Raw genomic sequence first — 41216 nt, forward strand, 5'->3', positions numbered from 1 at the left:
GACAAATCGTCATCTTGGGTATTTGATTGTATCTAAGGCTGCGTCGCCATATCAAAAGGGGCGGTGCAGTCGTCGCGCAAACACGCTCTGTCATGAAGTGACGTAGGTTACTGAAATGATAGGGTCAAGCGACTAAGTGCATCTGGTGGATGCCTTGGCGATCACAGGCGATGAAGGACGTGTAAGCCTGCGAAAAGCGCGGGGGAGCTGGCAATAGAGCTTTGATCCCGCGATATCCGAATGGGGAAACCCGGCCCTTAGGGGTCATCCCAGACTGAATACATAGGTCTGAGGAAGCGAACTCAGCGAACTGAAACATCTAAGTAGCTGAAGGAAAAGAAATCAACCGAGATTCCGTAAGTAGTGGCGAGCGAACGCGGAACAGCCTGTATGTGATAGAGATTGAGTTAGTGGAAGGTTCATGGAAAGGACCGCCGTAGTGGGTGATAGCCCCGTACACGAAAACGCATTCTTGGTACTAAGCATACGAAAAGTAGGGCGGGACACGCGAAATCCTGTTTGAAGATGGGGGGACCATCCTCCAAGGCTAAATACTCGTGATCGACCGATAGTGAACCAGTACCGTGAGGGAAAGGCGAAAAGAACCCCGGGAGGGGAGTGAAATAGAACCTGAAACCGGATGCATACAAACAGTGGGAGCGGACTTGTTCCGTGACTGCGTACCTTTTGTATAATGGGTCAGCGACTTACATTCAGTGGCAAGCTTAACCGAATAGGGGAGGCGTAGGGAAACCGAGTCCGAATAGGGCGAATCAGTCGCTGGGTGTAGACCCGAAACCGAGTGATCTATCCATGGCCAGGATGAAGGTGCGGTAACACGCACTGGAGGTCCGAACCCACTAGTGTTGCAAAACTAGGGGATGAGCTGTGGATAGGGGTGAAAGGCTAAACAAACTCGGAGATAGCTGGTTCTCCCCGAAAACTATTTAGGTAGTGCCTCATGTATCACTTCCGGGGGTAAAGCACTGTTATGGCTAGGGGGTCATTGCGATTTACCAAACCATGGCAAACTCTGAATACCGGAAAGTGCCAGCATGGGAGACAGACAGTGGGTGCTAACGTCCATTGTCAAGAGGGAAACAACCCAGACCGCCAGCTAAGGTCCCAAATGATCAGTTAAGTGGTAAACGAAGTGGGAAGGCATAGACAGCCAGGATGTTGGCTTAGAAGCAGCCATCATTTAAAGAAAGCGTAATAGCTCACTGGTCGAGTCGTCCTGCGCGGAAGATGTAACGGGGCTCAAACTGATAACCGAAGCTGCGGATGGGCACAGTCAAATGTGTCCGTGGTAGGGGAGCGTTCTGTAGGTCTGTGAAGGTGTGTCGAGAGGCATGCTGGAGATATCAGAAGTGCGAATGCTGACATGAGTAGCGATAAAGCGGGTGAAAAGCCCGCTCGCCGAAAGCCCAAGGTTTCCTACGCAACGTTCATCGGCGTAGGGTGAGTCGGCCCCTAAGGCGAGGCTGAAAAGCGTAGTCGATGGGAAACGGGTTAAAATTCCCGTACTTTTGTGTAGTGCGATGTGGGGACGGAGAAGGTTAGGTCAGCAGACTGTTGGAATAGTCTGTTCAAGCCGGTAGGTGTGAAGAGTAGGCAAATCCGCTCTTCTTTAACACCGAGACGTGATAACGAGGGTCTACGGACCTGAAGTGACTGATACCACGCTTCCAGGAAAAGCCACTAAGCTTCAGCTACACAAGAACCGTACCGCAAACCGACACAGGTGGGCAGGATGAGAATTCTAAGGCGCTTGAGAGAACTCAGGAGAAGGAACTCGGCAAATTGATACCGTAACTTCGGGAGAAGGTATGCCTGTTGTGGTGTAAGACTTCGCGTCTGAAGCTATGACAGGTCGCAGAGAATCGGTGGCTGCGACTGTTTAACAAAAACACAGCACTGTGCCAACACGAAAGTGGACGTATACGGTGTGACGCCTGCCCGGTGCCGGAAGGTTAAGTGATGGGGTGCAAGCTCTTGATCGAAGCCCCGGTAAACGGCGGCCGTAACTATAACGGTCCTAAGGTAGCGAAATTCCTTGTCGGGTAAGTTCCGACCCGCACGAATGGCGTAACGATGGCCACACTGTCTCCTCCTGAGACTCAGCGAAGTTGAAGTGTTTGTGAAGATGCAATCTACCCGCTGCTAGACGGAAAGACCCCGTGAACCTTTACTGTAGCTTTGCATTGGACTTTGAAGTGGTTTGTGTAGGATAGGTGGGAGGCTATGAAGCCTGGACGCTAGTTCAGGTGGAGCCAACCTTGAAATACCACCCTGACCCCTTTGAGGTTCTAACCTTGGTCCGTGATCCGGATTGGGGACAGTGCATGGTAGGCAGTTTGACTGGGGCGGTCTCCTCCCAAAGTGTAACGGAGGAGTTCGAAGGTTACCTAGGTACGGTCGGAAATCGTGCTGATAGTGCAATGGCAAAAGGTAGCTTAACTGCGAGACCGACAAGTCGAGCAGGTGCGAAAGCAGGACATAGTGATCCGGTGGTTCTGTATGGAAGGGCCATCGCTCAACGGATAAAAGGTACTCCGGGGATAACAGGCTGATACCGCCCAAGAGTTCACATCGACGGCGGTGTTTGGCACCTCGATGTCGGCTCATCACATCCTGGGGCTGTAGCCGGTCCCAAGGGTATGGCTGTTCGCCATTTAAAGTGGTACGTGAGCTGGGTTCAAAACGTCGTGAGACAGTTTGGTCCCTATCTGCAGTGGGCGTTGGAAGTTTGACGGGGGCTGCTCCTAGTACGAGAGGACCGGAGTGGACGAACCTCTGGTGTACCGGTTGTCACGCCAGTGGCATCGCCGGGTAGCTAAGTTCGGAAGAGATAACCGCTGAAAGCATCTAAGCGGGAAACTCGCCTGAAGATGAGACTTCCCTGGAGGCTAGACCTCCCTGAAGAGTCGTTCGAGACCAGGACGTTGATAGGTCGGGTGTGGAAGCGCTGTGAGGCGTGAAGCTAACCGATACTAATTGCTCGTGAGGCTTGATCCTATCATTTGAGTGGCTTGGGAAACTGAGTGACGAAGATGGAGTGTGAGTGCGACACAATTGAGTACCCGAAAAAATATTCAGAACGCGTTGAGAGACGAGTTCAGGCTTCTTGAGTTTGTACCAGTTTATGTCTGGTGGCCATAGCGAGGTGGTCCCACGCCTTCCCATCCCGAACAGGACCGTGAAACGCCTTAGCGCCGATGATAGTGTGGCATTCGCCATGTGAAAGTAGGACACCGCCAGACGCCCGATAGCGGAACCCCAGCTCAATGAGCTGGGGTTTTTGCGTTTGGCGCGCCGGATGAGTTTGTTGAAACCCCATGGACCGATTCCATGGGGTTTTTGCGTTCGGCGGTAGCGCGTTCAGCGATCCAGCCCGCCCAGCAGCACGTACTTGATTTCCAGGTAGTCCTCTATGCCGTACTTGGATCCCTCGCGGCCCAGGCCCGACTGTTTGACGCCGCCGAACGGCGCAGCCTCGTTGGACAGCAGGCCGCTGTTGACCGCTACCATGCCGTATTCCAGGCCTTCGGCGACGCGGAAGATGCGGCCGACGTCGCGCGCGTAGAAGTAGCTGGCCAAGCCGAACTCGGTATCGTTGGCCAGGCGGATGGCTTCGTCTTCGGTGTGGAAGCGGAACAGCGGCGCCAGCGGGCCGAAGGTCTCCTCGCGGGCGACTTTCATATTGCTGGAGACGTTGCCGATCAGCGTCGGCTCGAAGAAAGTGTGGCCCAGCGCGTGGCGCTTGCCGCCGGCGATCAGCGTGCCGCCCTTGGCGAGCGCGTCGGCGATGTGCTCTTCCACCTTGGCCACGGCGTTGTGGTCTATCAGCGGCCCCTGGGTGACGCCGGCTTCCAGGCCGTTGCCTACTTTCAGCGTGGCGACGGCGGCGGCGAATTTGGCGGCGAAGGCGTCGTAGACGCCGTCCTGCACATAGATGCGGTTGGCGCAGACGCAGGTTTGGCCGGCGTTGCGGTATTTGGAGATCAGCGCGCCTTCCACCGCGGCGTCCAGGTCGGCGTCGTCAAACACGATGAAGGGAGCGTTGCCGCCCAGCTCCATCGACACTTTCTTCACCGTGCCGGCGCACTGGGAGATCAGCTTGCGGCCCACTTCGGTGGAGCCGGTGAAGGAGAACTTCTTCACCGTATCGCTGCCGGTCAGCACCGCGCCGATTTCGCTGGAGCCGCCGGTGATGACTGAGAACACGCCAGCCGGGATGCCTGCGCGCTCGGCCAGTTCGGCCAGCGCCAGCGCCGACAGCGGCGTCTGGCTGGCCGGACGGACCACCATGGTGCAGCCTGCGGCCAGCGCCGGGGCGACTTTGCGGGTGATCATCGCGCTGGGGAAGTTCCACGGCGTGATGGCGGCGGTGACGCCGATCGGCTCCTTGGTCACCAGCACGCGGCGGTCGGCGGCGGGACCCGGCACGATGTCGCCGTAGACGCGCTTGGCTTCCTCGGCGTACCACTCGATGTAGCCGGCGCCGTAGGCGATTTCGCCTTTGGCTTCCGCCAGCGGCTTGCCCTGCTCGCTGGTGAGGATGACGGCCAGGTCCTGCTGGTGCGCCATGATCAGATCGAACCAGCGGCGCAGGATGACGGCGCGCTCCTTGGCGCTCTTGGCCTTCCAGGCCGGGAAGGCGCGCGCGGCCGCGGCCACCGCGCGCTCGGCTTCGGCGGCGCCCATCTTCGGCACTTGGCCTATGGTTTCGCCGTTGGCCGGGTTATGCACGGCGATGAATTGGCCGCCGTCGGCATCCAGCCATTGGCCGTCCAGATAGCATTGCTGGCGCAGCAGCTTGGCGTCTTGCAGATTCAGCATGTCGGGTGCTCCTTGAGCAAGCGAGCGGACGCGGCTTCAGGCGGGGCCGCTCGCATTGGGGGTGTCAGTCGCTCAGGCCTTCAGCGCGGCTTCCAGCTTGCCCAGCGCTTCGGCGAAGACCTCGTCTTCTATGGTCAGCGGGAACAAGAAGCGCACCACGTTGGCGTACACGCCGCAGGTGAGCAGGATCAGGCCGTTCGCCAGCGCGTGCTGCTGCACCTTCTTGGCGAAATCGGGATCCGGGGCGTGGCCGCCGTCCTGGTTGAATTCGACGGCTATCATCGCGCCCAGGCCGCGCACTTCGGCGATCTGCGGCACATCTTTTTTCAGGCTGTTCAGCTTTTCCTTCAAGGCGTCGCCCAGGCGCTGGGCGCGCAAGGCGAGCTTTTCGGTTTCGATCACGTCCAGCACCGCGTGGGCGGCGGCCACCGCCAGCGGGTTGCCGGCGTAGGTGCCGCCCAGGCCGCCGGGCGCCGGCGCGTCCATCACTTCGGCGCGGCCGGTGAGCGCGGACAGCGGGAAACCGCCGGCCAGCGATTTGGCCATGGTGATCAGGTCCGGCACCGCGTCGAAATGCTCGCTGGCCAGCAGTTTGCCGGTGCGGGCGAAGCCAGATTGAACCTCGTCGGCGATCAGCAGGATGCCATGGCGGTCGCACAACGCGCGCAGCGCCTTGACCCATTCCGCCGGGGCGGCGTAGAAGCCGCCTTCTCCCTGCACCGGCTCGTAGATGATGGCGGCGACGCGAGCCGGGTCGATGTCGTATTTGAACAGTCTTTCGAGGCCGGTGAGCGATTCCGCTATCGAGACCCCGTGCAGCGCGTTGGGATAGGGCGCGTGGTAGACATCGCCGGGGAAGGGGCCGAAGTTCAGCTTGTAGGGCGCCACCTTGCCGGTGAGCGCCATCCCCATCAGGGTGCGGCCGTGGAAGGCGCCGCCGAAGGCGATGATGCCGGGGCAGCCGGTGAAGGCGCGTGCCACTTTGACCGCGTTTTCAACGGCTTCTGCGCCGGTGGTGAACAGCGCGGTCTTCTTGGCGTGGCTGCCAGGAGTCAGCGCGTTCAGCTTTTCCGCCAGGCTGATGTAGGACTCGTAGGGCACCACCTGGTAGCAGGTATGGCTGAAGCGCGACAGCTGCTCCGCCACCGCCGCTTCCACCTTGGGGTGCAGGTGGCCGGTGTTGAGCACGCCGATGCCGCCGGCGAAGTCGATGTAGCGGCGGCCTTCGGTATCCCATACCTCCGCATTCTTCGCCCGTTCGGCAAAGAAACCGCACATCACTCCCACGCCGCGCGGGGTGGCGTCGGCCTTGCGTTGCATCAGTTGCTGCTGGCTCATGGAGATCTCCTCGGGGCCGCGTGGCGATCGCTTGGCGATGCCCGGCGTTGTCGATATCGGCGCTGGCGGTATGCCGGCGCGTTAGCAGATCATTCTATGATCGTGTTTAGCAAAAAGCTACATGTGCAATGAAAAGTTAAACACTTGTGGCGGCAGGGGCACAGCGAGACAGCGGGGGCAGGGGCGCGCCGCACGGTTTGGCGTCCATGCGGCGCGGAAAAGGCGGGATTTAGCGGACGATCACCTGGTTGACTTCGCTCAGCACTTGCGGCTCAAGCTGGCCGGCGGATTGCGCCAGCGCCAGCTTGGCGGTGAGATAGCTGTACTTGGCGTTGGCCAGGGTGGTGACGGCGGTGTAGTAGGCCTGTTCCGCCTGCAGCAGGTCTATGCTGGTGCGGATGCCCACTTCCTTGCCCAGCCGGGTGGAGTCCACCTTGCTCTTGGCCGACAGCAGCAACTGCTGCTGGGCGCGCACCAGCGCGGCGCCGTTGGTGACGCCCAGAAAGGCCTTGCGCACATCCTCCTTCACCTGGCGGCGGGTGGCTTCCAGCTGGTCGCGCGCGGCGTCGCGCAGTGCCACCGCCTCGCGTACCTGGGAGCTGATGCCGCCGCCGGAGAACAGCGGCACGCTGACTGTGACGCCGATATTGCTGCCGCGGGTGTGCGGATAATTGCCGGACTGGTTGTTCACATTGTCGGTATAGCCGGTGTTGAGGGTGACGGTGGGCAGGTGGTTGCCGCGTTTTTCGGTGACAGTCTGCTCCGCCAGCTGCAGGTTCTGTTCGGCGCTCTTAATGCGCAGGCTGTTGCGTTGCGCCAGATCCATCCAGGCCTCGAGTCCCGCGGGTTTGGGCGGGTCTAGCGGCAACTGGTCGCGCACGGTCTGGATGGCGGCCGGGTCCAGGCCGGTCAGCCGCTGCAGATTGTGCTGCGCCAGCTCCAGATTGTTGGCATCGTTGATTTCCTGAGCCACCGAGCCATCGTAGCCGGCCTGAGCCTCGTTGGTGTCGGTGATGGTGGCGGTGCCGACCTCGAACGCGGTCTTGGCCTGCTGCAGCAGGTTGAGGTAAGTCTTTTTGCTGGCGCGGGTGGCGGCCAGCGTGTCCTGGGCGCGCAGCACGTCGAAATAGGCCTGGGCGATATCCAGGATCAGCTGCTGCTCGGCGGCGTCGAAAGTGGTGTCGGCCAGCTCCGTGCCTATCTTGCCCTTGCGGTAGCCGGTGTATTTTCCCGTATCGAACAGCGGCTGCTGCAGGCCCAAGGTGTAGCCGTGGGCTTCATAAGGAGAGTTGCGCACCACATTGCCATAGGCGTCGGCGATGGAGGAGGGCTGCAGCGGGTTGTTGTATTGGTAGTTGCCGTTCAGGCTGACCTGCGGCAGCAACTGCGAGCGGCCTTGCACCAGTTTTTCCTGGCCGGCGTCGCGTTGCGCGCGCGAGGCGGAGAAGTCGGCATTGTAGTCGCGGGCGGCCTGCCAGGCGCCGACCAGATCGAAAGCCTGGCTGGGGAGGGCAAAGCCCAGCATCAGCAGGCTGCCCAGTAAGGTGAGACGGTTGTTCTTCATTTAGTGCTCGTTATTTTTGCTGTGGAATCGCTTCTTGCTGCTCATCGCGCCTCACGCCGAACCATTGGGCGTACAGCGCCGGCAGGAACAGCAGCGTCAGGACTGTGGCCACCAACAGGCCGCCCATGATGGCCACCGCCATCGGTCCCAAAAGGTGCTGCGGGTCAGCGGGATCATCGCCAGAATGGCGGCCAATGCTGTCAGCATTATGGGCCGAAAGCGCCGCACAGTGGAACCGATGATGGCCTCGAAGCGGTCTATGCCCTCGGCGATGTCGTGCTCGATCTGGTCCACCAGGATCACTGAATTGCGCATGATCATGCCGGACAGCGCGATCACCCCCAGCATCGCCACGAAGCCGAAAGGCGCTTGGAAGGCAATCAGCGTAAGGGTTACGCCTATCATGCCCAGCGGCGCGGTGAGCACCACCATCAGCGTGCGCTGGAAGCTCTGCAACTGCAGCATCAGGAGTGTCAGAACTGCAACAATCATCAACGGCGCCACCGCGGCGATGGCCTTTTGCGATTTACCGCTGGATTCCAGCGTGCCGCCGGCCTCGATGTGGTAGCCCAATGGCAGCGTTTTCTCCAGCGCGGCCATTTTCGGCGACAGCTGGGTGGAGACGTCCGCGCCCTGCACGCCATCGGTCACGTCGGCGCTAACGGTGATGGCCGGCAGACGGTTTCGGCGCCAGATGATGCCTTCTTCCGGCTGGTAGTCGATATGGCCGATCTGTGAAACCGGCACGAAGCGGCCGCTGGCGGTTTGCAGCATCAGATTGCCTAGACCGGCGACGTTGTTGCGCTCTTCCGGATTGAGACGGGCGACGATGGCTATGCTCTGGTTGCCTTCGCGGTACTGGCTGACCGCGCTGCCGGAGATCAGCATCTGCAGCTGTTGCGACAATTGTTGCGACGACAGACCCAGCGCGGCGGCCTTGTCCTGGTCGATGTCTATCCGCAGCGCTTTGGCCTGTTCGCCCCAGTTCTGATTGACGTGTAGCGTGGACGGATGGCTGCGCAGCAGTTTCTCCACCTGTTCGGCGATTTTGCGCACTTCATCGTGGTCTGGCCCCATCACGCGGAACTGCACCGGATAGCCCACCGGCGGGCCGTTTTCCAGCCGGATGACGCGGCCGCGAACCAGCGGGAAGTCATTGTCGAAAATCTTCTCCAGCCTGGCCTTGACGGTTTCGCGCACATGCTCGTCGCGCGTCATCACCATCAACTGCGCGTAGTTGGTGTGCTGCTGCTGCTGGTCCAGCGGCAGGTAGAAGCGCGGACTGCCGCTGCCAACATAGCTGGTGACGCTGAGGACATTGCTGTCGGCGCGCGCCAGTTGTTCCATCTTTTCCACTTGCTGCAGCGTGGCCTGGTAGCTGGCGCCGCGCGGCAGCCGCATGTCCACCATCAGCTCCGGCCGGTTGGACGAGGGGAAGAACTGCTGCGCCACCAGCAGGCGGAAGGCGATCAGCGATAGCGCGAAGGCGGCCAGCGTGGCGGCAATCACCGTCTTGCGGTGGTCCAGACACCATGTCAGCAGCGCGCGGAAGCGTTGATAGAACGGTTTCTGGTAGACATCGTGCGCTTCATGATGGGCATGGCTGGGCAACAGCTTGTAGCCCAGATAGGGGGTGAACACCACCGCCACTATCCATGACAGCACCAGCGCGATGCCGACCACCGCGAACAGGCTGAACACATATTCGCCGGCCATCGATTTGGCCAGCCCCACCGGCAGGAAGGTGGCAGCGGTGATCAGGGTGCCGGTCAGCATTGGAAAAGCGGTGCTGGTGTAGGCGTAGGTGGCGGCCTGGAACTTGTTCCAGCCTTGCTCCAGCTTCAGCGACATCATTTCCACCGCGATGATGGCATCGTCCACCAAGAGGCCCAGCGCGATGATCAACGACCCCAGCGAGATGCGCTGCAGGTCGATGTTGAAGAAGTACATCGCCAGGAAGGTCATCGCCAGCACCAGCGGAATGGACAGCGCCACCACCACCCCGGTGCGCAGGCCCAGGCTGAAGAAGCTGACCGCCAGCACGATCACCACCGCCTCCAGCAGCGAGCGCATGAATTCGCCGACCGCGTCTTTTACCACCTTGGGTTGGTCGGACACCGCGTGGATCTCCACCCCCAGCGGCAGCTTGCTCTTGATGTTGCCGACGGCGAGGTCCAGGTTGTTGCCCAGTTTCAGCACGTCGCCGCCGCTTTTCATGCTGATGGCCAGCGCCAGCACCGGCTTGCCGTTGAAGCGCACGCTGGTGGCGGGCGGATCGATATAGCCGCGCTTGACGCTGGCGATGTCGCCCAGCCGGAAAGATTTGCCGGCCACGCTGACCGGCGTGGCGGCCACCGCCGCCACCGAATCGTATTTGCCGCTGGGGCGCACCCAGATGCGGTCGGACGCGGTTTCAAAGGTGCCGGCCGGCGTCATCGCGTTCTGCTGCTGCAGCGCCTGCCAGATGGCGCGGGTATCCAGGCCCAGGCTGGCCAGCTTGGCGCTGGCGAGGTCGACATAGATGCGCTGTTCCTGCTTGCCCAGCACCTGCACCTTGGCCACGTCGGGCACCCGCAGCAGCTCCTGCTTGGCGGCCTCGACGTAGCGCCGCAGATCCTCGTAGCTGAAGCCGTCGCCGCTGAAGGCGTAGATGTTGCCGAAGGTGTCGCCGAACTCGTCGTTGAAGAACGGTCCCTGGGTCCCGGCGGGCAGGGTGTAGGCGATGTCGCCCAGCTTCTTGCGCACCTGGTACCACAGCTGCGGCACGTTTTTGGGCGGCACGTCTTCGCGCAGCGATAGCACCAGCAGGCTTTCGCCTGGCTTGGTGTAGCTTTGCACGTAGTCTATCTCGCCCATCTCCTGCAGTTTTTCCTCCAGCTTGTCGGTGACCTGCTGTTCCATCTGCTCGGTGGTGGCGCCCGGCCATTGGGCTTGCACCAGCATCGCCTTGAAGGTGAATTCCGGGTCTTCCTTCTGTCCCAGCTGGGTGTAGGCCCAGGCGCCGGCCAGCATCAGCACCACCATCAGGTAGCGCACCAGTGCCTGGTGCTGCAACGCCCATTCGGAAAGATTGAGTTTCTTCATCATGCCTTCCTTACTGGGCCAGCAGCTTGACGCGCTGCTGCTCGCGCAGCAGGTGCACGCCGGCGGTCACTACCTTGTCGCCGGGACGCACGCCGTCGGCGATGGCGATGCTGTCGTTGTCGACGGTGCCGACGCTGACCGGCTTGCGGCTGACGCGCAGGCTTCGTGGATCGATCAGCCAGACGTAGTGCTTGCCTTGCAGATCCAGCACCGCGGTCAAGGGCAGGCTCAACGCCTGGCCGACCGCGTGGCCGGGGATGCGCACATTGGCGGTCATGCCCAGCTGAAGCGCGTGGCTGTCGCCGGACAGCGCGATGCGGGCCGGGTAAGTGCGGGTGGCGGGGTCGGCGTCCGCTGCCAGCTCGCGCAGTGCGCCTGGCAGCGGCGCGCCGCCCTTCCACAGGCTGATCTGGAAGCCGCCGGCGCGGCGCACCTGCTCCAGCGCGTTTTCCGGCACCTGGATCGCCACTTCGCGCGCGCCGTCCTGCGACAACTTGGCCACCGGCTGGCCGGCCGCCACCACCATGCCGGGCTCGGCCTGCATCTGGCTGACCACGCCGTCGGCGTCGGCGGCGAGCGTGGTGTAGTCGGTCTGGTTGCGGCTGGAGGCCAGGCCGGCGCGCGCCTGGTCCACCTTGGCGCGGGCGGCGGCGACACCGTTCTGCTGCGCGTCCACCTGGGCCTGGCTGATGAAGGCCTTGGCCAACAACTCGCGGTAGCGCTTCAGATTGAGCTGCTGCTGGGCGAGATCGGATTCGGCCGCCGCCAGTTGCGCCTGCTTGGCCGCCAGATCGAGCTGGTAGTCGCCGGGATCCAGCCGGGCCAGCGGCTGGCCCTTCTTGACGTGCTCGCCGCTGTTGACCAGCTTGGCCACCACCTTGCCGGCCACGCGGAAGGCCAGCTGGGTTTCGTGGCGGGGTCGGATTTCGCCGGCGTAGCTGTCGCCGCTTGGCGCGGCGCTGCCGCCGGCGATAACGTAGCGCACCGGGCGGATGTCTTGCTGCGGGGCGGGCTTGTCCTGGCAGGCGCTGAGGGCCAGTGTCCCCAGCAGGGCCAGCCAGAGGCGGGCGGCGGGATGCTTCATGATTGCGGTTCCATTGCGGCGGACTGATGCAGTCCTTGCAGAATCAGCTGCAGCGACGATTTGAGAAAAGCCAGCGGGTCGGCGGCCAGCGTGTCGCAGCAGCCGGACACCTGGGCGAAGGAGTGGCCGAGGATCATGGTGGTCAGCATCGGCGCGATCAGCGTGTCGGCGGCATGCTCGATGTTGACCGGACGGTATTCGCCGCTGGCGACGCCGCGCTGCACGATGAGGCCGATCAGCTGGCGCGCCGGCCGGATCACCTCCTCGTAGTAGAACTGCGCCAGCTCGGGGAAATTGGCGGCTTCGGCCACCATCAGCTTGCACAGGCCGGCGGAGCGGGTGGAGCCGATATGCAGCCACCAGTCGTCCAGCGCCAGCGCCAGCAGCTGGCTGGAGCTACCCGGCAGTAGCTCCAGCTGTTGCCGCATTTCCTGGAAGCGCGCGACGATGGTGGCGCGCACCACCGCCTTGAAGATTTCTTCCTTGCTGTGGAAGTACAGATAGGGGGTGCCCTTGGTGACGCCGGCCGCTTGGGCGATGTCTTCCATCTTGGTGGCGCGGTAGCCTTTGTCGACGAACAAGGTCAGTGCCGCGTCGAGGATTTCGCCGGGGCGGGCGTCTTTCTTGCGCTGCCAACGGCTGGTGCCGGTTTCCGTCATCAAGCTCTTTCTGAATATTGGTTCAGTAATATCGGCACTGTATGTCTTTTGGACAGGTGTCGGCAATTAATAAATTACTGTTCAGCAAGCTGGGTGATTAAAATGCAACACCGTAATCCGAATCGCCGCCCAGCCGTTAAACGCTGGGGAAACGAGCCCCGCTACAAGGAGAGAGAAAGTGGCAATCGACGCAGCCGATAAGGCGAACATCCTGGCCGAGGCGCTGCCTTACATCCGCCAGTTCGCCGGCAAGACCATCGTGATCAAGTACGGCGGCAACGCCATGACCGACGACGCGCTGAAAGAGGGCTTCGCCAAGGACGTGGTGCTGCTCAAGCTGGTGGGCATGAACCCGGTGGTGGTGCACGGCGGCGGCCCGCAGATCAACGACCTGCTGGCGCGCGTCGGCAAGCAGGGCGAGTTCATCCAGGGCATGCGCGTCACCGACCAGGAAACCATGGACGTGGTGGAAATGGTGCTGGGCGGCCTGGTCAACAAGGAAATCGTGTCGCTGATCAACAAGCACGGCGGCAAGGCGGTCGGCCTCACCGGCAAGGATGGCCACTTCATCCGCGCGCGCAAGCTGTTCCTCAAGTCCGACAACGAGGAGGAAATCGATATCGGCCAGGTGGGCGAGATCGAGCAGATCGATCCGGCGCTGGTGTCTTTGCTGGACAGCCAGGACTTCATCCCAGTGGTGGCGCCGATAGGCGTGGGCGCCGACGGCGAGGCCTACAACATCAACGCCGATCTGGTGGCCGGCAAGCTGGCGGAAACGCTGAAGGCGGAAAAGCTGGTGCTGATGACCAACACCCCGGGAGTGCTGGACAAGAAGGGCCAGTTGTTGACTGGACTCACCGCGCAGCGCATCGACGAGCTGTTTGCCGACGGCACCATCTCCGGCGGCATGCTGCCCAAGATCAGCTCCGCGCTGGACGCGGCCAAGAACGGCGTGAGCGCGGTCCACATCATCGACGGCCGCGTCAAGCACGCGCTGCTGCTGGAAATCCTCACCGCCGCCGGCGTAGGTACCATGATCCGCGCCTGACCTTTCCCCTGTGGAGCCGGTCATGGCGGTGATCTATAGTTATGGCATACCGTTGCGCGCGGCAGGATGGCAGGCCGGCGCGCGGCGGTACCACAGGCGATAAGGGGAGATAATATGCAAACTGTAAGACAACTGCTGGACGGCAAGCCAGTGCGGGCGCTGGTGTACGTCAGTCCAGACAATACCGTGTTCCAGGCGCTGCAGGTGATGGCGGAAAACGATATCGGCGCGGTGCTGGTGATGGAGTCGGGCGATATCGTCGGCATTTTTTCCGAACGCGACTACGCCCGCCGCATCGTGTTGCAGGGCCGCACCTCGGCCGGCACCAAGGTGCGCGACATCATGACCAGCCGGGTGGTGTACGTGACGCCGCAGGAGACGCTGGAGGACTGCATGGGCCTGATGACTGAAAAGCGCATCCGCCATCTGCCGGTGATGGAGGGGCAGACGGTGCTGGGCATGCTGTCGATCGGCGATCTGGTGCGGGCGACGATAGACGAGCAGGCGCAGGTGATCAACCACCTGGTGCATTACATCCAGTCCGCCTGAACTCCACGGCCCGCCAATGCGGGCCGCAGTTTTTCATCGGCTCAGGCCGGTATCGGCACGATACGTTGGCGCAGCGCCAGCAGCGCCGGCGCTACCTGTGCGCGCATGGCGGCGGCGTCGAAGGCGAAGGCCGGCCCGCTGGCGTTGAGCGCCATCGCCGGCTGGCCCGGCAGCAGCGCCGGCAGGTGCGTGCCCACCGCCATCACATCCGCCTCATACTCGCCGAAAGACGCCGAGTAGCCGTGACAGCGGTAATCGGCGCAGGCCTGCTCCAGTCGATGTTCCAGCTGTGGCCATTCCACGCCGTAACGTCCGGCCAGCCGCGGCAGCAAGGCCTGTTGTTCGGCGCAAGGCAGGCCGGCGAAGTAGGCGCGGCCTATCGCGGTGGTGGCTAGCGGCACCCGCGATCCGGTGGACAGCTGCACTGACACCCGGGCCCGGCTGCGGCAGGTTTCCAGATACACCATGTCGCTGCCATCGCACAGCGCCAGGCTGACCGACACATTGTTGGCCAGCGCGAATTCCCGCATCAAGGGCGCCGCCGCCGCGCGCAGATCGTAGCCGGCCAGCGCCGCCGACCCCAGTGACAGCAGGGCCAGGCCCAGCCGGTATGGGCCGCCATCGCCCTCCTGTTGCAGATAGCCCAGTCGCGTCAACGTATGGCTCAGCCGCGACACCGTGGACTTGGGCAGGCCGGTGCGGCGTGCCAGTTCCTGGTTGGACAGCGCGCCCTCGCCGGGGCGGAACGCCGCCAGCATTTCCAGGCCGCGCGCCAGCGCGGTGACGAATTGCCGGTCTTCTTCCTGTTGCATCTTGTTCCTCATCACGACAACGGTTTTGCCACATGACGGGTAAATCGCTTTACAAGCCCGGGGCAGAGTGTTTAGTCTATTTTGCATGGTGAAATTCAATTCCGCAATGCGGAATTAATCGGGAGAAAGCATATGGCAGCACCCTCGCAGCGCGCCCCCTTCGTCTGGGAAGATCCCCTGTTGCTGCTGGATCAGTTGACCGACGAGGAGCAGCTGGCTCAGCAGAGCGCGCAAGACTACTGCCAGCAGCGTTTGTTGCCGCGGGTGCTGATGGCCAATCGCGAGGAGCGTTTCGACCGCGAGATCATCAACGAGATGGGCGAGCTGGGTTTCCTCGGCTGCACGATAGAAGGCTATGGCTGCGCCGGCCTGAGCCATGTGGCCTACGGCCTGGTGGCGCGCGAAGTGGAGCGGGTGGACTCAGGCTACCGCTCGGCGATGAGCGTGCAGTCCAGTCTGGTGATGCACCCGATCTGGGCCTACGGTTCCGACGCGCAAAAGGACAAATACCTGCCCAAGCTCGCCAGCGGCGAATGGTTGGGCTGTTTCGGCCTGACCGAGCCCGACTCCGGCTCCGATCCGGCCAGCATGAAAACCCGCGCCCGCAGGGTGGACGGCGGCTATCTGCTGTCTGGCAGCAAGATGTGGATCACCAACAGCCCGGCCGCCGATGTATTCGTGGTGTGGGCCAAGGATGATGACGACGAGATCCGCGGTTTCATCCTGGAGAAGGGCATGAGCGGCCTGTCGGCGCCGGCCATCCATGGCAAGTTTTCCTTGCGCGCCTCCATCACCGGCGAGATCGTGATGGACGACGTGCTGGTGCCGGAGGAGCAGCTGCTGCCGGGCGTCAAGGGCCTGAAGGGACCGTTCGGCTGCCTGAACAAGGCGCGCTACGGCATCGCCTGGGGCGCGCTGGGCGCCGCCGAGTTTTGCTGGCACGCCGCCCGCCAGTACACGCTGGAGCGCGAGCAGTTCGGCCGTCCGCTGGCCGCCAATCAGCTGATCCAACTGAAGCTGGCCAATATGCAAACCGACATCGCGCTCGGCCTGCAGGCCGCGCTGCGGGTGGGCCGGCTGCTGGACGAGGGCAAGGCGGCGCCGGAAATGATCTCGCTGATCAAGCGCAACAATTGCGGCAAGGCGCTGGATATCGCCCGCCTGGCGCGCGACATGCACGGCGGCAACGGCATCTGCGACGAATTCCACGTGATCCGCCACATGATGAATCTGGAGGCGGTCAACACTTACGAGGGCACGCACGATGTGCATGCCCTGATTCTGGGCCGAGCCCAGACCGGTATTCAGGCGTTTGCCTGATAAGCCGGCGCGGCCGGAGGGCCGGCCGTGCCGTTGATTCCTGTCTGTCCTTTGGGGGCCCGGCTTGCCGGGCCACTTTTTTTTGCGGCGGGCAGCGGCGGGAGGCGCCCTGGCGGGCGCGAAGCCGAATCATTGAATTTCGCTGGCCAGAAAAGGAGAACGCGATGTCCGGAGCATTAGCGGGTATCAAGGTGGTGGATCTGAGCCGGGTGCTGGCCGGGCCGTGGGCCAGCCAGCTGCTGGCCGATCTGGGCGCCGATGTGGTCAAGGTGGAGCGTCCCGGCTGCGGCGACGACACCCGGCAGTGGGCGCCGCCCAGCCTGCCGGACGGCAAGGCCGCCTATTTCCTGTGCACCAACCGCGGCAAGCGTTCGCTGACGGTGGACATCAGCCAGAGCGCCGGCCAGGAGATCATCCGCAAATTGGCGGCCGAGGCCGACGTGCTGCTGGAGAACTACAAGGTAGGCGGCCTGAAGAAGCACGGCTTGGACTACGCAACGCTGGCCAAGCTCAATCCGCGGCTGGTGTATTGCTCGATCACCGGCTTCGGCCAGGACGGCCCCTACGCCAATTTGGCCGGCTACGACTACATCGTGCAGGGCATGTCCGGCTTGATGAGCATCACCGGCCCGGCCGACGGCGAACCGCACAAGGTGGGGGTGGCGGTGTCCGACCTGTTCACCGGCCTCTACGCCGCCAACGCCATCCAGGCGGCGCTGCTGGCGCGGGAGAAGAGCGGCGCTGGCCAGCATATCGACATGGCCCTGTTCGATTGCTCGCTGGCGATGCTGGCCAATGTCGGCTCCAACTGGCTGGTTGGCCAGACGGTGCCGCCGCGGCTGGGCAATGCCCACGCCAATATCGTACCCTACCAAGTGTTCGCCGCAACCGACGGCTACTTCATCCTGGCCTGCGGCAACGACAAGCAGTTCGCCGAAGTGTGCCGGTTGATCGGCCAGCCGCAATGGGCGCGCGACAGCCGCTACGCCACCAATCCGCAGCGGGTCGCCCACCGCGCGCAGCTGGTGCCCCTGCTGGCGCAATCCTTCCGCCGCCAGAGCCGCGACAGCTGGCTGGACGCGCTGGACAAGGCCGGCGTGCCATGCGGGCCGATCAACAATGTGGACGAGGCTTTCGCCGATCCGCAGGCCCAGGCGCGCGGCATGCAGCTGGCGTTGGAGGATAATGTCGGACAGGAAGTGCCGCTGGTGGGGTGTCCGATCAAACTTTCCGGCACGCCAGTCGAGTACAATCTAGCCCCTCCCGCTCTGGGAGAACATACTGAGCAGATTTTGCGCACGCTGGGTTATGGCGAGTCGGACATTGTCGCATTGCGCAACAGTGGTACCGTTTAAACGCTTGTTTGATTTTGACGGCGTCAGCGCTTCATAGCATGATGTCAATCAAATCAATAAGTCCCGGCGGGCGCAAAGGAGAAACGGTGCAACGCGAATACATGGAATACGATGTGGTGATCGTCGGCGGCGGGCCTTCCGGCTTGTCGGCGGCGATCCGTCTGAAACAGCTGGCGGCGGAAAAGGGCCGCGACATCAGCGTCTGTCTATTGGAGAAGGGCTCGGAAATCGGCGCCCACATCCTGTCGGGCGCGGTGATTGAAACCGGCGCGCTCGCCGAGCTGCTGCCCGACTGGAAGGAACGGGACGCGCCGCTGAACACCCCGGCCGGCGCCGACCGCTTCCTGTACCTGACCGAGACCGAGTCCATCCAGCTGCCGACGCCACCGCAGATGAACAACCACGGCAACTACATCGTCAGTCTGGGCAATTTCTGCCGCTGGTTGGGCGCGCAGGCCGAGAGCCTAGGCGTGGAGATTTATCCGGGATTCGCCGCTGCCGAGGTGCTGTACCACGCCGACGGCTCGGTCAAGGGCGTGGCCACCGGCGCGGTCGGCACCGGCAGGAACGGCGAGCTGGAAGGCGAGCCGGGCATGGAGCTATGGGCGAAGCAGACCATTTTCGCCGAAGGCTGTAGGGGCTCGCTGACCAAGACGCTGTTCGAGCGCTTCAAGCTGCGCGACGGCGCCGATCCGCAAACCTTCGGCCTCGGCATCAAGGAATTGTGGGAAGTGAAGCCGGAAAACCATCAGCCCGGCCACATCACCCACACCGTCGGCTGGCCGCTGGACACCGCCACTTACGGCGGCTCCTTCCTTTACCATTTGGAAGACAATCTGGTGGCGGTGGGCTTCGTGGTCGGGCTGGACTACCAGAACCCCTATCTGTCGCCGTTCGAGGAGTTCCAGCGCTTCAAGACCCACCCGGCTATCAAGAAGGTGTTCGAGGGGGGGCGCCGCATTTCCTACGGCGCGCGCGCGCTGAGCGAGGGCGGGATCCAGAGCCTGCCCAAGCTCACCTTCCCGGGCGGCGTGCTGGTGGGCGATACCGCCGGCTTCCTCAACGTGCCCAAGATCAAGGGCACCCACACCGCGATGAAGTCGGCGATGCTGGCGGCGGAGGCGGTGTTCGAGCTGCTGGGCGACGAGGCCCAGGCCGAGGGCGGCGAAGCCAAGGCTTATTCGGCGAAGTTCCGGCAGAGCTGGGTGCGCGACGAACTGTACAAGGTGCGCAACATCCGGCCGTCGTTCCGCTGGGGGCTGTGGCCGGCGATCATCTATTCGGCGCTGGACACCTTCCTGTTCCGCGGCCGCGCGCCGTGGACGCTGCGCCACAAGCACGCCGACAACGAAACGCTGAGGCAGGCCTACGAGTTCAGTCCTATCCAGTATCCCAAGCCGGACGGCGTGCTGACCTTCGACCGCCTGTCGTCGGTGTTCATTTCCAACGCCAACCACAGCGAAGACCAGCCGGCGCACCTGAAGCTGAAGGACGCTTCGGTGCCGGTCTCCGTCAACCTGGCGCTGTACGACGCGCCTGAGCAGCGCTATTGCCCGGCCGGAGTGTACGAGATCGTCGGCCAGGACGAAGGTCAGCCGCGCTTGCAGATCAATGCGCAGAACTGCGTGCACTGCAAGACCTGCGACATCAAGGACCCCACCCAGAACATCAACTGGGTGACGCCGGAGGGCGGCGGCGGCCCCAACTACCCCAATATGTAAGCCGCCCGCCAGGGCCGAAAAATCGGGCCGTTTTCGCGGATGGCCCGGTTTTTTCTTGTCCGATCAGGCTGTTGCCGATCAAGGCAGTGGGAACTATGGCTTGACGGCAGCTGCTATCGTTGGCAGCATGCTGCACATGACTGATCGAATTGCCGTCTTGTTCCACAGCTATTCCTATTGGTACCGCCCATCCTGGCGGCGCCAGGGATAGGCTCGGCCAGACGACAAAGAGGTCAGCGAGCACATTCCCGACAAATGCCGCCGGTTACCGGTGGCATTTGTTTTTTTGACCCGACAAAGAGCGAATGATCTCCGGTCCGATCGCACCGTTTCAGATCCGGAGACACAAGCCATGAACGAAGTCCGCGACGCCCTTTCCCTCGCCCGCAGCCAAATCGCCGTAGCCGCGGGCCAGACGCTGTGCCCGGTCGCTCTGGTGACTGACGGCGAGTGGCTGGCCTATCGTCCCGGACTGCCGGCCGGGCAGTTGTCGTCCTGGCTGGCCGCCTGCGACGGCGGCGTCTGCCTGCTGGAGTCCATGTTGCCGGAAATCCGCCAGCTGGCGTTGCTGCTGGCGTTGCGGCGCGGTCTGCCGCAACAGGCCACGCCGCCGCGCATCGCCGAACCGGCCGACTGGCTGGCGGCGCGCATCCTGCTGCTGCAGTGGCGGCAGGTGGCGCTGGGGTTGGACGAACTGGCTCTGCTGGACTGCGCCAACCGTCGGGCGGCGGAGTGGGCGACGGCGGTCGGACTGGAGCCGCGGCCGGCCTTGCCGGTATTGTTGCCGGCCGGTCGCGGCATTGCTTGCCTGCAAGGTTGGAGCGCGCAGTGGATGGCGGCGGCCGGCGGTGGCGGCGCATCCGCGGCCATCGCGTCCAGCAGGCAGGCGCGCGCGGGTTTGGCCGCCCGTTGCGAGATATTGCTGGATTGCTAACCCCCACTGGAGAGAGAGTATGGAGCTGGAGCTGCACGACGAAGGCGAACGCAAGCTGAATAATCTGACCCTGGCGGTGTACATCCTGCAGGCGGTCAGCCTGTTTGTCGGTGTCACCGGCCTGGTGGGCGTCATCATTAACTACGTGAAGCGCGACGACGTGCGCGGCACTTTCTACGAAAGCCATTTCGAGTGGCAGATCAAGACCTTCTGGCTGTGGCTGCTGGGTACGGTGGTGGGCGCCGCGCTGTGCCTGATCCTGGTCGGCTACCTGGTGCTGTTTGCGCTGTGGATCTGGTACATCTACCGCATTGTGCGCGGCTTTCTGAACTTCAATGACCGCAGGCCGATGCCGCAGTAATGAAAAGGCGGGCGCCTAAGCACCCGCAAACGGCTCTGCGCGAACCGAAAAACCTGGCCGAACCGTCGCTCCGGTCGGAGTTGCTGTGCAGACATGCTAAACCGCCGCTTTGCCGGCACCCAGTGAAACCCGTTGCGATATTGTGCCACATCAAGCCTGGCAGGCGCAGGCCGGCTTTGGCACAATGCGCAGCCTCAATCTATACCTGCCATCATGCAAGCCGAAGACCTGCAAAGCCTCACCACCCGCGCCATGCCCTTTGGCAAGCACAAGGGCACGCTGATTTGCGAGCTGCCGGGCAACTATCTCAACTGGTTCGCCCGCGAAGGCTTCCCTCCGGGCGAAATCGGCCGCTTGCTGCAACTGATGCAAGAACTCGACCACAATGGTCTGACTTATCTGCTGGACCCGATTAGAAAGCGTTAACAATGGCAATCCAATGGTTTCCCGGCCATATGAACAAGGCGCGCAAGGATATTACCGAGCGCCTGAAAGAAATCGATGTCGTAATCGAGCTCTTGGACGCTCGCCTGCCGGCCTCCAGCGCCAACCCGATGCTGGCGCGGATGGCCAAGGGCAAGCCGCGGCTGATGATATTGAACAAGCAGGATCTGGCCGATCCGGCTATCACCTTGCAGTGGCTGGCCTGGTACAACGCCAAGCCCAATACCCAGGCCATGGGCATGGATGCGGGAGAGCGCGCGCCGGCGCAAAAGCTGGTGGCCGCCTGCCGTGAGCTGGCGCCTAATCGCGGCGGTCTGGAAAAACCGTTGCGGGTGCTGATCTGCGGCATCCCTAACGTCGGCAAGTCCACGCTGATCAACAGCATGTCCAGCCGCAAGATCGCCAAGACCGGCAATATGCCCGGCGTCACCAAGAACGAGCAGCGCATCATCCTGGCCGACGACTTCGAGCTGTTCGACACCCCCGGCATGTTGTGGCCGAAGATAGAAGTGGAAGAGGGGGGCTACAATTTGGCGGCCAGCGGCGCGGTGGGCCGCAACGCGATGGACGAGGAAGAGGTGGCGTTGGAGCTGCTGAAATATCTGCTGGCCCATTACGCCCCGGAACTGGCGGCCCGCTACAAGCTGGACGAGGTGGATGGCCGGCAAGACTGGCAGGTGCTGGAAATGATAGGCAAAAAGCGCGGCGCGGTGCTGTCCGGCGGCCGCATCAATATGCAGAAGGCGGCGGAGATCGTGCTGACCGACTTTCGCGACGGCCAGGTGGGCCGCATCACGCTGGAGCGACCGGATGAATGGCTGGCGTGGGAGAAGCGCGCCAAGGTCATCGCCGCCGAGCGCGCGATCCTGCGCGAAGAGAAGCTGAAGGAAAAGGAAGGCCGCAAGCAGGGCAGCCGCTGACGCCAGAAGCCAAAAGGCCCGGAGAACCGGGCCTTTTGGTTTGGGATGGGCGCGGGCTCAGGCGATGGTATCGACGATGCTGCCGTTGGTGCTGTCGGCGACCGCCTGTCCGGCCAGCGCCGGATTGCTCTGCAGTATGGTCGCCCAGTTGCCGTTGAGGCTGGAGGCGGCGCCGCCGCTACTGCCCAGCGTCTGGTTCAGCACTTGCTGGTCGGTGCTCTGCCGAGCGCTTTCGCCGCTGCTGGGACTGAGCGCGCTGCCTTGCAACACGCCGGCGGTGGCGAAGCTGTTGAGCAGGCCGGCCGGGTCGTAGGTGGCGTCGCTGCTGTCGCCGCCGCCCAGCAGCACCACGGTGCTGGCCTCCTGCGACAACTGCGCCGCCTGGGCGGCGAGAGCGGGCGTGGCGTTGCCGTTTTGCACTACCGGGGACGGCACGGTGCCGCCGTTGAGCAGGGCGGCGCTGGCCAGCGAAATCTGTGCGGTCTGGCTGATGCTCATGGCGAACCTCTTGATGGAAAAGCCTGCCCGTGCAGTATGGCAAGTTCGCGCGCCAGACTCAATGGTGGTTAACAGCTGCTAACAAAACAAAGACTTAGCGCCATTTTTGTTCAGCCACGCAGCAGCATGGCACCGGCGGCGATGAACAGCAGCGCGATCAACTGGCCGGCGCGCACGCTCCAGTGGACGCCGATTTCCAGGCAGGCCTGTTGCGGCCGGGCGGGGTTGTAGTACACCTGAACCGTCGCGCCGGCCGGATAGCGCTGGATGATTTGCTCGGCCAAGGCCCGGTTGGAAGAGAAACCTGGTTCCGGGATGCGGCGCTGTGTCGAGAGATGGCGCTGGCCGGCCACTTCATAACGGTAGGCAAGCAGCGCGCGGTATTCGCGCGCATCGCTGTTGTCGCCGCCGCGGCGCTGGCGCCAGTCAAGCGCGCTGCTTTCCACCCGGCCCGCCACGCTGGGCCAGCCTTGAGCGGCATCGGCCAGTCGGGCTTGTCGCCAGAGATAGGCGAAAGCGGCGACGCCGATGGCGATCAACAGCCAGGCCGGCCATTTTTCCAGCATGGGGTAGGTCCTGTGTCAGACGGCGGTGCCGGGGTGGTCGAACCAGGTGGTGAGGATGGCCTGGGCGGCCACCTGGTCCAGCGCCGGTTTCTGCTTGCGGCCGCGCAGGCCGGCTTCTTCCAGCAGGCTTTCGGCGATCACCGAGGTGTAACGCTCGTCCACCAGCCATACCGGCAGGTTGAAGCGGCCTTTCAGCCGGTTTGCGAAGCGGCGCGACAGCGCGCTCATCTCGTGTTCGACGCCGTCCTGATGCATGGGCAAGCCCACCACCAGCTGCGCCGGCTGCCATTCGCTGATCAGCTTGCCGATGGCGGCGAAGCGTTCGTCGGTGACGACGGTGTCTATGGTGGCCAGCGGATGGGGAATGCCGAGCAGGATGTCGCCGACGGCGACGCCGATGCGGCGCTCGCCGAAATCAAAAGCCAGTACGCAACCGTCAGGCATGGCCGACTTCCGAGGACAGCAGGGTGGGGTCGATTCCCAGCAGCGCCATCGCGGCGTCGTAGCGCTCTTCGCAGGGCAGGTTGAAGACGATGGCCAGGTCGGCGGGCACCGTCAGCCAGCCGTTGTCGGCGATTTCCTTCTCCAGCTGGCCGCCTGACCAGCCGGCGTAACCCAGCGAGATCAGCAGCCGCTCCGGCTTCTTGCCTTCCGACACCGCCGCCAGCACATCCTTGGACGTGGTCAGCGCGATGTCGTCGGTGACCATCAGGCTGGATTGCCAGTTGCCGGCTGGAGCATGCAGCACGAAGCCGCGGTCCGGCTGCACCGGGCCGCCGAAGTAGACCAGGCCGGTGCGGGTGTCCTCGTCGTCCAGCGGCAGATCGATCTGGTCGAACAGCTGCGCCATGGCGATGCCGGACGGCTTGTTGACGATCAGGCCCATGGCGCCGTGTTCGCCGTGTTCGCACAGGTAGACCAGCGACTTGGCGAACAGCGGATCGCCCATGCCGGGCATGGCGATCAGGAAATGATTGCTCAGCGATAAGGGTTCCATATGGCCATTATGGCACAACTGGCCAGGAGCCAGGCTAGCGCAAATTGCGTCGGCGCGGCGCTGGCGGCCATGCCGCACCGCTGGCGCGGCGGGCCTGATAAAATGCCGGTTTTGCCTATCTCGACTACGAGCAGTGAGGATGTCTTGCGCCTGACCCATATCAAGCTTGCCGGTTTCAAGTCATTTGTCGACCCCACCAGCATCGCGGTGCCGGGGCAACTGGTGGCGGTGATCGGCCCCAACGGCTGCGGCAAGTCGAACGTGATCGACGCCGTGCGCTGGGTATTGGGCGAATCCTCCGCCAAGCAGTTGCGCGGCGAGTCGATGCAGGACGTGATCTTCAACGGCTCGTCCAGCCGCAAGCCGGTGTCGCGCGCTTCGGTGGAGCTGGTTTTCGACAACGGCGACGGCCAACTGACCGGTCCCTGGGGCCAGTACAGCGAAGTGGCGATCAAGCGGGTGCTGACCCGCCAGGGCGAGTCCAGCTACTACATCAACAACCAGCAGGTGCGCCGCCGCGACATCACCGACCTGTTCCTCGGCACCGGCGTCGGCGCGCGCGGCTACGCGGTGATCGAGCAGGGCATGATCTCGCGCATCATCGAGGCGCGGCCGGAAGAGCTGCGCGCCTATCTGGAAGAGGCGGCCGGCGTATCCAAGTACAAGGAGCGCCGCCGCGAAACCGAAAACCGCCTGTCCGATACCCGCGCCAACCTGGAGCGCATCGCCGACTTGCAGCAGGAGCTGGAGCGCCAGGTGGAGCGCCTGTCCGAACAGGCGGAGGTGGCCGCCCAGTACCACGACCTTAAAGGCGCGCTGACCCACAAGCAGAACCTGCTGGCGCTGGCGCGGCGCGAGGAGGCGGCGCGCAGCGAGGCGCACGCCCGCGCCGAGCTGGCGCGGATAGAAACCGAGGAAGCCGCGCTGGAAAGCGCGGCCACCCATCTGGAGGTCGAACAGGAAACGGTGCGCGAAAGCCATTTCGCCGCCAGCGACGCAGTGCACGAGGCGCAGCAGCAACTGTTCGAGGCCAATGCCCAATTGGCCAGGCTGGAAGAGGCGCAGCGTCACCGCGAGCAAAGCCGCCAGCGGCTGGAGCGCGACCTGGCCGCCGCGCGCAGCGAGCGCCAGCAATTGGTCGACAACCGCCAGCAGGTGGAGGCCGAGCTGGACGACTGGCTGCCGCGGCTGGAAGAGGCGCAATTGCGGCAGGAGGAGGCGCAGATGGCGCTGGAGGACGGCGCCGACGAGCTGCCCGGCGCCGAGGCCGCCTTCCGCGCGCTGGATCAGCAGCAATCGCAGATGGTGGCGCAGCAGGCCAACCTCACCCGCGAGCGCGACCTGTCGCGGCAAAAGATAGAACACTGGCAGCGCGGCCTGCAGCAGCTATCCGGCCGCGAGGCGGCGTTGGCGCGCGAGTTGTCCGATCTGAATCTGCCGGAACACGGCGTGCTGGAAGCCGCCAAGCTGGACGTGGACAAGGCGCGGGCGGCGCTGGACGCGGTGCGCGCGCGGCTGGTGGCGGACGAAGCCAAGCAGGCCGACCTCGCCGCGGAGCGGGAGAAACTGGATCAGCAACTGGCCGCCAAGCGCACCGAGCTGGCGCGCGCCGAGGCCGAGGCGGCCGCGCTGGCGGCGTTGCTGCAACGCGAGGCGGCGGACGAACAGCTGGCAGGCTGGCTGGAAAGCCATCAGCTGGCCGACGCGCCGCAGCTGTGGCAGGCATTGCAGATTGATTCCACATGGCAAACCGCGCTGGAGGCGGTGCTGGGCGAGCGCTTGCCCGCCCGCGCCGCCGGTCTGCCGGATCAACATCCGCCGGCGGCGCTCGTCGTGGTGGATGGCGCGGCCGGCGCGGCGAATCCGCTGCCGCAGCGCAGCTGGCCCAGCCTGTTGGGCAAGGTGCGGGCACCCGCGCCGTTCGACGCCGCGCTGGCCGACTGGCTGGCCGGCATCTACCTGGCCGACACGCTGGATGCGGCGCTGGCGCGCCGGGCGGAGCTGGCCGCCGGCGAGTGCCTGCTGACGCCGGAAGGCCACCGGGTGGATGCGGTCAGCGTGCGTTACCACGCCGAGGTCAGCGGCGACGGCCTGATGGCGCGCAAGCAGTTGCTGGACCAGGCCAGCGCCCGCGCCGAAGGTTTGCAACCGGAGGCGGACAGCCTGCAGAGAAAGCGCGACAGCCTGCAAAGCATGGGCAATATGCTGGCCGAGGCGGTGCGTGGCCAGAGGGGGTCGTTGACCCGGCTGGAAGCGGAGCTGAACGCCGTCACGCTTGAGCATGTCAAGCTGGACCAGGCGGCGCGCCAGGGCGCGGCGCGGCTGGCGGCGATAGAGGCCGAACGCCGGCGGATGGCGGAGGAGCGCGCGCATGCCGAGACAGGCATCGCCGAAGCCGAGCTGATGGGCGAGGAGGCGGCGCTGACCTTGGAAGAACTGGCGCTGCAGCTGGAGGAGGTGAGGCTGGACCGGCTGAACGCCGAAACCGGCCTGCAACTGGCGCGCAACAAGGCGCGCGACGCCGAGCGCGTGCTGCACGAGATCAAGCTGGCGCTCCATAGCGCAGAGCAGAAGGTGGCGGAGCTGTCGCGCCGCGGCCGCGAGTTGTCCGACCGCGACGAGCAATTGCAGCAGAGGCTGGAAACGCTGGCCGGCGAGGCCGAAGTGGTGGACGAGGGGGTGCCGGAAGAAGCGCTGCAGCTGGCCTTGGCCGAACGCGAAACCCGCGAGCGCAAGCTGGCTGCGGTGCGCGACCAGCTCAATCAGTTGACCGAAAAAATGCGCGAGTTGTCGCAGCGGCAGCAGGAAGCCAATGCCGCGCTGCCGGCGCTGCGCGAGGCGCGCTCCGATTGGCTGCTCAAGCATCAGGAAGCCAGGCTGGCAATGGAGCGTTTCGCCGAGGAGCTGGCGCAGGTGGAGGCCGACGAGGCGGCGCTGCTGGCCGATCTCAACGACGGCGTGAAACCGAACGCGCTGGCGGCGGAGATCGCCCGCCTGGCGCGCGCCTTGGAAGGCCTGGGCGCGGTCAACCTGGCGGCGCTGCAGGAGCTGGACGAGGCGAAGAAACGCGGCGAATACCTGGCCAGCCAGTCCGACGACCTCAACCAGGCGATGGCGACGCTGGAAGAGGCCATCGCCAAGATCGACGGCGAAACCCGCGAGATGCTGCAGGCAACCTACGAGGCGGTCAACGCCAAGATGCGCGAGTTCTTCCCGACGCTGTTCGGCGGCGGCCGCGCCGAGCTGGTGCTGACCGGCGAGGATCTGCTGGATGCCGGCGTGCAGATCATCGCCCAGCCGCCGGGCAAGAAGAACAGCACCATCCATCTGCTATCCGGCGGCGAGAAGGCGCTGACGGCGATGAGCCTGGTGTTCTCGCTGTTCTCGCTCAATCCGGCGCCGTTCTGCCTGCTGGACGAGGTGGACGCGCCGCTGGACGACGCTAATACCAGTCGCTTCTGCGATCTGGTCAAGCAAATGTCGGAGCGCACCCAGTTCCTCTATATTTCCCATAACCGGCTGACTATGGAAATGGCCGAGCAACTGGTGGGGGTGACCATGCAGGAGCAGGGAGTGAGCCGCATCGTGGCGGTGGACATCGTCGAAGCATTGAAGATGCGCGAGGCCGTCTGACATCGCCCTTGACGCGGCGCAAGCCGGTCGGCGCGGACGGATGGCATACTGCGCCGCCGGCACGATAGGCCTGATCGAAACCATTCTGCAGACCAAACACTGACGCGCGGGCGCGGCGGGCAGGCATGCCGCCGCGCGCTTGCCATTGTGGAAGTGAAGTCATGACTGTAAGCATCAAACGCTGGGAACCGGAAAACGTCATTTTCTGGCTGAGCCGGGGTCGCGGTATCGCCCGGCGCAATCTGTGGCTGTCCACCTTCTCCCTGCATCTCAATTTCAATATCTGGATGATGTGGAGCATGGTGGTGGTCAACCTGCCGGCGGTGGGCTTCCTGATCTCCGACCAGCAGCAGTTCCTGCTGGTGTCGATACCGCCGCTGGTGGGCGCGCTGATGCGCTTGGTCTATTCCTGGGTCTGGAGTTGGGTGGGCGGCGGCTTGTGGCTCGGCTTCTCCACGCTGCTGCTGTTGCTGCCGGCCTGCGGCGTGGGCGCGGTGGTGCAGGACATCGCGTCGCCGTTCTGGCAACTGTTGCTGGTGGCCGGCTTGTGCGGCATCGGCGGCGGCGCCAGCGCTTCGCATTTGTCCAATACCAGCTTTTTCTTCCCCAGGTCGGAAAAGGGTCTGGCGATGGGGCTCAACGCCGGCCTCGGCAATCTGGGCGTATCGGTGGCGCAGTTGCTGATCCCGCTGTGCATTCTCTATCCCTTGTTCGGCGTCCATGGCGGCGAGCCGCAGGTCTGGGGCCGCGGCGGCGAAGTGCATTTCGTCTGGTTGCAGAACGCCGCCTATGTCTGGCTGCCGCTGGTGCTGATCGTCGCCGCAGCCTGCCTGCTGTACGCGCATGATCTGCCCAGGCTGCGCATCACCCCGCGGGATCAGCTGGATGCGATGCGTGATCGGCACACTTGGTATATCTGTCTGCTGTACATGGGCAGCTACGGCACGTTTCTGGGTTTTTCCGCCGCCTTTCCGTTGTTGGCGCGCAGCATGTTTCCGCTGGTTGACGCCAGCCCCTATCTGTTTGTCGGCCCGATGGCATGCGCCTTGTCGCGTCCCTTGGGCGGCTGGATGGGCGACCGGATAGGCGGCGGTATCGCCACCGTGGCCAGCAATCTGCTGATGGCGCTGGGCACCGCGGGGGTTTATCTGAGTCTGCCGTCGGCTAGCAGCGGCGGCGAGTTCGCTTGGTTCCTGGCGATGTTCTTGCTGATTTTCTTCGCCGCCGGGGTAGGCAACGGTTCATCCTACCAGTTGGCCCCCAAGGTGTTTCTGCTGCTGGCCGGGCGCGAGGCGCAGCTGCGCGGCGACAGCCTGCAGCAGGCTTATGCCCGCGGCGGCAGGCGCGGCGCGTCGGCGATGAATGTCAGCTCGGTGATGGCGGCCTTCGGCGGCTTTGTCATTCCCAAGGCTTTCGGCTCGTCGTTGAGCTGGTTTGGCGGCTTTCTGCCGGCGTTCGCCATGTTCTTTGCGTTTTACCTGCTGTGCACGGCGGTGGCCTGGTGGCATTACAGCCGTCCCCAGGCGGCCATGCGCTGCTGAGCGGAAGATTAGCGCGATGTGGCGGGCCGGTTTGCTGTCCCTGGGCTTGCATGCGCTGGCCATTGCCGGCTGGTGGTGCGGGGGGACGCATCATTCGCTCCCGGTTGTCGCGGAGACGCCGGTGACGGTGACGCTGTCGGACGCGGCGGAGCGTTCCGCCCATATGGGCGGCGCGGCGGCGGCTGGAGGCGGGGTCGAGCGCCGGGCGGACGCGCGGGCGCCGGCGCGCCGCCGCTCGCTCAAGGCCGCAGCGCCTGTGGCGACCGCGCCGCGACAGGCAGCAATGGCGACGGCACCGGCTACCGGGCTTACGGGAGGGGCGGAGGCATCTACGCATGCCGGCGCGGCGCAGAAAGAAGAAGGCCGGAGCGATGGCGACCATGAGGCGCTGTATGGTCCGGCCTATCTGGAGAATCCGCAGCCCTCTTACCCAGAGCGATCGCGTCAGCTGGGGGAAGAGGGCGAGGTGCTGCTCAGGGTGAGGGTCGGCGCAAACGGCCAAGCCCTAATGGTTACGCTGGCGCGTAGCAGCGGCTTCCATCGTCTGGATCAGACGGCGATGGATGCCGTGGCGCGATGGCGTTTCGTTCCTGCCAGGCGTGGTGGTACAGTGGTCGAGTCGGAATTGACCGTGCCTGTGCGCTTTCAGCCATAGCGTGGCGCGCCTGACGGCGATCGGAGTCAGGCTGGTTCGTTCTCCTGCTGTTCCAGCGCCTGGCTGAAGCTGGCGCGCAGCCGACCCAGTTCGTTGCAGAAGCCGGACAGGTCCTGCTCGCCGAATTGCTGGAAGGCGTTGTGCATGTAGTCCAGATGGGCGGGAAAGGCCTGGCTGAACAATTGCTGGCCATGGGGAGTCAAAGCTACGAACACGCTGCGGCGGTCGTTGGGCTGCATGCTGCGGGTGACGATGCCCTTGTCTTCCAGGCGGTCGAGCACGCCGGTCAGGGTGCCTTTGGTGATAAGCGTGTGGTCGGACAGTTCCTTGCAATTCATGCCCTGGCTGTTGCCGAGGGTGGTGACCACGTCGAACTGTGGCGGTGTAAGTCCGAGCCGGCGGATGTTGAAGCTGGCGAACTGTTCAAAGGCCTGGTAGGTGCGCGACAATTCGCGCACGACCGGCAGGAAACTGGCTTGATCGGATTTTTTCATCGTAAAAGAGTCCCCGTGCTGTTCTAAGCAGTGTTGTACAGACTAGTACGGCCCTGTGACAGAGTTATCTCCAATTCTGGCACGCGATCCGGATAAATTCGCCTGTCTGAAATGTCATATTCATCCTGGTGAATTTTTCTGAGCGTTATACAGTGTTACGGAGAAAACCGTAGCTGGTCTAAGGGTCTGGACCCGCTTTGATCGGGCGCCGGCGGCGCGCCGTTCCGCTGTCAGGCGGAGCCGCCGTTTTTGCGCAGAGGTTTTGTCAAGCGTTTTTCTAATGCCAAATGGCGCGAGATGGCGGGCTTTCGTTATAATGATGCTGAAATGCCCGCGGCAGGCGGGCTGGCCGCCGGACGGGCGCGGTCAGAAGATGACAGAATCGAGGGAGGCTGGCTGGCCGGATCGCCATGGGCGCGGCAGTCGGCCTCGATTATTCGCCTTAATGCGGAATGGCTAATGAGCGAATTGCAGATTGGTGTATTGATTTTGGGCGGCGGCGTGATCGCCCTGGTGTTCGGTTTCAACATGTTTCAGGAGTGGCGTTTCCGCAAGCGGACGCACCGGGCTTTCGCGCGTCCGCATGGCGATGTGCTGCTGGACGTGCCCAAGAACAATGTGCGCGACGGCGTGAGGGCCGACCGGATGGAGCCGGTGCTGGTCGATGAGGAGCTGGATCGGGATGAGGACGCGGACGCGTCGCAGTTCGAGATCCCGGCGATGGAGCCGCCGGCCTGGGAACCGCAGATCGCGCCGCGCCATGAGCCGGCGCTGCAGCACGTCGACGTGCCGGTGATGGACGAAGAGGACGAGGCGGAGCTGGCGATGGATTCCGCCGATCATCAGGCGCTGGTGGTGGCGATGCTGGATCCGTCGCTGGACTTCATCGCCGAAGTGATGTTCCACGAGCCGCACGAACTGGCGGCGATGCCGCGCTTCAATGTCGGCAAGCGCACCCAATTGATAGGCCGCACCGAGCGCGGCCTGTGGAAGGTAGCCGAGGCGTTGCCCGGCACCCGCTACAAGCAGATCAATGTCAGCATGCAGATGGTGGACCGCTCCGGCTCGGTCAGCGAACAGGAGCTGGCCGCCTTCTGCCAGCAGGTGTCGCGTTTTGCCGAGGACCACGACGCGGCGGTGAGCTTTCCGCAGCGCCAGCAGAAGCTGGTGGCGGCGCGCGAGTTGGACCGCTTCTGCGCCGATGTCGATGTGCTGATCGGCATCAATATCGTCCCCAGGGCATCGATCGAGGGTGCCCGGCTGCGCAGTTTCGCCGAGGCGGCCGGCCTGCAGCTGGAGCCGGACGGCGCCTTCCATTACCTGGCAGATTCCGGCAACACGCTGTATTCGCTGGTGGCGGCGGACCAGATGCCGTTTACCTTCCATACGCTGTTGGACAAGTCGTTCCCGGCGCTGACCCTGCTGTTCGACGTGCCGCGCGTGGCCGGCGGGGTGGATGTGTTCGACCGCGCCGTGTATTTCGCCAAGCAGTTGGCGCAGGAGTTCGACGCGCAACTGGTGGATGACAACCGCCGGGCGTTGACCGAAGCCGGCCTCGCCCGCATCCGCGACCAGTTGCTGCATATTTACGGCAGCATGGACGACAGGGGCATCGCGCCCGGCAGCGTGGCCGCCTTGCGCCTGTTTGCCTGAATGCAGAACCGATTGTGAAAGGGCCGGCGATGCCGGCCCTTGCCGTTTGAGAATATCCGATGACCCAAGCCCATTCCGAATTGCGCGCCGGACAGCTGCGCGAGCTGCTCAACCGCTACGGCCATGAATACTACGTGCTGGATGCGCCGACGGTGCCTGATGCCGAATACGATCGGTTGTTCCGCGAGCTGCAACAGCTGGAGGAGGCGTTCCCCGAGCTGCGCCGCGACGACTCCCCCACCAGCCGCGTCGGCGGCGCGCCGCTGGCCGAGTTCGGCCAAGTCACCCACGCGGTGCCGATGCTGTCGCTGGCCAACGCCTTTTCCGACATGCAACTGGACGATCCGGCTGAACGCCACGCCGAGTTGACCCAGTTTGACGAGCGAGTGCGCAAGGGGCTGGACGCGACGGATATCGAGTACGCCACCGAGCCGAAATTCGACGGCCTGGCCATTTCCCTGCTGTATGAAAACGGCGTGCTGACGCGCGCGGCCACCCGCGGCGACGGCATCACCGGCGAGCAGGTGACCGAGAATGTGCGCACCATCCGCGCGATTCCGCTGAAGCTGGAGAACGCGCGGCCGCCAGCGTTGCTGGAGGTGCGCGGCGAAGTGCTGATGCTGAAGCACGACTTCGAGCGCCTGAACGCCGATCAGCTCGCCCGCGGCGACAAGGCCTTTGCCAACCCGCGCAACGCCGCCGCCGGCAGCCTGCGCCAACTGGATTCGCGCATCACCGCGCAACGCCGCCTGTCCTTCTTCGCCTACGCCATCGCCCAGGTGGCGGGCGCCGGCTGGCCGGCCACCCACCAGGGCGAGATGGGCTGGCTGGCCGAGCTGGGTTTTCCGGTGGTGGAGGCTTCGCTGCGTCCGGTGGTGCGAGGCGCATCGGGCCTGGCCGGCTATTACGAGACGGTGATGGCGCGCCGCGCCGGCCTGCCGTTCGAGATCGACGGCGTGGTGTACAAGGTCAACCGCCGGGATCTGCAGGATAGGCTTGGCTTTGTCTCGCGCGCGCCGCGTTGGGCGATTGCCCACAAGTTTCCAGCTGAAGAGGCGTTGACCCAGGTGGAGGCCATCGAGGAGCAGGTGGGCCGCACCGGCGCCATCACCCCGGTGGCGCGGCTCAAGCCGGTGTTCGTCGGCGGCGTCACCGTCACCAACGCCACCTTGCACAATGAAGACGAGGTGCGGCGCAAGGATGTGCGCGTCGGCGACACCGTGATCGTGCGCCGGGCCGGCGACGTGATCCCGGAGGTGGCGGCGGTGGTGCTGGAGCGCAGGCCGATGCAGCCGGCGGCCGGCGGCGACCTGTTCAGCGCTGCGGAGGAGCCGCGTTACCCGGCCTACCGCCTGCCGGCGGCGTGCCCGGTATGCGGCAGCCACATCGTGCGGGAAGAGGGCGAGGCCATCGCCCGCTGTTCCGGCGGCCTGTCCTGCCGCGCGCAGCGCAGCCAGGCGATCCAGCACTTCGCCGGCCGGCGCATGATGGACATCGACGGCCTGGGCGAGCGCTACATCGACAAGCTGGTCGAGTACGATTACGTGCGCGGCGTGGCCGACCTTTACCGGCTGAAACTGGAAGACTTGCTGGAAATGAAGCGCCGCGCCGACGAGGACGAGGGCGTCACGCCGGAGACGGTGAAGGCCGGCAAGGTAGCCAGCAAGTGGGCGGAGAACCTGATCGAGGCCATCGACGCCAGCCGCGCGCCGCCGCTCTCGCGGTTGCTATTCGCACTGGGCATCCGCCATGTCGGCGAGTCCACCGCCAAGACGCTGGCCGACTGGCTGGGCCGCATGGCGCTGATCCGCCGCTGCCCGGCGGCGTTGTTCGCGGCGTTGCCGGACATCGGCGCGGTGGTGGCGGATTCGCTGGCGGACTTCTTTGCCGAGGCCAACAATGAGGCAGCGCTGGACGCCTTGCTGCGCGAGGTGCGGCCGGCTGACGAGCGCGAGCCGTCGCCCAGGTTGCGCGAGCGCCTGGATGAGGCCGCGCTGCTTGCCAGCCTGCGCATTCCGCGGCTGACTGAAATCCGCAGCCAGCAACTGCTGGGCCAGATCGCCGGCTTGTCGGCGTTGGCCGGCGCGGAGCGCCGCCGGCTGTTGGATCTGGAACTGCCGGCCGAGGTGATCAACGCGCTGGCCGACTGGCTGGACCAGCCGGACAAGCGCGCGGCGCTGGCCGCGCTGGCGCAATTGCGCGAGGAGGTGCTGGCCGCATTGCCGCAGGCGGCGGAAGCGGAGGTCTTGCCGCTGGAGGGCAAGACCCTGGTGCTGACCGGCACGCTGCCGACCTTGAGCCGCGACCAGGCGAAAGCCATGATAGAAGCCGCCGGCGGCAAGGTGTCCGGCAGCGTGTCGAAGAAAACGCATTACCTGGTGGCGGGCGAAGAGGCGGGCAGCAAGCTCGCCCGCGCGCAGGAACTGGGCATTGCCATATTGGACGAAGCCGGCCTGCAGGCCTTGCTGGCCGGAAACTGACAGGAAGACGACATGGCGCTCAAGGCAGTGGTGAAGGCCGATTTCGCCGCAGGCAACCGTCTGGCGGCGGCTGGCGATTACGCGGGAGCGATCGCCGTTTTCGACCGCTGCCTGGCGATAGACGCCAGGGACTGGCAGGCGCTGGCCAACCGGGCCAACGCGCATCTGCAACTGGGCGACAGCGCCCGCGCGCTGGACGATTACCTGGCCGCGGCGGCGCTCAATCCCGCCTCGCTCAACATCAAGAGCAATCTGGCGGTGCTGTTGAAGGAATTGGGCGAGCTGGAGCTGGCGTCCGGCCTGCTGCAGGAAGTGCTGGCGGCCGATCCGGACCATGTCGACGCCTGGAGCAATCTGGGCATCGTCCGCCAGCATCAGCTGCATTATCAGGAGGCCATCGCCTGCCTGCTCAAGGCGATAGAGCTGGGCGGCGCCACCGCCGCGCGCTGCAACAATCTGGGCAATGTCTGCACCAGCGCGCTGTTGCTGGACGATGCCGTCTCCGTGCTGCAGGGAGGGCTGGAGTTGGCCCCCGACGACGCCAATCTGCAGTTCAGCCTGTCTATCGCGCTATTGCTGGCCGGCCGCTACGCCGAGGCCTGGCCATTGTACGAGGCACGCTGGCGCAGCATTCTGCAAGCCCGGCACGACGGTCCGCGCTGGCGGGGCGAGGCGCTGGGACGGCGCACCCTGCTGCTGTGGTCGGAGCAGGGGCTGGGCGACAGCCTGCAGATGGCGCGTTTCCTGCCGCGCATCCGCGCCGAGCATCCGGACGCCGAACTGTTGCTGGCCTGTCCGGCCACCTTCCATCGCCTGTTTGCCCAGTTTGACGGCGTCAAGCTGCTGGAGGCCGACGCGGCGCCCGCCTACGATTGCCAGCTGCCGCTGATGTCCTTGCCGGGCGTATTGGGCGTGACGCTGGGCAATCTGCCGACCAAGGCCTATTTACAGTCGAGGGCTGGCCTCGCGCCGAATCTGCCGGACAGCCCGCGCTTGAAAGTGGGCGTGGTATGGGAAAGCGGCCGCTGGGGCGTGGGCATCGCCGACGCCTGGCGCCAGCACAAGTCGGTGCCGCCGGCCCTGTTTGCCGATATCTGCAGAGTCCCAGGCGTGGATTTCATCGCCTTGCAGCCCGGCGCCGCGCCGGCTGAACTGCAGGGGCTGGTGAAACAGCCGGCCATCGCCGACTTCGCCGATACCGCGGCGCTGGTGGAGGAGATGGATCTGGTGATCTGCGTGGACACCGCCATCCTGCATCTGGCCGGCGCGATGGGCAAGCCGGTGTGGGCGCTGCTGCGCGCCGAGAGCGCGCCGTTTTTCCTGGCGGATGCGCCAAGCGCGCCGTGGTATCCGTCGGTGCGGCTGTGGCGCCAGCCATTGCCGGGCGCCTGGCAGCCGGTGGTGAAAGGCCTGATTGCCGCCTTGCGGCAGCAACCGGCATTTTGACCTGAAGCCAAGTCGGGCTAGAATGCGGCCCTGTCATTGTTCAAATCGTCATTGCGTTACGGAATCGAGATGAAAAAGATCACCAAAGCAGTCTTTCCGGTAGCTGGCCTGGGGACCCGTTTCCTGCCCGCCACCAAGGCCAGTCCGAAAGAGATGCTGCCTATTGTCGACAAGCCGCTGATCCAGTATGCGGTGGAAGAGGCGATTGCTGCCGGCATGACCGAGTTGATCTTCATCACCGGCCGCAACAAGCGTTCGATCGAAGACCATTTCGACAAGGCTTACGAGCTGGAAACCGAGCTCGAATACAAGAACAAGCACAAGCTGCTGGAACTGGTGCAGGAAATCATCCCGCCGTCGGTGTCGTGCATCTATATCCGCCAGACCGAGGCGCTGGGCCTGGGCCATGCGGTGCTGTGCGCTCGCCCGGTGGTGGGCGACGAGCCGTTCGCGGTGATCCTGGCCGACGACCTGATCGAAGGCGCGCCGGGCGCGATGGAACAGATGGTGCGGCTGTTCGACGAGACCCATGCCTCCATCCTCGGGGTGGAGACGGTGGCGCCGCAGGACACCAGTTCCTATGGCATCGTCAAGGTCAAGTTGGATGCGCATGGCCGCCAGGCCGTCGAGCACATCGTCGAGAAGCCGCGCCCGGAAGAGGCGCCGTCCAATCTGGCGGTGGTGGGACGCTACATCCTGACGCCGCGGATTTTCGACAAGCTGGTGAACACCGGCGCCGGGGCCGGAGGCGAAATCCAGCTGACCGACGGCATCGCCGCGCTGATGAAAAGCGAGACCGTGCTGGCGCTGCCGTTCAAGGGCACCCGCTACGATTGCGGCTCCAAGCTGGGTTATCTTAAGGCCACCGTCAACTACGGCCTGAAGCACCACGAGGTGGCGGACGAATTTGCCGCCTTTTTGGACGGTTTGAAGCGCAACTGATTGTTTTATCCGTTTACGCCGCCGCATCCCGGCGGCGTCGCCTGTTCTGTCAAGGAGTCATCATGCCTAATATTTCCGAAGCCCGCGGGCTGATCAACAGCGCCGATGTGCTGTTCAGCGCCGAGGAAGTCAGCATTGCCGTCGATCGGATGGCGGTGGAGATCACCGAAAAACTGGGCGAGGAATACCCACTGGTGTTGTCGGTGATGGGCGGCGCGGTGGTGTTCACCGGCCAGTTGCTGCCGCGCCTGGCTTTCCCGCTGGACTTCGATTACGTCCATGTTTCCCGTTACGGCGACAAGACCCATGGCGGCGAGCTGGTGTGGAAGCAGGCGCCGAAGGAAGATGTGCGCGACCGCGTGGTGCTGGTGCTGGACGACATCCTGGACGAAGGCCACACCATGGCCGCCATCCGCGACAAGGTGATGGAGATGGGCGCCAAGGCCTGCTTCAGCGCGGTGTTCGCCAACAAGCTGATCGCCAAGGAAAAGCCGATCGCCGCCGACTTTGTCGGCCTGGACGTGCCGGACCGCTATGTGTTCGGCTACGGCATGGACGTGCGCGGCGCCTGGCGCAATCTGCCGGCGATCTATGCGTTGAAGTAAGACTGCGCATCGGCGGTTCCGCAGCCGCGCCCGGCATTGCCGGACGCGGCTTTTTGTCGCGCCGGCTCAGGCCGACGACTGTTGTATCAGCTCGCGCAGCCGCTGCAGCGATGCCTGCAGCTTCTGGTCGGTGCCGACCTTAAGGTCGAGCTGGCGGATGGTTTCGCCGAATTCGCTGACCGCCATGTCAAGTTTGTATTCCTGTTCGTCGGTGAGGCCGAAGCCTATCGCCAGATGCTGCACCTGCGAGCAGAACTCCAGCACCCGCTCGCTGATTTCGGTGTTGAAACGGGCATGCTGCACTTCCAGCGACGTCAGCGCCTCGGTCATTTCGTGAATGCTGACCCCCAGCACCTGATTCTGGCGTTGCAGCTGCGACTCGTTGCGTATGCTTTGCAGCCGGCATTCGGCCGCGTCGGCGATGATGGCCAGATGGTCGCGCAAGCGGCCGACGCGGTCGGGATCGCTTTCCGGCATATTGTGCAGCAGCAGGGTCAGGTGCGGGTAGTTGATGCACATGCGGTTCTTGAACGAGAAGATGCGCTCCATCGTCTGCAGATTGTCGAGGATGGAGGACGCCAGCGGCGAGCAGTTTTCGCCGTCGGCGCCAATGTCGACCACGCTGTAGTCGGGACGGCGCAGCCGGATGCTGCCTTTCAGATCGTAGCCGTTGCGTATGGTTTCCAGCAACTGGCTGGCCAGCGTCAGCTCGTTGCCGCATTCCTGGCTGCGGCGCATGAATTCAAGCACGACGCCGAGCTCGCCGGCATTGGTCATCGCCTCGAAGGCCACGCTGCGCACGTTGGCGATCTCGGCGCTCAGCTGGTGCTTGTGCTGGCTGGCGCGCTGCGCCAGCTGGATCTTGTAACGCAGCAATTCGCCGTCTATCGGCTTGTCGAGGAAGTCGTCGCAACCGGCGTCCAGTCCGGCCAGCTTGGCCTCGTTGCCGGTGTTGGACGATAGGAACACGATCTGCATCCTGGGGTCGGCCTGCCGCAATTCGCGGCAGACGGAAAAACCGTCGATCCCGGGCATGATGACGTCGCACAGCGCCAGCGCCGGCGGGGCCTGTTCGCGCAGCGCGGCCAGCACGGCCTCGCCGGAGTCGAACAGCTGCAGCAGCCAGTCTTCCCCCAGTTCGTCTTGGATGAACATGCGTTGCAGCGGATCATCGTCTATTGCCCAGATGGTGAAGTCCGTGTTTGTCATGGTGCGCCCTTGCGGTTGTGCGGTTCTGCTGTGGTCCTGCCTCAATCTATAGCCTGTTCCGCCGCGGATGGTTCGCCCAGGGCCTGACCGATTTGCTGCAGCACCTGTTCCAGTTGCCCTTGCAGCTGTTCCAGCAAGGCCGGCACGGTTTGGAATTGCTGGTCGCGGCAGGCCTGCTCCAGTTGGCTGGCGGTCTCGGCCAGCGGTTCGGCGCCTATGGTGCGCGCGCTGCCTTTCAGGGTATGAGCCTGGCGCTGGAGCGCCTCCCTGGCCTCATTGCCAGGATCTAGCCGGAAGCCGGCAGCCTGCGTCCGCCAGTGCTCGGCGAAGCTGCGCAGCATGCGTTGGTAGCGTTCGGTATTGCCGCGTATCCGCGCCAGCGCGCCGACGGTGTCGAACTGCCGCAGCGTTTCGATGCGCAGGTCCGCGGACGCACGCTGCCGTTCGGATGGCGGCGGCGCGGCGGCCTCCACCGGAGAGGCGCACCACTTGGCCAGGGTTTGCCAGAAGGTGTCCAGATCTATCGGTTTGCTCAGATAGTCGTCCATGCCGGCCGCCAGCGCCTGGTGCCGGTCTTCGGGACGGGCGCTGGCGGTCATGGCTATGATGGGCAGTCCTTTCCGGTCCGGCAGCGCGCGGATCCGCCGGGTGGCCTCCAGTCCGCCCATCACCGGCATCTGCATGTCCATCAGGATCAGGTGGTAGTGCTGGCGCTGGACGGCCTCGAACGCTTCATGGCCATTCATCGCCGTGTCCACGGCGGCGCCGGTGTCTTTCAGCAGCTCGCAGGCGTATTGGCGGTTGAAGGCATTGTCCTCGGCCAACAGGATGCGGTAGCCCTTGAGTGAAATGTCTTTCTCCGCCAGCTCCGGCGCGGCGTGGATCTGCTGATCGGATTTTTCCAACGGCAGTTCCACGGTGAAGACCGACCCCTCGCCGGGCGCGCTGATCACCCGAATGCTGCCATGCATCGCTTCCACCAACTGATGGCAGATGGCCAGTCCCAGGCCGGTGCCGCCGAAGCGGCGCGTGGTGGTGGCGTCGGCCTGCATGAACTGGCTGAACAGGCCGGAGCGGGTTTCGGCGTCCATGCCTATCCCGCTGTCGCTGATGATGAACAGGCAGCGGCTGAATTGCGGAGAGTCGTCCAGGCAGAGGCCCTGCAGGCTGACGAAGCCGCGCTCGGTGAACTTCACCGCGTTGGACAGCAGATTGGTCAGGATCTGCTTCAGCCGCAGCGCGTCGCCCAGATAGCCGTGGCGGAAGCCGTCCGGCCAGTCCGCGGACAGTTGCAGCCGTTTCTGGTCGATCAGCGGTTCGATCAGCGACAGCGAGCTGCGGCAGATGTCGTCCAGCCGGCAGGGGTGGATGTCCAGCGTGAAGCGGCCGGAGCGGTATTTGGAAAAGTCCAGGATGTCGTTGATGATGCCCAGCAGCGACTTGGCGGCTTCGCGCACGTTTTGCAGGTAGTCGCGCTGCTGCTGGCTGAGGCTGGTGGCCAGCGCCAGTTCGGCGAAGCCGATGATGGCGTTCATCGGCGTGCGGATCTCGTGGCTCATATTGGCGATGAACTCGTCTTTCAGCTGGTCGGCCGAACGCGCTTCGTTCAACGCGTACTCCAGCTCGGTGGTGCGCTCGGCGACCAGCTGCGACAGCCGGGCCTGCTGGTCCACCAGGAAGGCTTCGGCTTCCTTCTGCAGGCTGATGTCGCTGATGGTGCCCCGGATCAGCGCGGAGGGCGCGACGCCGTCCTGCTCCAGCATCGCGCTCTTGTTCAGCACCCAGCAGTATTTGCCGTCATGCCGGCGCACCCGGTAGCGGGTTTCGACGAAGGGCGTCTGGCCGGACAGCAGCGCGCGCATGCTTTGGTTGCGCGAAGGGATGTCGTCGGGATGGATCAGCGCGTTCCACTGGCTGCTGGGGCCGTTGATCATTTCCGGCTGATAGCCCAGCTGGGCCAGCCAGCTGGGGGAAAAGTGGATTTCGCCGCTCTGCACATTATATTCGAACACTCCCATGCCGGTGGATTCCAGCGCCTCGCGCCAGCGCTGCTCGTTGAGCCGCATCGCTTCCGCGGCCTCGATCTGCGAGCTGATGTCGTGCACTTCGGCCACGAAGTGGGTGAGCAGGTTGTGGCTGTCGTAGATCGGCGTCAGCGACATGTTGTTCCAGAAGCGGCTGCCGTCCTTGCGCCGGTTGTGCAGCAGCACCGAAACCGGCTTCGCATGGGTAATGGCATGCTCCAGCACCTGGATGGTGGCGGGGTCGTTGTCGTCGTCCTGCCAGAAGCGGTAATGCTTTTCGTGGATCTCGCCTTTCGAATAGCCGGTTATCCGGCTGACGCCGTCGTTGACGAACACGGTGGGGAGCTCCGGCATGCGGGCGTCGGCGATCAGGAAGCCGGTGGACATCGACTCGATGCCCCGCAGCAGCAGGTGCACTTGTTCATCGGCCTCGTGCAT

31 protein-coding genes and 2 rRNA genes are annotated in these 41216 nt (G+C 64.2%); 19 read left to right on the forward strand and 14 right to left on the reverse strand.

Annotated elements, in window-relative coordinates; all coding sequences use genetic code 11:
* Positions 1–122: 122 nt before the first annotated feature.
* Both BI344_RS06595 and rrf read left to right on the forward strand, forming a co-directional pair.
* Positions 123–3018 (forward strand): 23S ribosomal RNA (locus BI344_RS06595).
* Positions 3019–3148: 130 nt separating this feature from the next.
* A 5S ribosomal RNA gene (gene rrf, locus BI344_RS06600) occupies positions 3149–3263 on the forward strand.
* 118 nt (positions 3264–3381) lie between these two features.
* On the opposite strand, the gene gabD is transcribed toward rrf, so the two are convergent.
* From gabD to BI344_RS06630, 6 genes are all read right to left on the reverse strand, one after another.
* On the reverse strand, positions 3382–4842 hold the full coding sequence (gene gabD / locus BI344_RS06605; RefSeq protein ID WP_071112195.1) for an NADP-dependent succinate-semialdehyde dehydrogenase: 1461 nt from the start codon (positions 4840–4842) through the stop codon (positions 3382–3384).
* 72 nt (positions 4843–4914) lie between these two features.
* On the reverse strand, positions 4915–6180 hold the full coding sequence (gene gabT / locus BI344_RS06610) for a 4-aminobutyrate--2-oxoglutarate transaminase (RefSeq protein WP_071112196.1): 1266 nt from the start codon (positions 6178–6180) through the stop codon (positions 4915–4917).
* Positions 6181–6409: 229 nt separating this feature from the next.
* A complete protein-coding gene (locus BI344_RS06615; RefSeq protein WP_071112197.1) occupies positions 6410–7744 on the reverse strand; it encodes a TolC family outer membrane protein in 1335 nt (444 codons plus the stop codon).
* Between the two features lie 96 nt (positions 7745–7840).
* The gene (locus BI344_RS06620) at positions 7841–10828 is read right to left on the reverse strand and encodes an efflux RND transporter permease subunit (protein ID WP_277620428.1); all 2988 of its coding nucleotides are present in this window, start codon (positions 10826–10828) and stop codon (positions 7841–7843) included.
* Positions 10829–10838: 10 nt separating this feature from the next.
* Positions 10839–11912, reverse strand: coding sequence for an efflux RND transporter periplasmic adaptor subunit (locus BI344_RS06625; protein ID WP_071112198.1), 1074 nt, complete (start codon positions 11910–11912; stop codon positions 10839–10841).
* Positions 11909–12571: a TetR/AcrR family transcriptional regulator gene (locus BI344_RS06630; protein WP_071112199.1), complete on the reverse strand. Its 663-nt coding sequence runs from the start codon at positions 12569–12571 to the stop codon at positions 11909–11911. Before BI344_RS06630 ends, BI344_RS06625 begins: the two co-directional genes overlap by 4 nt.
* 178 nt (positions 12572–12749) lie before the next feature.
* Here BI344_RS06630 and argB point away from each other — a divergent pair, with 178 nt between their 5' ends.
* Together argB and BI344_RS06640 are read left to right on the forward strand one after the other, a co-directional pair.
* Positions 12750–13619, forward strand: coding sequence for an acetylglutamate kinase (gene argB, locus BI344_RS06635; RefSeq protein ID WP_071112200.1), 870 nt, complete (start codon positions 12750–12752; stop codon positions 13617–13619).
* Positions 13620–13733: 114 nt separating this feature from the next.
* A complete protein-coding gene (locus BI344_RS06640) occupies positions 13734–14168 on the forward strand; it encodes a CBS domain-containing protein (RefSeq protein WP_071112201.1) in 435 nt (144 codons plus the stop codon).
* Positions 14169–14209: 41 nt separating this feature from the next.
* On the opposite strand, the gene BI344_RS06645 is transcribed toward BI344_RS06640, so the two are convergent.
* On the reverse strand, positions 14210–14980 hold the full coding sequence (locus BI344_RS06645; RefSeq protein WP_071112202.1) for an IclR family transcriptional regulator: 771 nt from the start codon (positions 14978–14980) through the stop codon (positions 14210–14212).
* A gap of 132 nt (positions 14981–15112) precedes the next feature.
* Between BI344_RS06645 and BI344_RS06650 the strand changes: the two genes are divergently transcribed.
* The 7 genes from BI344_RS06650 (at position 15113) to ylqF (ending at position 22035) form a co-directional block, all read left to right on the forward strand.
* Entirely contained in the window at positions 15113–16300 is a 1188-nt protein-coding gene (locus BI344_RS06650) for an acyl-CoA dehydrogenase (protein ID WP_071112203.1), read from the forward strand.
* A gap of 164 nt (positions 16301–16464) precedes the next feature.
* Complete coding sequence (locus BI344_RS06655) at positions 16465–17655, forward strand: CaiB/BaiF CoA transferase family protein (RefSeq protein WP_071112204.1); 1191 nt, start codon at positions 16465–16467, stop codon at positions 17653–17655.
* A 101-nt stretch (positions 17656–17756) separates the two neighbouring features.
* Positions 17757–19376, forward strand: a complete 1620-nt coding sequence (locus BI344_RS06660; RefSeq protein ID WP_071112223.1) for an electron transfer flavoprotein-ubiquinone oxidoreductase — start codon at positions 17757–17759, stop codon at positions 19374–19376.
* 352 nt (positions 19377–19728) lie between these two features.
* Positions 19729–20310, forward strand: a complete 582-nt coding sequence (locus BI344_RS06665; RefSeq protein ID WP_071112205.1) for a hypothetical protein — start codon at positions 19729–19731, stop codon at positions 20308–20310.
* A 19-nt stretch (positions 20311–20329) separates the two neighbouring features.
* On the forward strand, positions 20330–20671 hold the full coding sequence (locus BI344_RS06670) for a DUF4870 family protein (RefSeq protein WP_071112206.1): 342 nt from the start codon (positions 20330–20332) through the stop codon (positions 20669–20671).
* A 213-nt stretch (positions 20672–20884) separates the two neighbouring features.
* Complete coding sequence (locus BI344_RS06675; RefSeq protein ID WP_071112207.1) at positions 20885–21097, forward strand: DUF3820 family protein; 213 nt, start codon at positions 20885–20887, stop codon at positions 21095–21097.
* A gap of 2 nt (positions 21098–21099) precedes the next feature.
* Positions 21100–22035 carry a ribosome biogenesis GTPase YlqF gene (gene ylqF, locus BI344_RS06680; protein ID WP_071112208.1) on the forward strand — a complete coding sequence of 312 codons (936 nt, stop codon included), beginning with the start codon at positions 21100–21102 and terminating at the stop codon, positions 22033–22035.
* 57 nt (positions 22036–22092) lie between these two features.
* Here ylqF and BI344_RS06685 read toward each other — a convergent pair whose 3' ends face one another.
* The 4 genes from BI344_RS06685 to BI344_RS06700 form a co-directional block, all read right to left on the reverse strand.
* Positions 22093–22533 (reverse strand): hypothetical protein, encoded by a 441-nt coding sequence (locus BI344_RS06685; RefSeq protein ID WP_071112209.1) that lies wholly within the window; start codon positions 22531–22533, stop codon positions 22093–22095.
* A gap of 110 nt (positions 22534–22643) precedes the next feature.
* Positions 22644–23099 (reverse strand): DUF3592 domain-containing protein, encoded by a 456-nt coding sequence (locus BI344_RS06690; RefSeq protein ID WP_071112210.1) that lies wholly within the window; start codon positions 23097–23099, stop codon positions 22644–22646.
* Positions 23100–23114: 15 nt separating this feature from the next.
* Entirely contained in the window at positions 23115–23543 is a 429-nt protein-coding gene (ruvX, locus tag BI344_RS06695; RefSeq protein ID WP_071112211.1) for a Holliday junction resolvase RuvX, read from the reverse strand.
* On the reverse strand, positions 23536–24096 hold the full coding sequence (locus BI344_RS06700; protein ID WP_071112212.1) for a YqgE/AlgH family protein: 561 nt from the start codon (positions 24094–24096) through the stop codon (positions 23536–23538). The genes ruvX and BI344_RS06700 overlap by 8 nt, the downstream gene beginning before the upstream one ends.
* Before the next feature lie 144 nt (positions 24097–24240).
* Between BI344_RS06700 and smc the strand changes: the two genes are divergently transcribed.
* The 3 genes from smc (at position 24241) to BI344_RS06715 (ending at position 29925) form a co-directional block, all read left to right on the forward strand.
* Positions 24241–27729: a chromosome segregation protein SMC gene (smc, locus tag BI344_RS06705; RefSeq protein ID WP_071112224.1), complete on the forward strand. Its 3489-nt coding sequence runs from the start codon at positions 24241–24243 to the stop codon at positions 27727–27729.
* 161 nt (positions 27730–27890) lie between these two features.
* Positions 27891–29270, forward strand: a complete 1380-nt coding sequence (locus BI344_RS06710; RefSeq protein ID WP_083370106.1) for an MFS transporter — start codon at positions 27891–27893, stop codon at positions 29268–29270.
* A gap of 127 nt (positions 29271–29397) precedes the next feature.
* Positions 29398–29925, forward strand: a complete 528-nt coding sequence (locus BI344_RS06715) for an energy transducer TonB (RefSeq protein ID WP_158021041.1) — start codon at positions 29398–29400, stop codon at positions 29923–29925.
* A gap of 26 nt (positions 29926–29951) precedes the next feature.
* Here BI344_RS06715 and BI344_RS06720 read toward each other — a convergent pair whose 3' ends face one another.
* Positions 29952–30419, reverse strand: coding sequence for a MarR family winged helix-turn-helix transcriptional regulator (locus BI344_RS06720; RefSeq protein WP_071112215.1), 468 nt, complete (start codon positions 30417–30419; stop codon positions 29952–29954).
* Between the two features lie 459 nt (positions 30420–30878).
* On the opposite strand from BI344_RS06720, the gene BI344_RS06725 reads away from it, so the two are divergent.
* The 5 genes from BI344_RS06725 (at position 30879) to BI344_RS06745 (ending at position 37545) form a co-directional block, all read left to right on the forward strand.
* On the forward strand, positions 30879–32072 hold the full coding sequence (locus tag BI344_RS06725) for a cell division protein ZipA C-terminal FtsZ-binding domain-containing protein (RefSeq protein ID WP_071112216.1): 1194 nt from the start codon (positions 30879–30881) through the stop codon (positions 32070–32072).
* A 59-nt stretch (positions 32073–32131) separates the two neighbouring features.
* Complete coding sequence (gene ligA, locus BI344_RS06730; RefSeq protein WP_071112217.1) at positions 32132–34552, forward strand: NAD-dependent DNA ligase LigA; 2421 nt, start codon at positions 32132–32134, stop codon at positions 34550–34552.
* Between the two features lie 12 nt (positions 34553–34564).
* Positions 34565–35998: a tetratricopeptide repeat protein gene (locus tag BI344_RS06735; protein ID WP_071112218.1), complete on the forward strand. Its 1434-nt coding sequence runs from the start codon at positions 34565–34567 to the stop codon at positions 35996–35998.
* Positions 35999–36067: 69 nt separating this feature from the next.
* Complete coding sequence (gene galU / locus BI344_RS06740) at positions 36068–36940, forward strand: UTP--glucose-1-phosphate uridylyltransferase GalU (protein ID WP_071112219.1); 873 nt, start codon at positions 36068–36070, stop codon at positions 36938–36940.
* Positions 36941–37002: 62 nt separating this feature from the next.
* Complete coding sequence (locus tag BI344_RS06745; protein ID WP_071112220.1) at positions 37003–37545, forward strand: hypoxanthine-guanine phosphoribosyltransferase; 543 nt, start codon at positions 37003–37005, stop codon at positions 37543–37545.
* A gap of 66 nt (positions 37546–37611) precedes the next feature.
* Here the strand turns inward: BI344_RS06745 and BI344_RS06750 are convergent, their stop codons facing one another.
* Positions 37612–38754 carry a response regulator transcription factor gene (locus tag BI344_RS06750; protein WP_071112221.1) on the reverse strand — a complete coding sequence of 381 codons (1143 nt, stop codon included), beginning with the start codon at positions 38752–38754 and terminating at the stop codon, positions 37612–37614.
* A 41-nt stretch (positions 38755–38795) separates the two neighbouring features.
* A partial coding sequence (locus BI344_RS06755; protein ID WP_071112222.1) for a PAS domain-containing hybrid sensor histidine kinase/response regulator occupies positions 38796–41216 on the reverse strand: 2421 nt, incomplete at its 5' end.

It is taken from the genome of Chromobacterium sphagni (assembly GCF_001855555.1).
In the GTDB taxonomy this organism is placed as follows: domain Bacteria; phylum Pseudomonadota; class Gammaproteobacteria; order Burkholderiales; family Chromobacteriaceae; genus Chromobacterium; species Chromobacterium sphagni.

Bases quoted from the DNA above. Each gene is read 5' to 3' on its own strand.
- BI344_RS06690 (WP_071112210.1), bottom strand. From the start codon at position 23,099: ATGCTGGAAAAATGGCCGGCCTGGCTGTTGATCGCCATCGGCGTCGCC.
- galU (WP_071112219.1), top strand. From the start codon at position 36,068: ATGAAAAAGATCACCAAAGCAGTCTTTCCGGTAGCTGGCCTGGGGACC.
- BI344_RS06650 (WP_071112203.1), top strand. From the start codon at position 15,113: ATGGCAGCACCCTCGCAGCGCGCCCCCTTCGTCTGGGAAGATCCCCTG.
- BI344_RS06725 (WP_071112216.1), top strand. From the start codon at position 30,879: ATGAGCGAATTGCAGATTGGTGTATTGATTTTGGGCGGCGGCGTGATC.
- BI344_RS06615 (WP_071112197.1), bottom strand. From the start codon at position 7,744: ATGAAGAACAACCGTCTCACCTTACTGGGCAGCCTGCTGATGCTGGGC.
- BI344_RS06625 (WP_071112198.1), bottom strand. From the start codon at position 11,912: ATGAAGCATCCCGCCGCCCGCCTCTGGCTGGCCCTGCTGGGGACACTG.
- BI344_RS06665 (WP_071112205.1), top strand. From the start codon at position 19,729: ATGAACGAAGTCCGCGACGCCCTTTCCCTCGCCCGCAGCCAAATCGCC.
- gabT (WP_071112196.1), bottom strand. From the start codon at position 6,180: ATGAGCCAGCAGCAACTGATGCAACGCAAGGCCGACGCCACCCCGCGC.
- BI344_RS06620 (WP_277620428.1), bottom strand. From the start codon at position 10,828: ATGAAGAAACTCAATCTTTCCGAATGGGCGTTGCAGCACCAGGCACTG.
- BI344_RS06700 (WP_071112212.1), bottom strand. From the start codon at position 24,096: ATGGAACCCTTATCGCTGAGCAATCATTTCCTGATCGCCATGCCCGGC.
- BI344_RS06660 (WP_071112223.1), top strand. From the start codon at position 17,757: ATGGAATACGATGTGGTGATCGTCGGCGGCGGGCCTTCCGGCTTGTCG.
- BI344_RS06670 (WP_071112206.1), top strand. From the start codon at position 20,330: ATGGAGCTGGAGCTGCACGACGAAGGCGAACGCAAGCTGAATAATCTG.
- BI344_RS06685 (WP_071112209.1), bottom strand. From the start codon at position 22,533: ATGAGCATCAGCCAGACCGCACAGATTTCGCTGGCCAGCGCCGCCCTG.
- BI344_RS06640 (WP_071112201.1), top strand. From the start codon at position 13,734: ATGCAAACTGTAAGACAACTGCTGGACGGCAAGCCAGTGCGGGCGCTG.
- BI344_RS06655 (WP_071112204.1), top strand. From the start codon at position 16,465: ATGTCCGGAGCATTAGCGGGTATCAAGGTGGTGGATCTGAGCCGGGTG.
- BI344_RS06630 (WP_071112199.1), bottom strand. From the start codon at position 12,571: ATGACGGAAACCGGCACCAGCCGTTGGCAGCGCAAGAAAGACGCCCGC.
- BI344_RS06645 (WP_071112202.1), bottom strand. From the start codon at position 14,980: ATGCAACAGGAAGAAGACCGGCAATTCGTCACCGCGCTGGCGCGCGGC.
- BI344_RS06675 (WP_071112207.1), top strand. From the start codon at position 20,885: ATGCAAGCCGAAGACCTGCAAAGCCTCACCACCCGCGCCATGCCCTTT.
- ligA (WP_071112217.1), top strand. From the start codon at position 32,132: ATGACCCAAGCCCATTCCGAATTGCGCGCCGGACAGCTGCGCGAGCTG.
- ylqF (WP_071112208.1), top strand. From the start codon at position 21,100: ATGGCAATCCAATGGTTTCCCGGCCATATGAACAAGGCGCGCAAGGAT.
- BI344_RS06745 (WP_071112220.1), top strand. From the start codon at position 37,003: ATGCCTAATATTTCCGAAGCCCGCGGGCTGATCAACAGCGCCGATGTG.
- gabD (WP_071112195.1), bottom strand. From the start codon at position 4,842: ATGCTGAATCTGCAAGACGCCAAGCTGCTGCGCCAGCAATGCTATCTG.
- BI344_RS06720 (WP_071112215.1), bottom strand. From the start codon at position 30,419: ATGAAAAAATCCGATCAAGCCAGTTTCCTGCCGGTCGTGCGCGAATTG.
- BI344_RS06710 (WP_083370106.1), top strand. From the start codon at position 27,891: ATGACTGTAAGCATCAAACGCTGGGAACCGGAAAACGTCATTTTCTGG.
- BI344_RS06735 (WP_071112218.1), top strand. From the start codon at position 34,565: ATGGCGCTCAAGGCAGTGGTGAAGGCCGATTTCGCCGCAGGCAACCGT.
- ruvX (WP_071112211.1), bottom strand. From the start codon at position 23,543: ATGCCTGACGGTTGCGTACTGGCTTTTGATTTCGGCGAGCGCCGCATC.
- BI344_RS06750 (WP_071112221.1), bottom strand. From the start codon at position 38,754: ATGACAAACACGGACTTCACCATCTGGGCAATAGACGATGATCCGCTG.